The organism is Pseudomonas sp. ERMR1:02 (genome assembly GCF_002277815.1).
In the GTDB taxonomy this organism is placed as follows: domain Bacteria; phylum Pseudomonadota; class Gammaproteobacteria; order Pseudomonadales; family Pseudomonadaceae; genus Aquipseudomonas.
Genome location: NZ_NKJI01000016.1, coordinates 1 through 56,236, shown reverse-complemented (window position 1 = coordinate 56,236; position 56,236 = coordinate 1). Strand labels below are relative to the sequence as shown.

General features: G+C 59.5%; 56 protein-coding genes and 3 pseudogenes. 18 read left to right on the top strand and 41 right to left on the bottom strand.

Annotation, left to right across the window (positions count from 1 at the left end; genetic code table 11):
• Positions 1-111 precede the first annotated feature (111 nt).
• Genes CES87_RS23805 through sdhC form a run of 4 tightly spaced genes read right to left on the bottom strand, consistent with a single transcriptional unit; the run spans position 112 to position 3,352 of the window.
• Positions 112-816 carry a succinate dehydrogenase iron-sulfur subunit gene (locus tag CES87_RS23805; protein ID WP_128608019.1) on the bottom strand — a complete coding sequence of 235 codons (705 nt, stop codon included), beginning with the start codon at positions 814-816 and terminating at the stop codon, positions 112-114.
• A gap of 11 nt (positions 817-827) precedes the next feature.
• Positions 828-2,600 carry a succinate dehydrogenase flavoprotein subunit gene (gene sdhA, locus CES87_RS23800; RefSeq protein ID WP_128608018.1) on the bottom strand — a complete coding sequence of 591 codons (1,773 nt, stop codon included), beginning with the start codon at positions 2,598-2,600 and terminating at the stop codon, positions 828-830.
• 3 nt (positions 2,601-2,603) lie between these two features.
• A complete protein-coding gene (gene sdhD / locus CES87_RS23795; RefSeq protein ID WP_128608017.1) occupies positions 2,604-2,972 on the bottom strand; it encodes a succinate dehydrogenase, hydrophobic membrane anchor protein in 369 nt (122 codons plus the stop codon).
• Positions 2,966-3,352: a succinate dehydrogenase, cytochrome b556 subunit gene (gene sdhC / locus CES87_RS23790; protein WP_178081472.1), complete on the bottom strand. Its 387-nt coding sequence runs from the start codon at positions 3,350-3,352 to the stop codon at positions 2,966-2,968. The genes sdhD and sdhC overlap by 7 nt, the downstream gene beginning before the upstream one ends.
• Positions 3,353-3,701: 349 nt before the next feature.
• On the opposite strand from sdhC, the gene gltA reads away from it, so the two are divergent.
• Positions 3,702-4,991 carry a citrate synthase gene (gene gltA, locus CES87_RS23785; protein ID WP_128608016.1) on the top strand — a complete coding sequence of 430 codons (1,290 nt, stop codon included), beginning with the start codon at positions 3,702-3,704 and terminating at the stop codon, positions 4,989-4,991.
• Between the two features lie 310 nt (positions 4,992-5,301).
• Here gltA and CES87_RS23780 read toward each other — a convergent pair.
• From CES87_RS23780 to CES87_RS23770, 3 genes and pseudogenes are all read right to left on the bottom strand, one after another.
• Positions 5,302-6,959 (bottom strand): annotated as a pseudogene (locus tag CES87_RS23780) (cation acetate symporter).
• The gene (locus CES87_RS23775) at positions 6,956-7,267 is read right to left on the bottom strand and encodes a DUF485 domain-containing protein (RefSeq protein WP_128608015.1); all 312 of its coding nucleotides are present in this window, start codon (positions 7,265-7,267) and stop codon (positions 6,956-6,958) included. Before CES87_RS23775 ends, CES87_RS23780 begins: the two are co-directional and overlap by 4 nt.
• A 297-nt stretch (positions 7,268-7,564) precedes the next feature.
• Complete coding sequence (locus CES87_RS23770) at positions 7,565-8,410, bottom strand: glycine betaine ABC transporter substrate-binding protein (RefSeq protein WP_128608014.1); 846 nt, start codon at positions 8,408-8,410, stop codon at positions 7,565-7,567.
• Between the two features lie 301 nt (positions 8,411-8,711).
• Between CES87_RS23770 and CES87_RS23760 the strand changes: the two genes are divergently transcribed.
• The gene (locus CES87_RS23760; RefSeq protein WP_128608012.1) at positions 8,712-10,307 is read left to right on the top strand and encodes a beta (1-6) glucans synthase; all 1,596 of its coding nucleotides are present in this window, start codon (positions 8,712-8,714) and stop codon (positions 10,305-10,307) included.
• Between the two features lie 124 nt (positions 10,308-10,431).
• On the opposite strand, the gene CES87_RS23755 is transcribed toward CES87_RS23760, so the two are convergent.
• Complete coding sequence (locus tag CES87_RS23755; protein WP_128608011.1) at positions 10,432-10,800, bottom strand: hypothetical protein; 369 nt, start codon at positions 10,798-10,800, stop codon at positions 10,432-10,434.
• A gap of 223 nt (positions 10,801-11,023) precedes the next feature.
• On the opposite strand from CES87_RS23755, the gene CES87_RS23750 reads away from it, so the two are divergent.
• On the top strand, positions 11,024-12,322 hold the full coding sequence (locus CES87_RS23750; RefSeq protein ID WP_128608010.1) for a serine/threonine protein kinase: 1,299 nt from the start codon (positions 11,024-11,026) through the stop codon (positions 12,320-12,322).
• Positions 12,315-13,103, top strand: a complete 789-nt coding sequence (locus tag CES87_RS23745; RefSeq protein WP_128608009.1) for a VacJ family lipoprotein — start codon at positions 12,315-12,317, stop codon at positions 13,101-13,103. Before CES87_RS23750 ends, CES87_RS23745 begins: the two co-directional genes overlap by 8 nt.
• A gap of 188 nt (positions 13,104-13,291) precedes the next feature.
• Here CES87_RS23745 and CES87_RS23740 read toward each other — a convergent pair whose 3' ends face one another.
• Positions 13,292-14,206: a DUF808 domain-containing protein gene (locus tag CES87_RS23740; RefSeq protein ID WP_128608008.1), complete on the bottom strand. Its 915-nt coding sequence runs from the start codon at positions 14,204-14,206 to the stop codon at positions 13,292-13,294.
• Between the two features lie 134 nt (positions 14,207-14,340).
• Between CES87_RS23740 and CES87_RS23735 the strand changes: the two genes are divergently transcribed.
• Positions 14,341-14,946 carry a TetR/AcrR family transcriptional regulator gene (locus CES87_RS23735; RefSeq protein ID WP_128608007.1) on the top strand — a complete coding sequence of 202 codons (606 nt, stop codon included), beginning with the start codon at positions 14,341-14,343 and terminating at the stop codon, positions 14,944-14,946.
• Between the two features lie 101 nt (positions 14,947-15,047).
• Here the strand turns inward: CES87_RS23735 and CES87_RS23730 are convergent, their stop codons facing one another.
• On the bottom strand, positions 15,048-15,506 hold the full coding sequence (locus CES87_RS23730) for a transposase (RefSeq protein ID WP_128608006.1): 459 nt from the start codon (positions 15,504-15,506) through the stop codon (positions 15,048-15,050).
• 207 nt (positions 15,507-15,713) lie between these two features.
• Positions 15,714-16,154 (bottom strand): heme-binding protein, encoded by a 441-nt coding sequence (locus tag CES87_RS23725; protein ID WP_128608005.1) that lies wholly within the window; start codon positions 16,152-16,154, stop codon positions 15,714-15,716.
• A gap of 280 nt (positions 16,155-16,434) precedes the next feature.
• On the opposite strand from CES87_RS23725, the gene gcl reads away from it, so the two are divergent.
• The 8 genes from gcl to CES87_RS23685 all read left to right on the top strand — a co-directional run bounded on the left by gcl (position 16,435) and on the right by CES87_RS23685 (position 26,141).
• Positions 16,435-18,210, top strand: a complete 1,776-nt coding sequence (gene gcl, locus CES87_RS23720) for a glyoxylate carboligase (protein WP_128608004.1) — start codon at positions 16,435-16,437, stop codon at positions 18,208-18,210.
• A 154-nt stretch (positions 18,211-18,364) separates the two neighbouring features.
• Positions 18,365-19,147 (top strand): hydroxypyruvate isomerase, encoded by a 783-nt coding sequence (hyi, locus tag CES87_RS23715; protein WP_128608003.1) that lies wholly within the window; start codon positions 18,365-18,367, stop codon positions 19,145-19,147.
• Positions 19,148-19,281: 134 nt separating this feature from the next.
• Positions 19,282-20,175, top strand: coding sequence for a 2-hydroxy-3-oxopropionate reductase (locus CES87_RS23710; RefSeq protein ID WP_128608002.1), 894 nt, complete (start codon positions 19,282-19,284; stop codon positions 20,173-20,175).
• A 150-nt stretch (positions 20,176-20,325) separates the two neighbouring features.
• Positions 20,326-21,606, top strand: coding sequence for a glycerate kinase (locus tag CES87_RS23705; RefSeq protein WP_128608001.1), 1,281 nt, complete (start codon positions 20,326-20,328; stop codon positions 21,604-21,606).
• Entirely contained in the window at positions 21,596-23,011 is a 1,416-nt protein-coding gene (gene pyk, locus CES87_RS23700) for a pyruvate kinase (protein WP_128608000.1), read from the top strand. The genes CES87_RS23705 and pyk overlap by 11 nt, the downstream gene beginning before the upstream one ends.
• A gap of 145 nt (positions 23,012-23,156) precedes the next feature.
• On the top strand, positions 23,157-24,071 hold the full coding sequence (locus CES87_RS23695) for an urea transporter (RefSeq protein ID WP_128607999.1): 915 nt from the start codon (positions 23,157-23,159) through the stop codon (positions 24,069-24,071).
• A gap of 21 nt (positions 24,072-24,092) precedes the next feature.
• On the top strand, positions 24,093-24,917 hold the full coding sequence (locus CES87_RS23690) for an ion transporter (RefSeq protein ID WP_128607998.1): 825 nt from the start codon (positions 24,093-24,095) through the stop codon (positions 24,915-24,917).
• Between the two features lie 228 nt (positions 24,918-25,145).
• Entirely contained in the window at positions 25,146-26,141 is a 996-nt protein-coding gene (locus tag CES87_RS23685) for a sulfate ABC transporter substrate-binding protein (protein ID WP_128607997.1), read from the top strand.
• Between the two features lie 165 nt (positions 26,142-26,306).
• On the opposite strand, the gene CES87_RS23680 is transcribed toward CES87_RS23685, so the two are convergent.
• Positions 26,307-26,750, bottom strand: a complete 444-nt coding sequence (locus tag CES87_RS23680) for a hypothetical protein (protein ID WP_128607996.1) — start codon at positions 26,748-26,750, stop codon at positions 26,307-26,309.
• A 106-nt stretch (positions 26,751-26,856) separates the two neighbouring features.
• Positions 26,857-27,501, bottom strand: a complete 645-nt coding sequence (locus CES87_RS23675; RefSeq protein WP_128607995.1) for a hypothetical protein — start codon at positions 27,499-27,501, stop codon at positions 26,857-26,859.
• Between the two features lie 243 nt (positions 27,502-27,744).
• Between CES87_RS23675 and CES87_RS23670 the strand changes: the two genes are divergently transcribed.
• Complete coding sequence (locus CES87_RS23670; RefSeq protein WP_128607994.1) at positions 27,745-28,950, top strand: MFS transporter; 1,206 nt, start codon at positions 27,745-27,747, stop codon at positions 28,948-28,950.
• 87 nt (positions 28,951-29,037) lie between these two features.
• Here the strand turns inward: CES87_RS23670 and CES87_RS23665 are convergent, their stop codons facing one another.
• Both CES87_RS23665 and CES87_RS23660 read right to left on the bottom strand, forming a co-directional pair.
• The gene (locus CES87_RS23665; RefSeq protein WP_128607993.1) at positions 29,038-29,442 is read right to left on the bottom strand and encodes a type II toxin-antitoxin system HicB family antitoxin; all 405 of its coding nucleotides are present in this window, start codon (positions 29,440-29,442) and stop codon (positions 29,038-29,040) included.
• Complete coding sequence (locus tag CES87_RS23660; RefSeq protein ID WP_128607992.1) at positions 29,442-29,654, bottom strand: type II toxin-antitoxin system HicA family toxin; 213 nt, start codon at positions 29,652-29,654, stop codon at positions 29,442-29,444. Before CES87_RS23660 ends, CES87_RS23665 begins: the two co-directional genes overlap by 1 nt.
• Before the next feature lie 591 nt (positions 29,655-30,245).
• Here CES87_RS23660 and CES87_RS23655 point away from each other — a divergent pair.
• On the top strand, positions 30,246-30,608 hold the full coding sequence (locus CES87_RS23655) for a DUF6124 family protein (protein WP_128607991.1): 363 nt from the start codon (positions 30,246-30,248) through the stop codon (positions 30,606-30,608).
• Positions 30,609-30,845: 237 nt separating this feature from the next.
• On the opposite strand, the gene phnP is transcribed toward CES87_RS23655, so the two are convergent.
• From phnP to CES87_RS23585, 14 genes and pseudogenes are all read right to left on the bottom strand, one after another.
• Positions 30,846-31,595: a phosphonate metabolism protein PhnP gene (phnP, locus tag CES87_RS23650; RefSeq protein WP_128607990.1), complete on the bottom strand. Its 750-nt coding sequence runs from the start codon at positions 31,593-31,595 to the stop codon at positions 30,846-30,848.
• Positions 31,586-32,152, bottom strand: coding sequence for a phosphonate metabolism protein/1,5-bisphosphokinase (PRPP-forming) PhnN (phnN, locus tag CES87_RS23645; protein ID WP_128607989.1), 567 nt, complete (start codon positions 32,150-32,152; stop codon positions 31,586-31,588). Before phnN ends, phnP begins: the two co-directional genes overlap by 10 nt.
• On the bottom strand, positions 32,152-33,297 hold the full coding sequence (locus CES87_RS23640; RefSeq protein ID WP_128607988.1) for an alpha-D-ribose 1-methylphosphonate 5-triphosphate diphosphatase: 1,146 nt from the start codon (positions 33,295-33,297) through the stop codon (positions 32,152-32,154). Before CES87_RS23640 ends, phnN begins: the two co-directional genes overlap by 1 nt.
• Entirely contained in the window at positions 33,287-34,021 is a 735-nt protein-coding gene (phnL, locus tag CES87_RS23635; protein WP_128608083.1) for a phosphonate C-P lyase system protein PhnL, read from the bottom strand. Before phnL ends, CES87_RS23640 begins: the two co-directional genes overlap by 11 nt.
• A complete protein-coding gene (phnK, locus tag CES87_RS23630; RefSeq protein WP_128607987.1) occupies positions 34,021-34,827 on the bottom strand; it encodes a phosphonate C-P lyase system protein PhnK in 807 nt (268 codons plus the stop codon). Before phnK ends, phnL begins: the two co-directional genes overlap by 1 nt.
• Entirely contained in the window at positions 34,824-35,690 is an 867-nt protein-coding gene (locus CES87_RS23625) for an alpha-D-ribose 1-methylphosphonate 5-phosphate C-P-lyase PhnJ (protein ID WP_178081474.1), read from the bottom strand. The genes phnK and CES87_RS23625 overlap by 4 nt, the downstream gene beginning before the upstream one ends.
• 13 nt (positions 35,691-35,703) lie before the next feature.
• Entirely contained in the window at positions 35,704-36,780 is a 1,077-nt protein-coding gene (locus CES87_RS23620; RefSeq protein ID WP_128607985.1) for a carbon-phosphorus lyase complex subunit PhnI, read from the bottom strand.
• Positions 36,780-37,370, bottom strand: a complete 591-nt coding sequence (gene phnH / locus CES87_RS23615) for a phosphonate C-P lyase system protein PhnH (protein ID WP_128607984.1) — start codon at positions 37,368-37,370, stop codon at positions 36,780-36,782. The genes CES87_RS23620 and phnH overlap by 1 nt, the downstream gene beginning before the upstream one ends.
• Positions 37,370-37,830: pseudogene (gene phnG, locus CES87_RS23610) on the bottom strand (phosphonate C-P lyase system protein PhnG). The gene phnH and the pseudogene phnG overlap by 1 nt, the downstream one beginning before the upstream one ends.
• 11 nt (positions 37,831-37,841) lie before the next feature.
• On the bottom strand, positions 37,842-38,546 hold the full coding sequence (gene phnF, locus CES87_RS23605; RefSeq protein WP_128607983.1) for a phosphonate metabolism transcriptional regulator PhnF: 705 nt from the start codon (positions 38,544-38,546) through the stop codon (positions 37,842-37,844).
• Positions 38,547-38,583: 37 nt separating this feature from the next.
• Positions 38,584-39,366 carry a phosphonate ABC transporter, permease protein PhnE gene (phnE, locus tag CES87_RS23600; protein ID WP_128607982.1) on the bottom strand — a complete coding sequence of 261 codons (783 nt, stop codon included), beginning with the start codon at positions 39,364-39,366 and terminating at the stop codon, positions 38,584-38,586.
• 174 nt (positions 39,367-39,540) lie between these two features.
• A complete protein-coding gene (phnD, locus tag CES87_RS23595; protein WP_128607981.1) occupies positions 39,541-40,551 on the bottom strand; it encodes a phosphonate ABC transporter substrate-binding protein in 1,011 nt (336 codons plus the stop codon).
• Positions 40,552-40,594: 43 nt separating this feature from the next.
• Entirely contained in the window at positions 40,595-41,428 is an 834-nt protein-coding gene (phnC, locus tag CES87_RS23590) for a phosphonate ABC transporter ATP-binding protein (RefSeq protein ID WP_128607980.1), read from the bottom strand.
• Between the two features lie 285 nt (positions 41,429-41,713).
• On the bottom strand, positions 41,714-42,610 hold the full coding sequence (locus CES87_RS23585) for a LysR family transcriptional regulator (protein WP_128607979.1): 897 nt from the start codon (positions 42,608-42,610) through the stop codon (positions 41,714-41,716).
• Positions 42,611-42,750: 140 nt separating this feature from the next.
• Between CES87_RS23585 and CES87_RS23580 the strand changes: the two genes are divergently transcribed.
• Positions 42,751-43,968 carry an MFS transporter gene (locus CES87_RS23580; RefSeq protein ID WP_218196378.1) on the top strand — a complete coding sequence of 406 codons (1,218 nt, stop codon included), beginning with the start codon at positions 42,751-42,753 and terminating at the stop codon, positions 43,966-43,968.
• 264 nt (positions 43,969-44,232) lie between these two features.
• Here the strand turns inward: CES87_RS23580 and ltrA are convergent, their stop codons facing one another.
• From ltrA to ccmA, 11 genes are all read right to left on the bottom strand, one after another.
• Positions 44,233-45,654 (bottom strand): group II intron reverse transcriptase/maturase, encoded by a 1,422-nt coding sequence (ltrA, locus tag CES87_RS23575; protein ID WP_128605690.1) that lies wholly within the window; start codon positions 45,652-45,654, stop codon positions 44,233-44,235.
• Positions 45,655-46,117: 463 nt separating this feature from the next.
• Complete coding sequence (locus CES87_RS23570; RefSeq protein ID WP_128607978.1) at positions 46,118-46,525, bottom strand: hypothetical protein; 408 nt, start codon at positions 46,523-46,525, stop codon at positions 46,118-46,120.
• A 13-nt stretch (positions 46,526-46,538) separates the two neighbouring features.
• The gene (ccmI, locus tag CES87_RS23565; RefSeq protein ID WP_128607977.1) at positions 46,539-47,750 is read right to left on the bottom strand and encodes a c-type cytochrome biogenesis protein CcmI; all 1,212 of its coding nucleotides are present in this window, start codon (positions 47,748-47,750) and stop codon (positions 46,539-46,541) included.
• Positions 47,743-48,216, bottom strand: coding sequence for a cytochrome c-type biogenesis protein (locus tag CES87_RS23560; RefSeq protein WP_128607976.1), 474 nt, complete (start codon positions 48,214-48,216; stop codon positions 47,743-47,745). The genes ccmI and CES87_RS23560 overlap by 8 nt, the downstream gene beginning before the upstream one ends.
• Positions 48,213-48,749: a DsbE family thiol:disulfide interchange protein gene (locus CES87_RS23555; protein ID WP_128607975.1), complete on the bottom strand. Its 537-nt coding sequence runs from the start codon at positions 48,747-48,749 to the stop codon at positions 48,213-48,215. The genes CES87_RS23560 and CES87_RS23555 overlap by 4 nt, the downstream gene beginning before the upstream one ends.
• Positions 48,746-50,734: a heme lyase CcmF/NrfE family subunit gene (locus CES87_RS23550; protein WP_128607974.1), complete on the bottom strand. Its 1,989-nt coding sequence runs from the start codon at positions 50,732-50,734 to the stop codon at positions 48,746-48,748. Before CES87_RS23550 ends, CES87_RS23555 begins: the two co-directional genes overlap by 4 nt.
• A 3-nt stretch (positions 50,735-50,737) precedes the next feature.
• The gene (ccmE, locus tag CES87_RS23545) at positions 50,738-51,193 is read right to left on the bottom strand and encodes a cytochrome c maturation protein CcmE (RefSeq protein ID WP_128607973.1); all 456 of its coding nucleotides are present in this window, start codon (positions 51,191-51,193) and stop codon (positions 50,738-50,740) included.
• Positions 51,190-51,366, bottom strand: a complete 177-nt coding sequence (gene ccmD, locus CES87_RS23540; protein ID WP_007980758.1) for a heme exporter protein CcmD — start codon at positions 51,364-51,366, stop codon at positions 51,190-51,192. The genes ccmE and ccmD overlap by 4 nt, the downstream gene beginning before the upstream one ends.
• Positions 51,363-52,118, bottom strand: coding sequence for a heme ABC transporter permease (locus CES87_RS23535; protein WP_128607972.1), 756 nt, complete (start codon positions 52,116-52,118; stop codon positions 51,363-51,365). The genes ccmD and CES87_RS23535 overlap by 4 nt, the downstream gene beginning before the upstream one ends.
• A 96-nt stretch (positions 52,119-52,214) precedes the next feature.
• On the bottom strand, positions 52,215-52,883 hold the full coding sequence (gene ccmB / locus CES87_RS23530) for a heme exporter protein CcmB (protein ID WP_007983326.1): 669 nt from the start codon (positions 52,881-52,883) through the stop codon (positions 52,215-52,217).
• Positions 52,880-53,515, bottom strand: coding sequence for a cytochrome c biogenesis heme-transporting ATPase CcmA (ccmA, locus tag CES87_RS23525; RefSeq protein WP_128607971.1), 636 nt, complete (start codon positions 53,513-53,515; stop codon positions 52,880-52,882). Before ccmA ends, ccmB begins: the two co-directional genes overlap by 4 nt.
• A gap of 197 nt (positions 53,516-53,712) precedes the next feature.
• Between ccmA and CES87_RS23520 the strand changes: the two are divergent.
• Positions 53,713-55,286, top strand: a pseudogene (locus tag CES87_RS23520) (flagellar hook-length control protein FliK).
• Complete coding sequence (locus CES87_RS23515; RefSeq protein ID WP_128607970.1) at positions 55,283-55,612, top strand: EscU/YscU/HrcU family type III secretion system export apparatus switch protein; 330 nt, start codon at positions 55,283-55,285, stop codon at positions 55,610-55,612. Before CES87_RS23520 ends, CES87_RS23515 begins: the two are co-directional and overlap by 4 nt.
• Before the next feature lie 166 nt (positions 55,613-55,778).
• Here CES87_RS23515 and CES87_RS23510 read toward each other — a convergent pair whose 3' ends face one another.
• A complete protein-coding gene (locus CES87_RS23510; protein WP_128607969.1) occupies positions 55,779-56,036 on the bottom strand; it encodes a hypothetical protein in 258 nt (85 codons plus the stop codon).
• Positions 56,037-56,236: the final 200 nt, after the last annotated feature.

Below are 56,236 nucleotides of genomic sequence, written 5' to 3'. Positions count from 1 at the left end.
AATAAGAGCCGCAGCTTTATGGGCTGCTGCTCAGGTTAAAACTACGGCGCCGGTTGAAGCCTGCGCCGTAGCATCTACAGGTACAGCAGTCCTACGGGTACAGCAGCTGAATCACACACCGCTCGAAAGCAGCATGTTACGAATGTGACCGATGGCCTTAGTCGGGTTCAGGCCCTTCGGACAAACGTTGACGCAGTTCATGATCCCGCGGCAGCGGAATACGCTGAACGGGTCATCCAGCGAAGCCAGACGCTCGGAGGTCTTGGTATCGCGGCTGTCTGCCAGGAAGCGGTACGCTTGCAGCAGAGCAGCTGGACCCAGGAACTTGTCCGGGTTCCACCAGAAGGACGGGCAAGAGGTCGAGCAGCAAGCGCACAGGATGCACTCGTACAGACCGTCGAGCTTTTCACGCTCTTCCGGGGACTGCAGACGCTCGATGGCCGGAGCCGGCGTGTCGTTCTGCAGGAATGGCTTAACCTTCTCGTATTGCTTGTAGAAGATGCTCATATCGACGACCAGGTCACGGATAACCGGCAAACCTGGCAGAGGACGAACGATCAGCTTGTTACCTTTGACAACGGCAGACAGTGGCGTAACGCACGCCAGGCCGTTCTTGCCGTTGATGTTCATGCCGTCGGAACCGCAAACGCCTTCACGGCAGGAGCGACGATAGGAGAAACCCTCGTCCTGCTCTTTGATCAGCGCGAGCACGTCCAGCACCATCAGGTCTTTACCACCGGTATCAACCTGGAATTCCTGCATGAACGGCGCAGCGTCCTGATCAGGGTTGTAACGATAAACACTGACTTGCAACATGGCGGCCACCCTTAGTAAGTCCGAATCTTGGGTTCAAACGTCGGAACTGTCTTCGGCGAGAAGTTCACGGCACGCTTGGAAACGCGCTTCTCACCCGGGAAGAACAGGGTGTGGCACAGCCAGTTTTCGTCGTCACGGTCTTCGAAGTCTTCACGGGCGTGAGCGCCACGGGACTCTTTACGTACTTCGGCAGCGATGGCAGTAGCTTCAGCCACTTCCAGCAGGTTTTGCAGTTCCAGAGCTTCGATACGCGCAGTGTTGAACGCCTGCGACTTGTCGTTGATCTTGACGTTGGCGATGCGCTTGCGCAGATCAGCCAGCTGGGCAATACCCTTCTGCATGTATTCGCCGGTACGGAATACGCCGAAGTAGTTCTGCATGCAGCTTTGCAGCTCGCGACGCAGGGTTGCCACGTCTTCGCCATCGGTACGCTCGTTCAGAGCGGACAGACGCGACAGGGCCGCATTGATGTCGGCGTCGGTGGCTTCGTCGTATTCGATGCCATCGCTCAGCGCTTTTTCCAGGTGCAGACCAGCCGCACGACCGAAGACCACCAGGTCGAGCAACGAGTTGCCGCCCAGACGGTTTGCACCGTGAACCGATACGCAAGCCACTTCGCCCACCGCGAACAGACCATGAATGATCTCGTCCACGCCTTCGGCGTTCTGGGTGATCGCCTGACCATGAATGTTGGTCGGAACGCCGCCCATCATATAGTGGCAAGTCGGAACAACCGGAACCGGAGCAACAACCGGGTCAACGTGTGCAAAAGTTTTCGACAGTTCGCAGATGCCTGGCAGTCGACTGTGCAGCACTTCTTCGCCCAAATGGTCGAGTTTGAGCATTACGTGGTCGCCATTCGGACCGCAACCGTTGCCGGCAATGATCTCTTTAACCATCGAACGGGCAACAACGTCACGACCCGCCAGGTCTTTGGCGTTCGGAGCATAACGCTCCATGAAACGCTCGCCGTGCTTGTTGATCAGGTATCCACCCTCACCACGGCAACCTTCGGTCACCAGTACACCGGCGCCGGCGATGCCGGTCGGGTGGAACTGCCACATTTCGATGTCTTGTACCGGTACGCCTGCACGCAGAGCCATGCCGACGCCGTCACCGGTGTTGATCAGGGCATTGGTGGTGGAAGCGTAGATACGACCGGCACCACCAGTCGCCAGGACAGTAGCCTTGGCGCGGATATAGCTGGTTTCACCGGTTTCGATGCAGATAGCGATTACGCCGACGAACGCGCCGTCCTGGTTTTTCACCAGATCAACAGCGTAGTACTCGTTCAGGAACACGGTGCCGGCTTTCAGGTTGCCCTGATAAAGGGTATGCAGCAGCGCGTGACCGGTACGGTCGGAAGCGGCGCAAGTACGGGCAGCCTGCCCGCCTTTACCGTAATCCTTCGACTGACCGCCGAATGGACGCTGGTAGATACGACCTTGTTCGGTACGGGAGAACGGCATACCCATGTGGTCCAGCTCGTATACCGCAGCCGGGCCTTCCTGACACATGTATTCGATAGCGTCCTGGTCACCGATATAGTCAGAACCCTTGACGGTATCGTACATGTGCCAGCGCCAGTCATCGTTCGGATCGGCCGACGCGATGGCGCAGGTGATGCCGCCCTGTGCCGACACAGTGTGCGAACGGGTCGGGAACACCTTGGTGATCACGGCGGTCTTGTGGCCGCCTTGCGCCAGTTGCAGCGCAGCGCGCATGCCGGCACCGCCGCCACCAATAATGATGGCGTCGAAAGAAATCGTTGGAATGTTAGCCATGAATCAGATACCCCAGAGAATCTGCACACCCCAGACGAAGTAAGCGAACATCGCAACGCCGCATACTGCCTGGAAAAGGAAACGTACTGCAGTCGCGGACTTGCCCAGCGCCATCGGCGTCAGGTAGTCGGTCGCGATGGTCCACATGCCGACCCAGGCGTGAGCGCCCAGGGCAACGAGGGCCAGCAGACTGAAGATACGCATCCCGTTGTGGGCGAACAGGCCATGCCATTGGACAAAGCCAATGCCCGGATTCGCTGCCAGGTATCCGATCAGGAAGATGAAATAAGCCGCGAGAACAACCGCAGATACACGCTGTGCCATCCAGTCATAGAGGCCCGAACGCGAAAGGTTCGTAACGCTGGTTACCATATCCAAACTCCTGCCAGAACGATCAACACCACGGAAACGGCGATGATAATTTTCGAGCCCAGGCGGCCGCCTTCCAGCGTCTCACCGACTCCCATATCCATGATCAAATGGCGCACACCGGCTACCAGGTGATACAGCAGAGCGGACAGGAGGCCCCATGCTACGAACTTGGCCAGAGGGCTGGTCAAGGTTGCCTTCACGTCGGCAAAGCCTTCCTCGGAACCCAGGGATTTGCCCAATGCATAAAGCATGAAGCCAAGGCCCAGGAAGAGGATGATGCCGGAAACACGGTGAAGAAACGACGTAACGCCGGTGATGGGGAGTTTGATGGTCCTTAGGTCTAGGTTTACAGGTCGTTGGCTTTTCACGGCTTTTTTCACACTGAAGAGCCCCTAACAATCAGGGCAAAGTTGTTGGGGAGTGCACTGGTCAGGTAACCACCACCCAGGGATGCGACCCCCAATAAAGCAGGCCCAAAAGCCCTTGGCGGTCGGTGGCCGAGTATAGACAGTTAGGCTACTAATGACAACGCAAACACCCACCCCAAATGGCGGATTGCACATCTCGTGTAAAAGGCGTAAATGGCAGGCAATTTCGAGAAAAAAGTCGGGTTAAAGCCTTCTGGAGCAGGACTTTAGGCAAATTGACATTCGAATTTATCTCACTATAGTGGTGCGGGCCCTGCGTGGGGGGTCTGTCTGATGATTTCAAGCATAAATAGGAGGCCACATGGCTGACAAAAAAGCGCAGTTGATCATCGAGGGCGCAGCCCCCGTCGAGCTGCCCATTTTAACCGGCACCGTTGGTCCCGACGTTATCGATGTTCGGGGCTTGACGGCCACGGGCCGTTTCACCTTTGACCCTGGTTTCATGTCGACCGCCTCATGCGAGTCGAAGATCACCTATATCGACGGCGACAACGGCATTCTGCTGCACCGCGGCTACCCGATCGAACAGCTGGCTGAAAAGTCGGACTACCTGGAAACCTGCTATCTGCTGCTCAACGGCGAATTGCCGACTGCAGACCAGAAGGCCCAGTTCGTCAGCACCGTCAAGAACCACACCATGGTTCACGAGCAGCTGAAAACCTTCTTCAACGGCTTCCGTCGCGACGCCCACCCGATGGCCGTGATGTGCGGTGTAGTCGGCGCCCTTTCGGCCTTCTACCACGACTCCCTGGACATCAAAAACCCGCAGCATCGCGAAATCTCCGCGATCCGCCTGGTTGCCAAGATGCCGACCCTGGCAGCGATGGTTTACAAGTACTCCATGGGTCAACCCATGATGTACCCGCGCAACGACCTGTCGTATGCGGAAAACTTCCTGCACATGATGTTCAACACCCCGTGCGAGATCAAACCGATCAGCCCGGTGCTCGCCAAGGCCATGGACCGGATCTTCATCCTCCACGCCGACCACGAGCAGAACGCATCGACCTCTACCGTACGCCTGGCAGGTTCTTCGGGTGCCAACCCGTTCGCCTGTATTGCCGCCGGTATCGCCGCACTGTGGGGCCCTGCCCACGGCGGAGCCAACGAAGCAGTGCTGTCCATGCTCGATGAAATCGGCGACGTGTCGAACATCGACAAGTACATCGCCAAGGCCAAGGACAAGAACGATCCGTTCAAGCTGATGGGCTTCGGTCACCGCGTTTACAAAAACCGCGACCCTCGCGCTACCGTCATGAAGCAGACCTGCGACGAAGTGTTGAAGGAACTGGGCATACAGAACGATCCGCAACTCCAACTGGCCATGCGCCTGGAAGAGATCGCCCTGACCGACCCGTACTTCATCGAACGCTCGCTGTACCCGAACGTCGACTTCTACTCGGGGATCATCCTCAAGGCGATCGGCATTCCAACCAGCATGTTCACCGTGATCTTCGCTTTGGCGCGGACCGTCGGCTGGATCTCCCACTGGAAAGAAATGCTCTCCAGCCCGTACAAGATCGGCCGCCCGCGCCAGCTGTACACCGGCTACGAGTCGCGTGACATCACCGAGCTGGAAGACCGCAAATAAGACCTGTCTTGCGATAACGTCTTGAGTTGCACCGGAAACGGCCTCTATTCACATAGAGGCCGTTTTTGTTTGTGTCGTAATTTAAGCCATGCAGTGACCGGACTGACGTCATCGCGGGCAAGCCCGCTCCCACAGTGGCCTGTGGCGGAACACAAATTGTGTGAACAACCAAAATCCCTGTGGGAGCGGGCTTGCCCGCGATGGCTCCTGCAAAAACAGCACAGCCCTTAAAGCCTGCACAAAAAATGCCCCGATCTTTCGACCGGGGCACTTCGTTCAACATCGCTGCTTATATAGAAGCATCAAGCCATCAATGCGAAACCGCCCCACTCGCCCCCAGACCGGTCTGCGAGCGAACGAATTGCGGGAAGAACAGCGCCCGTTCATTGTCCGCCGCAGTCGACTTGTCGGTAATCGAGAAGAACCAGATCCCGACAAACGCAATGATCATCGAGAACAGCGCCGGGTATTCATACGGGAAGATTGCCTTCTCGTGGTGCAGGATCTGCACCCAGATGGTTGGCCCAAGGATCATCAAGCCCACAGCACTCACCAACCCCAACCAGCCGCCGATCATCGCACCGCGGGTGGTCAGCTTTTTCCAGTACATGGAAAGCAGCAGGACCGGGAAGTTGCAGCTCGCCGCGATGGAGAACGCCAGGCCAACCATGAAGGCGATGTTCTGGCTTTCAAACAGGATGCCCAGCGCAATCGCCAGCACCGCCAGCGCGATGGTGGTGATTTTCGAGACGCGGATCTCATCCTTCTCGTTGGCCTTGCCCTTCTTGATCACACTTGCGTACAGGTCGTGAGACACCGCCGATGCACCGGCCAGGGTCAGACCGGCAACCACTGCCAGAATGGTCGCAAACGCAACGGCCGAAATGAAGCCAAGGAAGATACTGCCACCAACCGCATTGGCCAGGTGCACCGCCGCCATGTTGTTGCCGCCAGCAATGCGCCAGCAGCGTCTTTGAAGGCCGGATTGGTGCTGACCAGCAGAATCGCACCGAAGCCGATGATGAAGGTCAGGATGTAGAAGTAACCAATGAAGCCGGTTGCGTACAGCACGCTCTTACGGGCTTCTTTTGCGTCACTCACGGTGAAGAAGCGCATCAGGATATGCGGCAGGCCAGCGGTACCGAACATCAGTGCCAGGCCCAGGGAGAACGCGGAGACCGGATCTTTCACCAGGCCGCCCGGGCTCATGATCGCCTCACCTTTAGGGTGAACCTTGATCGCCTCGGAGAACAGCATATTGAAGTCGAAGTTGACGTGTTTCATCACCATCAACGCCATGAAGGAGGCGCCGGACAGCAGCAACACAGCCTTGATGATCTGCACCCAGGTGGTCGCCAGCATGCCGCCGAACAGCACATACAGGCACATCAGAATGCCGACCAGGATCACCGCAACGTGGTAATCGAGACCGAACAGCAGCTGGATCAGCTTGCCGGCACCGACCATTTGCGCAATCAGGTAGAACGCCACCACCACCAGCGAACCGCACGCGGACAGCGAACGGATCTGGGTTTGCCCCAAGCGATAGGACGCCACGTCGGCAAAGGTGTATTTACCCAGGTTACGCAGGCGCTCGGCGATCAGGAACAGAATGATCGGCCAACCCACCAGGAAGCCGATCGAGTAGATCAGGCCGTCATAGCCGGAGGTGAATACCAGCGCGGAAATACCCAGGAAGGACGCCGCCGACATGTAGTCACCGGCAATCGCCAGACCGTTCTGGAAGCCCGTGATCTTGCCGCCTGCCGCATAGTAATCGGCAGCCGACTTGTTGCGTTTGGAAGCCCAATAGGTAATGCACAGGGTTGCACCGACGAACACCACAAACATCAGAATCGCGGGAACGTTGAGCGGTTGTTTCTGCACAGCGCCAGTCAGGGCATCAGCTGCCCAGGCGCCAGGTGCAAAGGCTGCGATGCTCAAAAGAGCCATTAGACGCCGGATCATTGCTGAGCCTCCTTGAGAATCGCATTGTTCAGGTCGTCGAATTCGCCGTTGGCGCGTCGTACGTAAATACCGGTCAGGACGAACGCCGAAACAATCAGCCCGACGCCAATCGGTATGCCCCAGGTAATCGATGACTCAGGGCTGATTTTCGCCCCCAGTACATGCGGCCCGTAAGCAATCAAAAGGATGAATCCGGAGTAAAGCCCTAGCATGATCGCCGAAAGAATCCAGGCGAATCGTTCCCTCTTGCTAACCAGCTCCTTGAATCGCGGGCTGTTTTGAATCGAGAGGTAAATGCTGTCGTTCATTGTTTTTATCCTCGCAGCACAGATTTAGTTGGAACGGTATCCACTCTATGCGGCTGCGGGGCAGGTTCCAGACGACCTTAGTCTTAGAACCACATGACAAATCTGCCAATTGTAGGAGCGAGCTTGCTCGCGATGGTCTTGAACGATAACGTGCAAAACCAGATACGCCGCGGCGCCCCTAAGTTTTTCGCGAGCAGGCTCGCTCCTACAGTTTTTTGTCCAATGCAGAAATGCAAAGACCCCCAGGGCATTCCTGCCTGGGGGTCTTTGAATACAGACCAGATACTTTGCTTGGTATTACTTGGTCCACTCAGCAACGCGATCCGGGTGTTTGGCGACCCAGTCCTTCGCTGCGGCTTCAGGCTTGGCACCATCCTGAATTGCCAGCATGACTTCGCCGATTTCGTCTTTCGAGGCCCACTGGAAGTTCTTCAGGAACTTGGCCACTTCCGGCGCCTTGGTTGCCAGCTCTTTGCTGCCGATGCTGTTCACGGTTTCAGCCGCGCCATACACGCCTTTCGGGTCGTCAAGGAAACGCAGTTTCCACTTGGCGAACATCCAGTGCGGCACCCAACCGGTCACGGCAATGGATTCGTTTTTCTTCTCGGCACGGGTCAGCTCGGCAATCATGCCGGCGCCGGAACTGGCCTTGTTTTGATACCCAGTCAGGTCGTAGTCCTTGATCGCCTGATCGGTCTTGAGCATCACGCCTGAACCGGCGTCGATGCCGACGATGCGCTTCTTGAAGCTGTCGTCGGTTTTCAGATCTTCGATGGACTTGGCCTTGACGTACTCCGGCACGATCAAGCCGATCTTCGCGTCCTTGAAGTTCGGGCCGTAGTCGACGACTTGATCCTTGTTCTTGGCCCAATAATCGCCATGAGTCACTGGCAACCAAGCGGACAGCATGGCGTCGAGTTTGCCGGTGGCCACGCCCTGCCACATGATCCCGGTAGCGACGGCTTGCAGCTTCACGTCGTAATTGAGTTTCTGCTTGATCACTTCGGCGGCCACGTGGGTGGTCGCGACACTGTCGGACCAGCCGTCAACGTAACCGATGGTCACTTCCTTGGCGTTGGCGAATGTGGAACCCATCGCAAGTACCAGAGCGGCACCTGTGCCTAAAAGTCGTCGCATCTTCATCGTTACTTCCCCGAAAGTGCTGCGCTCGACGGATGCCGAGTCGCGTCAACGTATTGTTATGGTGCACAGCGCCCCCATCACGCCCACCGCAAACTCGATCGATCATCAGCGCGATTTATAAACGAGGGTACTGACGCCCTCGATAATCAACCTGACGCTCGCAGCGACCTGCTCTGCCAGCGACCTCAAGGCATCGAGAAACGACATCAGAACGCCATTAATCCCGCGCCCGACAAACGCATCAGGCAATCCGCCCGAACTTTGCATGTCAAATTTATGCGGGCCACCAAGCACGCGGCAAATGCAGGTAACATGCGCCGCTTTGCTCCCAGACGGCCTGACCATGCCCGTAACCTCGCGCTTTCCTTTTTTTGCTTATCTGTTCGCCTGCCTGCTGGGGCTTTTTGCCTTCGGTGGCTTCTGGTACGGCCTCGGCAAACCGGTGATTCTGCCGGACGCCGCCACCCCGACGCACAAACTGCAGTGCGCTTCCTACACCCCATTCGACAAGGACCAGTCGCCGTTCGATGTGCCGTTCAATTTGCGCCCCGAGCGCATGGACGCCGATCTCGCGTTACTGGCGAAAAATTTTGAATGTATCCGCACCTACTCCATGACCGGCCTTGGCGCCCTGCCCGATCTGGCGCGCAAGCACGGCTTGAAGCTGATGATCGGCGCCTGGGTCAACAGCAACCCGGTGGACACCGAAAAAGAAGTCGACCTGTTGATCGCCTCGGCCAACGCCAACCCGGACGTGGTGACTGCGGTGATCGTCGGCAACGAAACCCTGCTGCGCAAGGAAGTCACCGGCGCGCAGTTGGCCAGGTTGATCACCAAGGTAAAAAGCCACGTCAAACAGCCTGTCACTTATGCCGACGTCTGGGAGTTCTGGCTCAAGCATCCGGAAATCGCCCCGGCCGTGGATTTCCTGACCATCCACTTGCTGCCGTACTGGGAAGATGATCCCTCGAATATCGACGCTGCCCTGCAACATGTGGCTGACGTGCGTCAGGTGTTCGGCAACAAGTTCGCGCCCAAGGACGTGATGATTGGCGAAACCGGTTGGCCGAGCGAAGGCCGCCAGCGTGAAACTGCCTTGCCGAGCCGGGTCAATGAAGCCAAATTCATTCGTGGTTTCGTCGCCATGGCCGAGCAGCACGGCTGGCACTACAACCTGATAGAAGCCTTCGACCAACCGTGGAAACGTGCCAGCGAAGGCGCGGTTGGCGGGTACTGGGGACTGTTCGATGCCGATCGCCAGGACAAGGGCGTGCTGGCCGGACCAGTGTCGAACGTGCCGTACTGGTCGCAGTGGCTGGCAGTGGGCTGCTTGATCTTCCTTGGTACGCTGTTCCTCGGCGGACGCGTGCGCAGCACCCGGGCAGCATTGGTGTTGCCGCTGCTGGGAGCGTTGGCTGCATGTTCGATTGGTGCGTGGGGCGATCTGGCTCGGGTGACCACCCGTTTTGCCAGTGAATGGTTGTGGGTCGCTGTACTGACGGGTTTGAATCTACTGATATTGGCCCACGCGGCGCTGACGTTGAGCCCCCGCACCGGTTGGCGTGGACGGGCATTCAATGCGCTCGAGCGCCGACCAGGCTGGCTGCTGGCAACAACAGGGTTTGCGGCGGCGGTAATGATGTTGGAGCTGGTGTTCGACCCACGTTACCGCAGCTTCCCGAGCGTGGCGTTCATCGTGCCGGCGCTGGTTTACCTTTGCCGCCCGGTGAATGTGCCGCGTCGGGAAATCGCCCTGCTGACCTTCATCATCGGCGCTGGTATTGCGCCGCAGCTGTATCGCGAAGGACTGCAGAACCAGCAGGCCTGGGGTTGGGCGCTGGTGTGTGTGTTGATGGTGGTGGCGTTGTGGCGGAGTTTGCGGATACGCAAGGCATAATCTTCAGCGAACATGATGGCCTCTTCGCGGGCAAGCCCTCTCCCACAGGGTCTTCAGTGAATACAGAAATTTGTATACGACTATGATCCCTGTGGGAGCGTGGCTTGCCCGCGAAGACTGACTATCAGGCGCTACGGGACGCCCTGACCAACCGCAGCCCCGCAATCACCACCGCAAATACCGCCAACGTCGTGTTGTACAACGCCAACGCCGGAAACCCAAACGCCAGCGCCAGCACCGCCAGCCACCAGCCTGCCCGTCCCGGCGTCACGAAGCTGATCACCGCAGCAGCCAAAGCAGCCCAGCCCAATACCCCGAAGTGAATCATCAGGCCCAGATTCGAACGGACCTGACATTCCCAGCGGCTCGCCTCATCCACGCAGATACCCACCCATTGCGCATCTTCCATGAAGCCATAACGCGCGCCATAACTGGCGGCCAGCCATAACGGCAGCAAAACGAGCAGCAGAATCACGGGCAGACGGCGGGACATGAAGTACTCCAATAAGCGAAAACGGCGGCCAGCTTAATCGCCCGGCAGCCTTACGCAAGCGCTAACAACAGTTAACTGGTCATCCGATCGCTGCAAAGTGTATCGTCCAGCTACTATTACTTCGAAATTAGGCCTGTTTGGTGCCGATGCGTGGCACTTTGGCGCAAATCCAGTGGTCATAGCCTGCGAACTTCATTCGGTACCTCTTCTAAGGGATTTAGTCATGCTCCGTTCCCTGCGCTTCGCCGCCCTGTTTGGTGGCCTTATCTTGAGTGCGTCTGCACTGGCGGTCGACATCGACGCCGCCAGTTACGGCTATCCCTTGACCAACCCGTTCGAAGCGACCATCGCCACGACACCGCCAAACTTGCGCCCGGAGTTGCCGCTCGACGACGACATCGATCAATCGGATCGCAGCGTCACCTTGCGCCCGGAGCGACAGTTCGAGCTTCCAGACAACTTCTGGCCGGTAAAAAAACTTACCTATCGCATCGCCACCCAGGATAAAGCCGCACCTCTGATCTTCCTGATCGCCGGCACCGGCGCGCGCTATGACAGCAGCCTGAACGAGTACTTGAAAAAGCTTTACTACAAAGCTGGGTACCACGTGGTGCAATTGTCCTCACCCACCAGTTTCGACTTCATGAGCGCCGCGTCGCGCTTTGCCACGCCCGGCATCACCAAGGACGACGCCGAAGACATGTACCGGGTGATGCAGGCCGTGCGCGCGCAAAACCCGAAACTGCCAGTCACCGATTACTACCTGACGGGCTACAGCCTGGGCGCGCTGGATGCGGCATTCGTCGCACACCTGGACGAAACCCGCCGCAGCTTCAACTTCAAGAAAGTGCTGCTGCTCAATCCTCCGGTCAACCTCTACACCTCGATCACCAACCTGGACAGACTGGTCCAGACCGAGGTCAAGGGCATCACCAATACGACTACCTTCTATGAGCTAGTGCTGAACAAGCTGACCCGCTACTTCCAGCAGAAGGGCTACATCGACCTCAACGATGCGCTTCTCTACGATTTCCAACAGTCCAAGCAGCACCTGAGCAATGAACAGATGGCCATGCTCATCGGCACTTCGTTCCGATTTTCGGCGGCCGACATCGCCTTCACCTCGGACCTGATCAACCGCCGCGGCCTCATCACCCCACCGAAAACCCTTATCACCGAAGGCACCAGCCTCACGCCGTACCTCAAACGTGCACTGCAATGCGACTTCGACTGCTACATCACCGAACAAGTGATCCCGATGTGGCGCGCCCGCACCGATGGCGGCAGCCTGCTGCAACTGATCGACCAGGTGAGTCTGTATGCGCTCGCGGATTACCTGCACAACAGCCCGAAAATCGCCGTCATGCACAACGCCGACGACTTGATCCTCGGCCCCGGTGACCTCGGTTTCCTGCGCAAGACTTTCGGCGATCGCCTGACCGTTTACCCGCTGGGCGGCCATTGCGGCAACATTAACTACCGCGTCAACAGCGACGCCATGCTGGAGTTCTTCCGTGGCTAAATACCTCCTGCTTATCGCCGCGTTACTCTGCGCAACCGCTGCCAATGCCGACAACAGCAAAGCCAATGCTCCCGTGGTCATCGACAGTGATGGTTTCAAAGAGCCACTGAGCAAACTCAAGTTCAACCCGGGGCTGGATCAGCGCGAGTTCGAACGCTCGACACTCAGCGCGCTGAACGTCTACGACCCGCTGGAAGAGTGGAACCGCCGCGTTTACCACTTCAACTACCGGTTCGACCAATGGGTGTTCCTGCCGGTGGTCAATGGCTATCGCTACATCACGCCAAGCTTTTTGCGCACCGGCGTCAGCAACTTCTTCAACAACCTCGGCGACGTACCGAACCTGCTCAACAGCCTGTTGCAGTTCAAGGGCCAGCGTTCGATGGATATCACCGGACGGCTGCTGCTCAACACCACCATCGGCATCGCCGGCCTGTGGGATCCTGCCACCGCCATGGGCCTGCCGCGCCAGAACGAGGACTTCGGCCAGACCCTGGGCTTCTATGGCGTACCAGGCGGCGCCTACTTCGTATTGCCAATCCTCGGTCCGTCGAACCTGCGGGACACAGGCGGCCTGGTGGTAGATTTCAGCGCTGAGAATGCAATCAACTTCCTCAACGTTGCCGAAGTCAGCTCCAACCATCCAGAGGTCTGGATTCTGCGCGCCGTCGACAAGCGCTATCAGACCAATTTCCGCTATGGCCAGATGAACTCGCCGTTCGAGTACGAGAAAGTGCGTTACGTGTACACCGAATCGCGCAAGTTGCAGATCGCCGAGTAATTGCGGCAGCCAAAAAAAGGCCATTCGATGCGAGTCGAATGGCCTTTTTAGTTGAAATCTTTGAAACGCCACAAAACCATGTGGGAGCGGGCTTGCTCGCGAAAGCGGTATATCAGACAACTGAGATGTTGAATGTTAGAGCGCTTTCGCGAGCAAGCCCGCTCCCACATTTGAATTGCATTCAGGCCTTAGCCCTTCAGCGCTTTCCAGACTTTGCTGACAGCCATAACCCCAACCAACACCACCGCACCCGCCACAATCCCCGCCACACCATTAAGCAACGTCGGCACGATAAAACCGGCACCGCCCGCCCCCGCGCTGACACTCTCGATCCAGTGATGCACCACCGGCACGCCGTGGGTCAGGATGCCGCCACCGACCAGGAACATCGCCGCAGTGCCAATCACCGACAAGCTTTTCATCAGATACGGTGCCGCACGCAAAATTCCGCCACCGATACTTTTGGCCATCTGCCCGGGCTTTTGGGTCAGCCATAGCCCCAGATCATCGAGCTTGACGATGCCCGCCACCAACCCGTAAACCCCGACGGTCATGACGATGGCGATGCCCGAGAGCACGACGACTTGCTGAGTCAGCGCCGCATCGGCCACGACGCCGAGGGTGATGGCGATGATTTCCGCCGAGAGAATGAAGTCGGTGCGGATCGCGCCCTTGATCTTGTCCTTTTCGAAGGCCACCAGATCCACCGCCGGATCTGCAACCGCCTCGACCAGTTCGGCATGTTCAGCCTGATCTTCAGCTTTGCTGTGCAAAAACTTGTGGGCGAGTTTCTCGAACCCTTCGAAGCACAAGTAGGCACCACCGAGCATCAACAACGGCGTGACCAACCAGGGAATGAACGCGCTGATGGCCAATGCCGACGGCACCAGGATCAGCTTGTTGATGAACGAACCCTTGGCCACCGCCCAGACCACGGGGATTTCCCGCTCGGCACGCACGCCACTGACCTGCTGGGCATTGAGCGCCAGATCGTCGCCCAGCACACCGGCGGTCTTCTTGGCGGCCATTTTGGTCATCAACGCCACGTCGTCCAGTACGGCGGCGATGTCATCGATCAGCACCAGCAAACTGCTTCCTGCCATGAATCGGGTTTCCTTCTTGAATGAATGGCGTGCAGCATAGCGTGGCCGAGCGTCGCACGGAGCATTCTTGAGCGCCGCCAAAGGCCGGTGCTACCATGCGCAACCGCCAGTACAGGCAAGGAACCACCTGGTTTATGAGCACCATCCGCGAGCGCAACAAACAACTGATCCTGCGTGCCGCCAGTGAGGAATTTGCCGACAAGGGCTTCGCTGCGACCAAAACCAGCGACATCGCAGCCAAGGCGGGATTGCCCAAGCCCAACGTCTACTACTACTTCAAATCCAAGGAAAACCTCTACCGCGAGGTCCTGGAAAGCATCATCGAGCCGATCCTTGCAGCTTCGACACCGTTCAACCCTGACGGCGTGCCCAGCGAAGTCCTGAGCGGCTACATCCGTTCGAAAATCCGCATCTCCCGTGACTTGCCATTTGCCTCCAAGGTATTCGCCAGCGAGATCATGCACGGCGCCCCGCACCTGAGCGCCGACCTTGTCGAACAGCTCAACGGCCAGGCCAGGCACAACATCGACTGCATCCAGACCTGGATCGACCGCGGCCAGATCGCCCCCATCGACCCCAATCACCTGATGTTCAGCATCTGGGCCGCGACCCAGACCTACGCCGACTTCGACTGGCAAATCACCGCCATCACCGGTAAGGCCAAGCTGGATGAAGAGGATTATGAAGCGGCGGCGCAGACGATTATCCGGTTGGTGCTCAAGGGGTGTGAGCCGGACTGATAGACCGCGGTGCGGCCTTCGCGAGCAAGCCCGCTCCTACAGGGCAATGCATTCCAATGTAGGAGTGAGCCTGCTCGCGATTGAGGCGACACGGTTTTAGCTCAAACCCAGATGGCGTCCCACAGCGGATAGTCGCCAAGCTTCTCTACCAGCCCAGCCCTCAATGGGTTGGCCACGACATACCGAGCCAGCTTCACCAAATCCTCCTCCCGCCGCAGTGCCCGATCATGAAAACCTCTCTGCCAGAGACTGGTATTTCGACCGGTGGACTGCCGCACCGCCTTGGTACTCATCGACTTGGTCTTTTGCATCAGCTCACTCAATGATCCCTGCTGCAATTCAATTAACCAATGAAAATGATCCGGCATGACCACCCAGGCCAGTGAGTTAGCCTGGCCAAGATTCTGTGCATTTCGAAATTGATCGACGACCAGCCTGCCCAAGGCGAAATCCTTGAAAACCGGCGTCCTGTGAAGTGTGTTGGTGGTTAACAGATAAATTCGACTGGCTTCGGCATAGCGCCCGACTCGCAATCGGTGTGCAGCAGGTAAATCCGGCATTCCTTTGCCTCTCAGATCAGGTCCTGAGAAGGCTAGTTCTGTGGATTCAAGTGAGTTGGGTAAACTCTTGGCTGGATGTTTCTGGTAGATAGCTATCGCGAGCAGGCTCACTCCTACAGGGGTTTTAGGTGTTCAGACATTTTGTGTCAGACCACGATCCTGTAGGAGTGAGCCTGCTCGCGATAGCGGTTAATCAGTGACTGAAAATCAAGCCACCACCCCAGCATCCGCCGTCAACCCCAACGCCTCGATCGCATTGATCGCGCACTGTTCATCGACATCCGACAGATCCCCGCTGATCCCCACCGCCCCCAGCACATTCCCACCCTGATCGCGAATCAGCACACCACCCGGTGCCGGCACGACGCTGCCCTGCCCCAAGCTGTTCAAAGCGGCGATGAACGCCGGGCGTTGTTGTGCGTCCAGCGCCAGCAGGCGCGAGCCTTTGCCCAGTGCGATTGCGCCCCAGGCCTTGCCAATGGCGACCTGAGGGCGTAGCAGGCTGGCGCCGTCTTCGCGTTGCAGGGTGATCAGATGCCCGCCGGCATCCAGTACCGCGATGGTCAAGGGCGCTGCGGATATTGCCCTTGCTGCGTTGATGGCCTCGTTGACCAGGTTGACTGCGACTTTCAAGGTTAAAGCGCTCATGGTGCCGTCCTCATTTTGTTTTGCGGAAAGCCGGTGGACTGCGGTTTTGGTCTCACGCTTGCGTCGCAGTCCGATGCAACAAATAGAACACAATGAATTATTTTTTTGTATACAATAATTATCGAAAAGCGCCACATGCGACGAAAAGCCACAGTCTAATGGGCTTCCGACGAATGAAACGATCGCTTGAGAAAATGGATTGACCTGCGCCGTCCGCCGTGAATACACTCTGCGCAAAGCCACTTGTATACAATTACAAAACGTAAAGAGGCACAAAACCATGAGCAAAATGAGAGCAATCGAAGCCGCCGTTCTGGTGATGCGCCGTGAAGGGGTTGATACCGCTTTTGGCATCCCGGGTGCCGCCATCAACCCGCTGTACTCCGCCCTACAAAAGGTCGGCGGCATTGATCACGTCCTCGCTCGCCACGTTGAGGGCGCGTCGCACATGGCCGAGGGCTACACCCGCACCAAGGCCGGCAACATCGGCGTGTGCATCGGCACCTCCGGCCCGGCCGGTACCGACATGGTCACCGGGCTCTACAGCGCCTCGGCCGACTCGATCCCAATCCTTTGCATTACCGGCCAGGCACCCCGCGCCCGTCTGCACAAGGAAGACTTCCAGGCCGTCGACATCACCAGCATCGTCAAGCCGGTTACCAAGTGGGCAACCACCGTTCTGGAACCGGGCCAGGTGCCTTATGCATTCCAGAAAGCCTTCTTCGAAATGCGTTCCGGCCGCCCAGGTCCGGTACTGATCGACCTGCCGTTCGACGTGCAGATGGCCGAGATTGAATTCGACATCGACGCCTACCAGCCGCTGCCGCTGGCCAAGCCGAGCGCGACCCGCATTCAGGTGGAAAAGGCCTTGGCCCTGCTCGATCAGGCCGAGCGTCCATTGCTGGTGGCCGGTGGCGGCATCATCAATGCCGATGCCAGTGACCTGCTGGTGGAATTCGCCGAACTGACCGGCATTCCAGTCATCCCGACCCTGATGGGCTGGGGCACCATTCCCGACGATCACCCGTTGATGGTCGGCATGGTCGGTCTGCAAACCTCGCATCGTTATGGCAACGCCACGATGCTCAAATCCGACGTGGTGCTGGGTATTGGTAACCGTTGGGCCAACCGTCATACCGGTTCGGTCGACGTCTACACCGAAGGCCGCAAGTTCATTCACGTCGACATCGAAGGCACGCAGATCGGCCGCGTGTTCACCCCGGACCTGGGCATCGTGTCCGACGCCGCTGCCGCGTTGACCGTGTTCATCGAAGTCGCTCGCGAATGGCAAGCCGCCGGCAAACTGAAAAACCGCAGCGCGTGGCTGCAAGACTGCCAGCAGCGCAAATCCAGCCTGCAACGCAAGACTCACTTCGACAACGTACCGGTCAAGCCGCAGCGTGTTTATGAAGAGATGAACCAGGTGTTCGGCAAGGACACCTGCTACGTCAGCACCATCGGTCTGTCGCAGATTGCCGGTGCGCAGTTCCTGCACGTCTACAAGCCGCGTCACTGGATCAACTGCGGTCAGGCAGGCCCATTGGGCTGGACCATTCCGGCGGCGCTGGGCGTGGTCAAGGCTGATCCGACCCGCAAGGTCGTCGCGCTGTCGGGCGACTATGACTTCCAGTTCATGATCGAAGAATTGGCGGTGGGTGCGCAGTTCAAGCTGCCATACATCCACGTTGTGGTGAACAACTCGTACCTGGGCCTGATCCGTCAGGCACAGCGCGGTTTCGAGATGGATTACTGCGTGCAGCTGTCCTTCGACAACCTGAACGCGCCGGAACTCAACGGTTACGGTGTTGACCACGTCGCGGTTGCCGAAGGCCTGGGCTGCAAGGCACTGCGTGTGTTCGAACCGTCCGAGATCCAGCCTGCCCTGCGCAAGGCTCAGGAGATGATCGAGGAGTTCAAGGTTCCGGTGATCGTCGAGATTATCCTGGAGCGCGTGACCAACATTTCCATGGGCACCGAGATCAACGCCGTCAACGAGTTCGAAGACCTGGCGCTGGTCGGCAACGACGCACCGACTGCGATTTCGTTGCTCGACTAACTGCTGATCGCACCCTCTGATTGATCGTTCCCATGCTCTGCGTGGGAATGCAGCCCGGGACGCTCCGCGTCCCAAAGCGGACGCAGAGCGTCCATTGAGGCATTACCACGCAGAGCGTGGGAACGATCCGATGAAAATTTAACAGGAGACCACCATGCCGCGTTTCGCAGCCAACCTGTCCATGCTGTTCACCGAACAGGACTTTCTCGCCCGCTTCGAAGCGGCCGCCAAGGCCGGTTTCAGTGGTGTCGAATACCTGTTCCCATACGACTTCAGCTCTGCCGAAATCAAGGCCAAGCTCGATGCCAACGGTCTGACCCAAGTGCTGTTCAACCTGCCGGCCGGTGACTGGGCCAAGGGCGAGCGCGGTATCGCGTGCCTGCCGGACCGGGTTGAAGAATTCCGCGCCGGTGTCGACCTTGCCATTGCTTACGCGCAAGTGCTGGGCAATACCCAGGTCAACTGCCTGGCCGGTATTCGTCCACAAGGCGTCGACGATGCCACCGTGGAAAAAACCTTCGTCGCCAACCTCAAGTATGCGGCCGACAAGCTGCACGCAGCGGGCATCAAACTGGTGATGGAAGCGATCAACACCCGCGACATCCCGGGCTTCTACCTGAACAACACGGCGCAAGCCCTGTCGATTCGCGAACAGGTCGGCAGCGCCAATCTGTTCCTGCAATACGACATCTATCACATGCAAATCATGGAGGGCGACCTGGCCCGCACCATGGCGGCGCACCTGGGCGAGATCAACCATATTCAGTTGGCCGACAACCCAGGGCGCAACGAACCGGGCACCGGTGAAATCAACTACCGCTTCCTGTTCGAACACCTGGACCGCATCGGTTATCAGGGTTGGGTCGGTTGCGAATACAAGCCGTTGACCACCACCGAAGCGGGCTTGGGTTGGCTCAAGACCCATAACGCGATCTGACGCGAGACCGCGTCATCGTTCTTCGCGGGCAAGCCTCGCTCCTACGGGAGACGGGTTGCCTGTAGGAGCGAGGCTTGCCCGCGAAGGCGTCCTCGCTGACACCCCACGAATTTGCGAAAAAAGAGGATTTTCTCATGGCTAAAATCGGATTTATCGGCACCGGCATCATGGGCCACCCAATGGCGGCGAACCTGCAGAAAGCCGGTCACAGCCTGTTCCTGTCGGCGCACCACGACGCCGCCCCTGCCGACCTGATCGCCGCCGGCGCTGTTGCCCTGGCCAACCCGAAAGAAGTCGCCCAGGAAGCCGAATTCATCATCGTCATGGTCCCGGACACCCCGCAGGTCGATGACGTGCTGTTCCGCGCCGACGGCATCGCTGCCGGTGTTGGCAAGGGCAAAGTCGTGATCGACATGAGCTCGATCTCGCCGACCGCCACCAAAGCCTTCGCCGCAAAGATCAACGAAAACGGCGCGCAGTACCTCGACGCGCCAGTGTCCGGCGGTGAAGTCGGTGCCAAGGCCGCGACCCTGAGCATCATGGTCGGCGGCGATGCCGATGCCTTCGAACGCGCCTTGCCGCTGTTCCAGGCCATGGGCAAAAACATCACCCTGGTCGGTGGCAATGGCGACGGTCAGACCGCGAAAGTGGCGAACCAGATCATCGTCGCACTGAACATCCAGGCCGTGGCGGAAGCCCTGCTGTTCGCTTCGAAAAACGGTGCGGACCCGGCAAAAGTACGTGAAGCGCTGATGGGCGGTTTCGCTTCGTCGAAGATCCTCGAAGTGCACGGCGAGCGCATGATCAAAGGCACCTTCGATCCGGGCTTCCGCATCAGCCTGCACCAGAAAGACCTGAACCTGGCCCTGCAAGGCGCAAAGGAGCTGAACATCAACCTGCCGAACACCGCCAACGCCCAGCAAGTGTTCAGCACCTGCGCGGCCATCGGTGGCAGCAACTGGGACCACTCGGCGCTGATCAAAGGCCTGGAACACATGGCGAACTTCTCGATTCGCGACAAGAAGTAAGTCCTCGCCCCGCTCCCCGTAGGAGCGAGGCTTGCCCGCGAAGAAAGCGCCTCGGTGCTGCAGAAACACCGTGGTGCCTGGTTCGCGGGCAAGCCTCGCTCCTACAGGGGACCCCGCTTTCCCCAATAACAAGAATTCCGGGAGCCCGCCATGTCGGTCAATCCGCAACAATTCCTGCGCGAGCTGTTCGCCACAGCCATCGACGCGGCCCATCCGCAGCAAGTCCTCGAAGCCCATTTGCCTGCCGATCGCAGCGGTCGGGTGATCGTCATCGGTGCCGGTAAAGCCGCGGCCGCCATGGCCCAAGTAGTCGAACGCTGCTGGCAGGGTGAAGTGTCCGGTCTGGTGGTGACGCGTTACGGTCACGGCGCCCCCTGCGAAAAAATCGAAGTGGTCGAAGCCGCGCATCCGGTACCGGACGCAGCCGGTCAAGCCGTAGCCAAACGAGTATTCGAGCTGGTCAGCAACCTGAGCGAATCCGATCGCGTGATCTTCCTGCTGTCGGGCGGTGGTTCGGCGCTGCTCGCACTTCCGGCTGCAGGAATCACCTTGGCTGACAAGCAGTCAATCAACAAAGCCCTGCTCAAATCCGGCGCCACCATCGGCGAGATGAACTGCGTGCGCAAGCACCTCTCGGCGATCAAGGGCGGACGCCTGGGCAAGGCCTGCTGGCCTGCCACTGTTTATACCTATGCGATTTCCGATGTACCGGGCGACCTCGCCACGGTCATCGCCTCCGGCCCCACCGTGGCCGACCCGAGCACTTCGGCCGAAGCGCTGGCGATCCTCAAGCGCTACAACATCGAAGTTCCAGCGTCCGTACGCACCTGGCTGCAAAGCCCGGAATCGGAAACGGTCAAACCCGGCGACCCGAGCCTGGCCCGCAGTCACTTTCAGTTGATCGCCCGCCCACAGCAATCGCTGGAAGCCGCAGCGGTGAAATGCCGTCAGGCCGGGTTCAGCCCGCTGATTCTTGGTGACCTGGAAGGGGAGTCCCGCGAAGTGGCGAAAGTCCACGCTGGCGTCGCCCGTCAGGTCGTTCAGCACGGCCAGCCGTTGGCGGCGCCCTGCGTGATTCTCTCTGGTGGTGAAACTACGGTGACCGTGCGTGGCAATGGCCGCGGCGGACGCAACGCCGAATTCCTACTGAGCCTGACCGACAGCCTCAAAGGCCTGCCCGGCGTCTATGCGTTGGCCGGTGACACCGATGGCATCGACGGCTCCGAAGACAACGCCGGGGCGATCATGACCCCGGACAGCTACGCCCGCGCCGCCGCACTGGGCTTGAGCGCCAGCGACGAGTTGGACAACAACAATGGCTACGGGTATTTCGAGGCGCTGGACGCACTGATCGTCACCGAGCCGACCCGCACCAACGTCAATGACTTCCGCGCCATTTTGATTCTCGAGAGCCATAACCATGACGCCTGATAAAAAGGTCAAAATCCTCGCCACTCTGGGACCTGCCACCAACGGCATCGACGACATCCGTGAGCTGGTTCAGGCCGGGGTTAATATCTTTCGCCTGAACTTCAGCCACGGCGATCACGCCGACCACGCCCAGCGCTATCAGTGGATCCGTGAAGTCGAGCGCCAACTGAATTATCCGCTGGGCATTCTGATGGACCTGCAAGGCCCGAAACTGCGGGTCGGCAAGTTCGCTGAGGGCAAGGTGCAACTGATTCGCGGCCAGGCCTTGCGCCTGGACCTCGATGCCACGCCGGGCGATGAACGCCGGGTCAACCTGCCGCACCCGGAAATCATCGCCGCGCTAGAGCCTGGCATGGAACTGTTGCTGGACGACGGTAAGCTGCGCCTGCGCGTAGTCACCAAGTACGCTGACGCCATCGACACCACGGTGCTCAATGGCGGCGAACTGTCGGACCGCAAAGGCGTGAACGTGCCGCAAGCGGTGCTCGACCTGAGCCCGCTGACCGCCAAGGATCGCCGCGATTTGAGTTTCGGTCTGGAGCTGGGTGTGGACTGGGTGGCGCTGTCGTTCGTGCAGCGTCCGGATGATATCCGCGAGGCCCGCGCACTGATCGGCGACAAAGCGTTTTTGATGGCCAAGATCGAGAAGCCCACAGCCGTCACACAACTGCGGGAAATCGCCGAGTTGAGCGACGCGATCATGGTCGCTCGCGGTGATCTGGGCGTGGAAGTCCCAGCTGAAAGCGTGCCGCAGATCCAGAAGAACATCATCAGCACCTGCCGCCAACTCGGTAAGCCGGTGGTGGTGGCGACGCAGATGCTGGAGTCGATGCGCTTCTCACCGGCGCCAACCCGTGCCGAAGTCACCGATGTGGCCAACGCTGTAGCCGAGGGTGCCGACGCGGTGATGCTGTCGGCAGAAACCGCGTCCGGTGAGTACCCGCTCGAAGCCGTGCAGATGATGAGCAAGATCATTCGCCAGGTGGAAAACGGTCCGGACTATCAAGCCCAGCTCGACGTCAGCCGACCGAAAGCCGAAGCCACGGTTAACGATGCGATCAGCTGTGCGATCCGTCGTATCAGTAACGTGTTGCCGGTGGCGGTGCTGGTGAATTACAGCGAGTCGGGGACGTCGAGTTTGCGTGCGGCGCGGGAGCGACCGACGGTGCCGATCCTTAACCTGACGCCAAACCTTTCGACCGCTCGCCGCCTGACCGTGGCGTGGGGCGTGCATTCGGTGGTCAATGATCGTCTGCGTCAGGTGGATGAAGTGTGTTCGACGGCGCTGGAAATTGCCCAGGCCCAGGGCATGGCGCAGCGCGGTGACACGTTATTGATCACGGCAGGTGTGCCGTTTGGGCAGCCCGGATCGACTAACTCTTTGCGCATTGAGACATTGATTTAGCGCCCATACCGGCCTCATCGCGAGCAGGCTCACTCCTACATTGGTTTTGTATTGCTCACAAGACCAGGACTGAACGCAGATTCAGTCTAGGAGTGAGCCTGCTCGCGATGCAGGCAACTCGGTCCTACTGACTTTTAGAACTGCCATGCCTGCCAATCACTTCAACACCCACTGCCCCGACTGGGCCGAGGCTTTTCTCAACGGCTTCAGTCAAATATTCCTCCAGCGCAATCCGCTGTGCGGCCTGCTGTGCCTTTTAGCCATTCTGTTCACCGCCCCGGCCCTGCTCGGCGGTGCGCTGCTGGGAGGTGTCGCCGGGCTGCTGACGGCACAACGGCGCAATTACGCCAAGGCTGATCGCCAGGCAGGGTTGTTCAGTTACAACGGCGTTCTGCTTGGTTTGTTGCTGAGCCTGTATTTCCCCTGGTCAGCGATGTTACCGCCGCTGATCCTCGCCGCCGGCGGCCTGAGCGCGATGATTACGCAACAGTGGCTCAAACGCGTCCGGGTCAGCCAATACCTGCCTGCCTACACGGCGCCCTTCGTGGGGCTTGGCTGGTTGCTGCTGTGCTTCGCCACGCCCTCGACAAAAGCGCATTTGATCGAAATCACCACGCTGAACATGCTCACCGCGCCATTGAAAGGCTTCGGCCAAGTGATGTTCCTTGGTCATCCGCTGGCCGGTGCGATGATTGCCGTCGGTTTGCTGATCGCTGATCGCCGCGCATTCTGCTGGGCGTTGTTGGCGTCTGTCGCGGGCATGGGCTGGAGCTTGCTGCATCACGACTTTTACAGCGCATTGCTCGGCCTCGGTAGCTATAACGCCGTACTCGCCGCCCTCGCCTTCAGCTCGCTGCGCCAGCAACCGTGGCTGCCGCTGGCCAGCATTGCATCAGCGCTGTTGCTGACGCCGGTGTTTGCCGCCATCGGTTTGCCAACGATGACCGCGCCGTTCATCCTCGCCTGCTGGCTGATCCGCACGGCTGTGCAAATGCTCGGCAAGACCACTGTCGCCCATACGTCTTGCGCTCTGGAGGACAATCAACCTAGGCTGCGCTGATCATTGAGTCAGGCGTTATCCATGGACAGCAGCAAAAACTGGCGTGAACAGCTTTACGTCATGATTTTCCAAAGCGACACCAAGGCCGGCCGGCGCTTCGACGGCATTTTGCTGTTGATCATCCTCGCCAGCATTGTGATCGTGATGCTCGACAGCATCGACACGATCCACAAGAACTACGCCGATGTTTTGGCGTACATCGAGTGGGGCTTCACGGTTATCTTCCTCGGCGAGTACATCCTGCGGCTGTACTGCTCGCCCAAGCCGTTGCGCTATGCCTTCAGCTTTTATGGGCTGGTAGATTTGCTGGCCATCGTGCCCGGTATCCTCGCGCTGTATTACGCCGATGCCCAGTACCTGCTGATTATCCGAATCATCCGGATGCTGCGGATTTTCCGTGTCCTCAAACTCAGCCCATACCTGAAACAAGCCAACTACCTGATGTCGGCGCTGCGCGGCAGCAAGCAGAAGATCGTGGTGTTTCTGGTCACTGTCTGCACCCTGGTGACGGTGTTCGGCACACTGATGTATGTGATCGAAGGCCCGGAACACGGCTTTACCAGCATTCCCAAAGGCATCTATTGGGCGATCGTGACCCTGACCACAGTAGGTTTCGGCGACATCGTGCCGAAGACGCCGTTGGGCCAGGTGATTTCGTCGCTGGTGATGATCACCGGTTACTCGATCATCGCCGTGCCGACCGGGATTTTCACCGCCGAACTGGCCAACGCCATGCGCGGCGAACAGCTGCAACACGACTGCCCGGTGTGCCGGAAAAACAGCCATGAACATGGCGCGGCATTTTGTTCCCGGTGCGGCAATGCACTGTTCAAAAAATTGGAATAAGCAAAGTGCTTTTTAATCTTTAAATGAATATGCGAGCCCGGCTATAGTCGCTGGCAAAATGGTATCGATCCCTACACATCCCACCTGTAGGAGCGAGCACGCTCGCGATGGACGTCAACGATGACGCGGGCTGTCTGAATGCGAGCGTTGTCTTGGCGTTTTTCGCGAGCATGCTCGCTCCTACAGGTGGTGCGGCAGCTCCTACACACACAGAACAAGGAATTCGCAGTGAAAAAAATCTTTGGCGCCTCACTTCTGGCCGCTAGCCTGGCACTGACCAGCATGGCTCAGGCCGCACCGACCCTGCTCAACGTTTCCTACGACGTGATGCGCGATTTCTACAAGGACTACAACACTGCGTTCCAGAAACACTGGCAAGCCGAACACAACGAAAACATCACCCTGCAAATGTCCTTCGGCGGCTCCAGCAAACAGGCGCGCTCGGTCATCGACGGTCTGCCGGCTGACGTAATCACCATGAACATGGCCACCGATATCAATGCCCTGGCGGACAACGGCAAACTGGTTCCGGACAACTGGGTCACGCGCCTGCCCAACAACAGCGCGCCGTTCACCTCGGCCACCGTATTTATTGTCCGCAAAGGCAACCCCAAAGCCCTGAAAGACTGGCCGGACCTGCTCAAGGACGGCGTGCAAGTCATCGTGCCGAATCCGAAGACCTCGGGTAACGGCCGTTACACCTATCTGTCGGCGTGGGGCTACGTGCTGAAAAACGGCGGCGACGAGAACAAGGCCAAAGACTTCGTCGGCAAGTTGTTCAAGCAAGCACCAGTGCTCGATACCGGTGGCCGTGCAGCCACTACCACGTTCATGACCAACCAGATCGGCGACGTGCTGGTGACCTTCGAGAACGAAGCGGAAATGATCGCCCGCGAGTTTGGCCGTGACCAGTTCGAAGTGATCTACCCGAGCGTCTCCGCCGAAGCCGAGCCACCGGTGTCGGTAGTCGATAAAACCGTCGATAAGAAAGGCACCCGTGCCGCCGCCGAGGAATACCTGAAGTACCTGTGGTCGCCGGAAGGCCAGGAAATAGCCGCCGCCAACTACCTGCGTCCGCGTGATCCGGCGGTACTGGCCAAGTACACCGACCGCTTCCCGAAAGTGGACTTCCTGTCGGTCGAGAAGACCTTCGGTGACTGGCGCACCGTGCAGAAGACCCACTTCAATGATGGCGGGATTTTCGACCAGATTTATGCGCAGTAAGCGCTGAACATAAAAAAGGCGACCTGAAGAGGTCGCCTTTTTTGTACGCGTTGCCCTTCTGTAGGAGCGAGCATGCTCGCGAAGAAACCATGGACACCGTTGGGCATCTGGTTTCCCGCGTTATCGTTGACGACCATCGCGAGCATGCTCGCTCCTACAGGGACGTCAGCTCAGGTTGCCGCAGAAAATAGCCTGGTGACCGTCCGCCGGGCTTTCCTTCACCACCAGCGCATAGCCGCCCGCTCGAAGCGTTTCTACATTGACCGGTGCGCTTTTCCAGAAGTACTGCATGGACGCTTGCGAATAGAACCGCGCATTCGGACCGTCGTTCATGTCATAGGCCGGTTTCGCACTCAGGCTTCCACAACTGCCCTGATAGATGTACGCCTGCAAACGGCCTGGCAAGGCACTGCCCTGAGGCTCGCCACTGACAGCGAACCAGAACACGGTTGCATGACCATCGGGCATCATGATTGGCCGGGCGATGTTCCCGGCATTGATGGAAGTAGCGTTCAGGGGAACGTTGGTGACCTGACTATCAGGTACCGTCGAGCACCCGCAGATCATCCCAACCGCTACCACCAACGCCAGCGAAGATACGATTTTCATCGTGATACTCCCGCTTTGTAAGGACGCGTTGAAGTGATCCCCCTGTTGATTTTAGCTGTCGCGGGAAAGCGGGTATTTCTTCGGATAGTCGGTCGCCCAGTGAACATTACATGGGGGGTGTCACACCATCCTTGCCCGCGGAAATCGATTGGGCCGTCAGCGTTCCATCCGCACTTTGGGTCACGAATGTAACGATCTTCACGCCCACCTTCAGCAAGCTGCGATCCCCCGGCATCAGGTTGACGATCGGCACGTCTTCCGGCACTAGAATCTTCTGCTGACCGCCCTTGTAGTTGACGGTCAACACCCGGCCATTGCTGACCACCAGATCGCCGACGCTACCGTTGGTCATGCTGCTGCCCTTGACCAGATCAAAGGGTCGATGGCCATCGCCACTGCCCGCCAGTTCCGGTGGAAAGACGTGGACCTCCAGCGCCTTCAGACTTCCATCCTCTTGAGCAATAGCTGCCGAACCGATGTAGCTGCCGGGCTTGATGTCCTCGATATTGGCCATGGTGACGGCACGGACCTTGGTGTCCTTGGTCAGGTTGATGGTCACGTTCTCGCCGCTATTGGCGTGGACTTTCAGGACATCGGGGCTCACCCCCGTAGGGCTCACACCGGTAATCTCTCCCCGTACGCCAATACGCATGCCCGGTGCATCCTGCGCCTGGGCCTGGCCTGCGGTGAACAGGCCGATCAGCGTGACAACCGAAACGCCGTATACAAGGTGACGGAACATCGCATTCATGGAAGTGCCTTCCTGTGATGAAACGTGAAAAGAGAAAAGAGAAACATAAGCACGCTATCGAACAAGATGTAAGTGAATGTATCATCGACCCATGATTTTTTGACGCAACGGTCATCGGCGGACGGCACGCACGCTCGTCACTCATTCCGCAATGGAATGACTGCTATCACTCCAAACTCTCTTCCGCCCTATTGGTCAGGCCATTAGCCTGCACGCATTCCCATTTGTTCAGCGAGACACGTTATGAATCCAGCGACTCAGGTGCCCCAAGGCACCGCGACAATGACCCGAGGCATGGTGCTGCTGTTCGCCTTTTGCTGCGGTGCGATCGTGGCCAATATTTACTACGCCCAGCCAATCATCGGCCTGATCGCGCCGGACATCGGCCTGACCAGCACCATGGCCAGCTTCATCGTTTCGCTGACCCAGATTGGTTATGCGTTGGGCCTGTTCTTCCTGGTTCCGCTGGGCGATCTGCTGGAAAACCGCCGCTTGATGATCATCACCACCCTGGTGGCGATTGCCAGCCTGTTGGGCGCAGCATTCACCGACCAGCCGAATGTGTTTTTGCTGATCTCGTTGCTGGTGGGATTCAGTTCGGTGTCGGTGCAGATCCTGATTCCGCTGGCTGCGCACTTGGCGCCGGAAGAGTCTCGTGGCCGCGTGGTTGGCGGAATCATGGGGGGCCTGCTGTTGGGAATTCTGTTGGCGCGACCGGTGTCCAGCGTCGTCGCCGATCACTTCGGCTGGCGAGCGATGTTTGTGATTGCGGCGCTTTTGATGGCGGGGATCAGCATCGTGCTGGCGGTAACCATTCCCAAGCGTGAGCCTGATCACAGTGCGTCTTATGGCCAGTTGCTCGGCTCGCTGTGGACGCTGCTGCGCCAGCAACCGGTGTTGCGTCAACGCGCGTTTTATCAGGGTTGCATGTTTGCCACGTTCAGCCTGTTCTGGACTGCCGTGCCGCTGGAACTGGCGCGCAATCATGGCTTGTCGCAATCGCATATCGCGATCTTCGCGCTGGTCGGGGCGATCGGCGCCATCGCTGCGCCCATTGCCGGTCGCCTGGCCGATGCCGGCCACACCCGCATTGCTTCCCTGCTGGCGCTGCTGTTCGCCAGCCTGAGCTTCCTGCCAGCCTTCATTCATCCGGCCTACAGCGTCATCGGTTTGGCGGTGACTGGCGTGGTGCTCGACTTCTGCGTGCAGATGAATATGGTTCTCGGCCAACGTGCGGTCTACGCTCTTGACGCCAAAAGCCGCAGTCGCCTGAATGCGTTGTACATGACCAGCATCTTCATTGGTGGCGCGTTCGGTTCTTCGGTGGCCAGTGCGGTGTATGAACAGGGTGGCTGGTTGTGGATCGTGATTGTCGGTAGTGCGTTTCCGTTGGTGGCGCTGGTTCGGTTTTTGAGTGCTTCAGAGAAGCGTTCGTTGGCGACGGCCTGATCTGTAGGAGCCGGCTTGCTGGCGAAGGCGGCACATCTATCAATAAAGATGGCGCCTGACACACCGCTATCGCCAGCAAGCCGGCTCCTACAACCGAGCCAGCTTCTCCATCGCCGCATCCGCCAGAAACGACGAACGGCTTTTGACATTGTGTTCGCGCACATAACGGTCGATTCGCTGGATCACATACCCCGGAAGCGTCACGTTGACCTTCTCGGTCTTGCCCAGATAGGGCGAAATATCGATTTCCAGTAGGCCCCAACCCATCTCGATGAAGTCAAGATTGCCGAGATGGTCAGCCATAGACGTCGGCATCGGAATCGTCTCCCCGCTCGCCGCAATCTCCTGCAGCATGATGTGGGCAATCTCGACCGCTGCGTTATAGGCATCTTCAAAGGTATCCCCGGCGGTTACCGCGCCTGGAATATCGGGGATCTGAATACCGATGGCGGTGTTTTCATCGCCCCACTCGATACAGATTGGATATTGCATTATGGATCTCCTGCGTAACTGGCTAGCGGGCAATACAGCCCGGCTCGCCTCCTGATGCTCTTGACCGTCCCGACCGGCAAATCCTTTTTCGGGTGGGGGACGGGAATCGTGTATGGGTTGTAACGGTGAGTGAAGATGTGATGACTGCCTGTGACCCGGTCCAACGTCCAGCCTGCCGCCATCATTTCCTTGATCAATAGCCTGCTCTGCACCATCGCCTCCTTGCTCCGGCCTAAATAAAAGTAACTCCAGAGTTATATTTACTCAAGCACAGATTTATACGGCGTGACGGGAGGTTGTTTTACCGCGTGTGAATGAGCCGCTTCCCCGATCTGTAGCGGCAGGCATTATTTAAACGCCTTCCGACCTTCAAACTGAGAAATACGTCGGACATTTCCCAATTCCTTGCCGAAAGGGTCTTTTGGAAACCTCGCCTGTCGGACGTATTACATGCCGGCGACAGCTGTTTAATCGCGTTTAGTTTCACTTCTTGTAAGCCACACGACCTTGCGCCGTTGCCTACGGGTACGCCAGAATCCGCCGGCTTGTGCAGCCTGACCGCGGGTTTTATCGTTGCTCGGCCACTGCTCATCAGTGGTCGGGCATAGCGGCCCGCGGCATCATTGCTGCTCGTGCATCCATCGCGCAGGTGCTTTTTCACACCTGTAGTTTGATGGTGGCTGTACGCAGGGCGCCTTCGGGCGCACCGGCTTTGCAATGTTCCCCGGTCCGCTACCTGCGTGCAGCTGCCACCCTTTTCGCATAGCGGCGGGAAGGGTTGGCACCAATGGGAAACATTGTTTATGACTAAAGTAACGCCTGATCCCCCAAATACAGACAACGCTTCCCCACACAAAAACCCCGATACAGAAAAGCCCGACGAAGCCACCGACCGTAACGTCGACGACGCTCAGCGCTCCTTCGCCGACATCCGAGCCCTCCCGCGCACGCCGTGCAAGACGTACAGCGTCAACCTGCAAGTCGACGTCCACTCCCTGCTCGGTGGTGTCAGCGAAGCGCTGGCCTCAGCCTGCGTGATCACCATGGACCTGGCAGACCAGGAGACAGGACCCAGCCGCAATACCCTGCTGGGCGTTCACCTGATCATGAGCGTGGCGGAAATTTCGGTGAACCGTGCACTGGACCTACTCGACCCCGCTGAGTAACCCAGCCACAGAGGCCCCCTGTGGGAGCAACTGTCTTGAAGTCTTTTTATTTTGAAGATCGATCAGAGGCAGGCGAACTCCCACAGTCTCAAACCATGTGGTTTTTCCCACGGGCCGAATGGCCAGCGCCAAGGCTCGGGCATTTGTGGAGTATGTTCAGGGGTTGTTACTGAATGAGGCTTGAATTCCTTCTCAATCAAGATCAAAAGATCGCAGCCTCGTTGCACTCGTCAGCTCCTACAATACAGCCCCATCAAACCCCACACTGACATTTCCCGGTAGCTCGCCGCGATGCTCCATCAACCACGCATCCAGCGTATGCCCAACATGGGTCAGTACCGCTGACACCGGTTGCAACTCATCAATACACGCCATCGCCAGATTCAGGTCGTTGTGGTTACGCGGGGCCTGCGGTTGTGGCGGCATCGAGCAGTCGAGCACCAGCAAATCCAGCGGTTGCTGTTGCAGCCAGGAAACAGTGGCTGGCGGCAGGCCTACAGTATCGGTCAGATAGGCGATCCGCCGGCCCTCGCCTTCCAGCAAATAGCCGAGGGTGGGTTTGGAGTGCAGCAGCGGCAAGGCGGTGACGCTCAGCGCGTCGAAGGTCCGGTTTTCAAAGGCTTCGAACGGCTGGCTGAAATCGAGAATGCCCGGGTGTTTGTAGAGGTCCGCCAGGCCTTCGGGGTCCGACGGGCCATGCACCGGGATCACCAGGCCCTGGCCCCAGCGCAGGTGCAATAGGCCCTGGGCATGATCGGCGTGGTAATGGGTCTGGAAGATGCCGTTGAAACTGCGCGGCGGGAAGCGTTCGGTGAGGTTCGGCAGGCCGCTGTCGATCAGCCAGCGTTGGTCGCCGCATTCGATCAGCGCGCAGCAGGGTTGTCGTCGCCAGCGTTCATCGGTGCGCGCGCGGGCGCAGGCCTGACATCCGCAGCCGTAGACCGGCACCTGACGGGCATCGCCGGTGCCCAGCAGCGTCAGGCGCATGGGTTGGCCTCGTCGATGCAGGCCAGCAGGCGTTCGACCGTATGTTCCAGTGGTCCGGAATTATCGAGTAGGTGCACTGTCGGGTCGTCGGCGAGAAGACGTTCGCCGAAGCGGGCATTGCGCGCCAGCCGCTGATCGATCTCGGCCACGGACTCACGCCCGCGCGCCAGCAGGCGCTGGCGCAACACAGTTTCGTCCACGGTCAGCAACACCGCCAGCACGTTCGGATAACGCTCACGAGTCTGCGGCAGATGCCCGCGCGAGCCATTGACCAGCACGTCATCCCCCGCCGCCAGCCAATCGTCGAATTCCCGCGGGATGCCATAAGCCAGGCCATTGGCCTGCCAGCTCAGGGCAAACGCGCCCTGACCCTGCATCTCGGCGAACTGCTGGGCGCTAACGCCCAGCGCCGCCTCGCCTACCGCTTCCGCCGAGCGGGTGATGACCCGCCGCACGATACGGCAGCCGCGTTCGGCCAACCGTGTTCGTGCAGCATCCAGCAGGCTGTCCTTGCCCGAACCTGAAGGCCCGATGAGATAGATCAACCTGCCTGACATCAAAACACCCTCTTCGCTTGTCGCCATACTTGCTGGACCACCGGTAAACCGTCTTGACTGCGTGCCTGCACCAGATCGGCGCGCAAGCCCGGAGCGATTTCGCCGCGATCATTCAGGCCTGCGGCCCTGGCCGGAGCCAGGCTAACCATGCGCACAGCCTCGGCCAGGTCGACCCGTTCGCTCTGAGCCGCCAGTGCAAATGCCGCTTGCAACAGGCTCGCCGGGTAGTAGTCACTGGACAAAATATCCAGTAGCCCTTCTGCCGCCAGGTCAGCGGCCGCCACGTTACCCGAGTGCGAACCACCGCGCACGATGTTCGGTGCGCCCATCAACACCTTCATGCCCTGTTGCCGGCAACCGCGCGCCGCTTCGACGGTGGTCGGGAACTCGGCGATGGTCATGCCGTAGCGCGCCGACTCTTCGACGTGGGCCAGGGTCGCGTCGTCATGGCTGGCTACCGACAGGCCGCGGGCCAGACAATGCTCGACAATCGCAGCGCGATAGCGGTCGCTGTACTCTCGGGAGTTGGCCATCTGCAACGTGATGAATTCGTCCATCTGCGTCGTCGTCAGGTGGTATTTGCCCATGTAGTACTCACGGTACTTGGACTCCAGCACGAATTGGCGCTGACCCGGCGAATGGTCCATCACCGACACCAGTTGCACCAGCGGATGCTCCACCAGATCGCGGAATACGCTGAGGGTGTCTGGATGGCACAGCTCGCAGCGCAGGTGCAGGCGGTGTTCGGCGCGGGTCAGTCCCGCATCGGAGGCGCTGGAGATCGCTTCGAGCATCGCCGGCAATTTCTGCATGCGATTGCCCTTGGGGTTGACGTCGCCGATAGACACCGCGTCGAACACCGTGGTGATACCGGCCGCGATGATTTGCGCATCGTGGCTGAGTACCGCCGAGCGCGACGGCCAGTCCACGCCGGGGCGCGGGGTCATGTGTTTTTCCAGGTTGTCGGTGTGCAGCTCCACCAGGCCCGGCAGCAAGTAATCGCCATTGAGGTCCTGGGCCTGGGGCAAGCGGCTCGGGCCTTCGGCCACGTCAACGATCAAGCCGTCGCGCAGCACCACGGTGCCGTAGAACACGCGGTCAGCGGTGACCAGTTGGGCATTGCTGAGGATCTGTTCAACGGGCATCGGCGTATTCCTCTTGGTTCACGACGGCAGGGGTAATGTCTAGAAGGCTCATGTCGAGATGGCGATCGGCAACCGCTTCCCGGGCGACGCGGTCGTGGAAGATGCCGATCAGCGCGGCACCGGCTTGTTTGGCTTCGTTCATCAATTCCAGCACCACCTGACGATTGCTGTCGTCCAGCGAAGCGGTTGGCTCGTCGAGCAACATCACTGGCCATGCCACCATGAAGCCTCGGGCGATGTTGACCCGTTGCTGCTCGCCACCGGAGAAGGTGCCGGGCGCCAGTTGCCATAAGCGTTGCGCAATGTTCAGGCGACTGAGCAGCAACTCGGCACGCGATTGCGCGAGGGATTTCGACCAGCCACGGGCCAGCGCCGGCTCCATCACCACGTCCAGGCACGCCACCCTAGGAATCACTCGCAGGAACTGGCTGACATAACCCAAGGTGCGCTGACGCACCTGCAGAATGTCCCGGGGCTCGGCACCCACCAGCTCCAGCCATTGCCCATCGTGCTGCACGCGGATGCTGCCGCCCGCAGGCAGATAGTTGCCATACAGGGTGCGCAGCAACGTGCTTTTACCGGCACCCGACTGGCCATGCAGCACCAGACATTCGCCGGCCGCCACACTGAAATCCACCCCGCGCAACACGTTGAGGACCACGCCGTGCTGCTGATGCAGGGTGAAGGTTTTCGAGAGGTCACGGACCTCGATCAAGGTATTCATCATGGCTGCAACACCGAAGACACCAACAGTTGAGAGTAAGGGTGCTGCGGATCGTCGAGAATCTGGTCGGTAAGACCGGTTTCCACCACCCGCGAGCGGCGCATCACCATCAGGCGATCGGCCAATAGCCGCGCCACTGCCAGATCGTGGGTGACGATCACCACCGCCAGATCCAGTTCACGCACCAACCCGCGCAACAGATCGAGTAAACGCGCCTGCACCGAAACGTCGAGGCCGCCAGTCGGTTCGTCCATGAACACCAGGCGCGGGCTGGAGACCAGGTTGCGGGCGATTTGCAGGCGCTGCTGCATGCCGCCGGAAAAGGTCCGGGGCAAGTCGTCGATGCGTTGCGGATCGATTTCCACCTGACTCAACCAGTCGAGCCCAGCCCCGCGCAACTGCTGGTAATTGCGAACGCCCTGGGCCATCAACCGCTCGCCGATGTTGGCCCCGGCCGACACGCCCATACGCAAACCGTCACGCGGGTTCTGCTCGACGAAGCCCCATTCGGTGCGCAGCAAAGTTCGGCGTTCGGCTTCGCTGGCGCTGTACAGGTCGAGCCATTGGCCCTGTTTGTCGCGGTAACCGATGCGGCCGTTTTGCGGCGGCAGGCGTCCGCTGAGTAGCGAGAGCAAGGTCGATTTACCGGAACCGGACTCGCCGACAATCCCCAGCACTTCACCGGGGTACAGGTCGAAGCTGACGCCCTGACAACCCTTTTCCGGGCCGTACAACAGCGACAGATCGCGCACTCGCAGCAAGGGTTCGGTGGCCACGGACAGTTCGTTTTTCAGCGCCTGGTTCATTGGGCCTGCTCCTGCTGGCTGACGCGCTGGGCGCAGTAATAAGTGTCGGAACAGACGAAGCTCTGGGTGCCGGCGTCATCGAGGATCAGCTCGTCGAGGAAGGACTCATGGCTGCCGCAGATGGCGCAGCACTCGTCCCACCTCTGCGCTTCGAAGGGGTGATCCTCGAAGTCGAGGCTGGTGACTCTGGTGTACGGCGGCACTGCGTACAGACGCTTCTCGCGGCCTGCGCCGAACAGCATCAGCGCCGGGCTCATGTCGAGTTTCGGGTTGTCGAATTTGGGGATCGGCGACGGGTCCATCACGTAGCGCTCGTCGACCATCACCGGGTAGGCATAGGCGGTGGCGATGTGGCCGAAAGTGGCGATATCCTCGTAGAGCTTGACGTGCATGACCCCATAATCGTTGAGGGCGTGCATGGTCCGGGTCTCGGTTTCCGACGGTTCGATAAAACGCAGCGGCTCAGGAATCGGCACTTGATAGACCATGATCTGATCGGCGTGCAGCGGGGTTTCCGGGATACGGTGACGGGTCTGGATTACCGTCGCGTCCGGGGTGATTTCGGTGGTGGCGACCCCGGCGGTGCGGGCGAAGAAGCGACGGATCGACACCGCGTTGGTGGTGTCGTCCGCGCCCTGATCGATGACCTTGAGCACGTCATCGTCGCCGAGAATTGCTGCGGTCAATTGCATGCCGCCGGTGCCCCAGCCGTAAGGCAACGGCATCTCGCGGCCACCGAACGGCACCTGATAACCGGGGATCGCCACGGCCTTGAGCAAGGCGCGGCGAATCATGCGTTTGGTTTGTTCATCGAGGTAGGCAAAGTTGTAGGCCGCGTCGCGGATCGGCGCCCCGCCCTTCATGGAGTAGGACTGATCATTCATGGCTTTGTCCCTCGGCAGGCTTGCGCAGTTTGCGGATCAGTTCCAGTTCGGCCTGGAAGTCCACGTAGTGGGGTAATTTGAGGTGCGAGACGAAGCCGGCGGCCTCGACGTTGTCGCAGTGCATCAGCACGAATTCTTCCTGTTGCGCCGGGGACTCGATCTCTTCGTTGAACTCCTTGGCGCGCAGTGCGCGGTCGACCAGCGCCATACCCATGGCCTTGCGCTCGGCATGTCCGAAGGCCAGGCCATAACCACGGGTGAACTGCGCCAGTTCGGTGGCCGAGCCGACGAACTGGTTGACCATTTCGCACTCGGTGACTTCGATGCTGCCCAGGCAGACCGGGAAACCCAGCTCTTCAGGATCGATCCATACCTCGACATCGCCGATGCGGATTTCCCCGGCGAACGGGTGGTTGCGGCCATAGCCACGCTGGGTTGAATAGCCCAGCGCCAACAGGAAACCTTCATCGCCACGGGCCAGCGCTTGCAGGCGTTTGGCGCGGCTGGCGGGCAACTCCAGCGGGTCGCGGGTGATGTCAGCGACGGTTTCGTTGTTGTCCGATTCGTTCTTGATCAGGCCTTCTTTGGCCAGCAAGCCGAGGACGCGCGGGCAGGCTTCAAGGCTGGCGTTCGGCGTGACTTGCGGACCCGGATATTCGCCCTCAGCCAGCAGGGCAAAGTCGAGCAAGCGATGGGTGTAATCGAAGGTCGGCCCCAGCAGTTGACCGCCGGGCACATCCTTGAAGGTGGCGGACAGGCGTCGGCTGAGCTGCATGTTCGAGGTGTCGATCGGCAAACTCGGGCTGAAGCGCGGCAACGTGGTGCGGTAGGCACGCAGCAGGAAAATCGCTTCCACCAGATCCCCCGCCGCTTGCTTGATCGCCAGCGCGGCGAGTTCTTCGTCGTACAGCGAGCCTTCGCTCATCACCCGAGCAACCGCCAGCGGAAGTTGCTGACGGATCTGCTCGACGCTCAGTTCAGTGACCGAGGTATCGCCCCGGCGTTTTTTCGCCAGCAGACGGTGGGCATTGTCGATGGCCTGTTCGCCACCCTTGACGGCTACGTACATCAGACACGCTCCTGTGCAATGCGGGTGCTGCGCGGCAAGCCGATCAGGTCGTGGCCAGCGGCAAACAACAGATCCAGCCCCCGGGGAAATTCGTTGCGTCGTTCACGTTCGCGCCAGAAGCCGTCCGCCACCGGCAGCGCAACGTGGTGCTCGATTTCGATTCCCGGCCCGCGCCAGCGCAGCCCTGCCCCGCCGTCGAGGTTCGGCAGTTGAACCAGCAAGGTGCAGGACTGATCGGGGTAGCGGTCGTTGCCGTGGTCGAAGTCGCTCAGGTCGAGCAGATCGTCGGCGGCGAGCAAGGCGAAGCGCGCGGTCTCCCGGTTTGCAGTCAACGGGCAACCACAGTGGAATGCCAGGTTGGCGCGGATCAGCGGCGTGTCGAACGACGGCGCCAGCCACAGCGGCGTGTCGACATCCAGCAACGCCAGGCACAGCGCGTAGGTTGCTGGCGCCAGTCCTTCGAGGCTCGGCGTGGCGTGCAGGGTCTGGATCAGACCGGGGCCCGCGAGAGCCTTGAGTGCCGCGCGAAAACCGCGCTGGGCATCGAGCACCGGGTCGGCGAACGCCGGTTGCAACAGCTGTGCGCTCATCAGTTTTCTCCTCGCACGAGGGTGAAGAATTCGACTTGGTGGCAGCGGTGTCCGCCTCTTTTTGCGCGCGGCGTTCGGCTTGGGTGTTGGCCAGCGGCGTGATCATTTGCTCGAGCCAATGGCGCTGCTGCGTGCCTTGCAAATGCGCGTCGGCGAGCGCGGCCAGTTCGGCGTGGACCTTGTCGCGGCCCGCCAGATAGCTGTAACCGGTACGGCCATCGGCCAGGCGCACCACGCAACGGGTCACGCTCATTTCGCCGACGTTGAACGGCGCACCGTTGCCACCCATGCGACCACGGACCAGGGTCATGCCGATTTCCGGAGCGCGGATCAGTTGGTACTCGACGTCGCGCAGTGCCGCTTCATGGGGCTGCAATTCGCTGCGACGGGCGCGGGCCAGCACGCCGATCCAGTGCTGGCGTTCGGCGTGAGGAACAGGGCTGTGAATTGAGTCATGCATTGAGTTCTCCATCAGGTGACGACCTGGTACTGGAAGCGATCCGAACGGCTGGTGGACTGCGCGAGCTCCACCGCACGGCCGTCGCGATCGCGGGAAAGGGTGAACACACTCAGCGCCGGCAAATGCCGGGGCATCATCAGCAGCGCGGCTTCTTCGCGGTTGGGCAAACGGGCGCCGATCAGGCTCAGGGTGCGGGTCAGCGGCAGGTCGCGTTCGCTCAGGTACTGGCGCAGGGAACCGCCGGTGTAATCCGCCAGCAACGGCGCGTGGCTGGCGCAGTAACGATGGCGGATCAGGCTGACCGGTTGCTGATCGAGCTTGCGCAGGGTCTGCAATTCGATCATTGGCGCCATCTCGCTCAGCCCTAGATGCAGCGCTTCTTCACGGCTGGCGTAGCAGTAGCGGCGCTTGAGCAATAACGCCTCGACACCCAGGCCCTGGGCCGACAACGACTGGCTGTAGGCACTGTCGGCGGCCATTGGGTAAATCAGCGGTCGCTCCAGCACTTGCGTACCTTTGCCCTGACGCCGCAGCAGACTGCCTTCGAATACCAGCTCATCGATGGCGCGGCGCAAGGTGTGGCGGTTGACCCCAAAGCGTTCAGCCAGCTGCACCTCGGCCGGCAGGAAGTCTCCGGCGCGGTATTGCGCCAACTCGCGGCGCAGGATGTCGGCCAACTCGCGATATACCGGCTCATCTTGTCTAGACAACTGCATGCTTAAAAAAAAGCGCCCAGGGGCACCCCTCCGAAGATCAGATGAACTGCTTGCGCAGGCGTTGCGAGAGGATGTCGATCAGGCTGACGACGACGATGATCACCAGCAGCACGGCGCAGGTCTGAACAAACTGGAAGGCGCGGATGTTCTCCCAGAGAATCACCCCGATGCCGCCGGCACCGACCATTCCCACCACCGTCGCCGAGCGCACGTTGGCCTCGAAGCGGTACAACGCATACGAAACCCACAGCGGCATCACTTGCGGAATCACGCCGTAGATCACTTCTTGCAAGGCACTGGCTCCGGTGGCGCGAACGCCTTCGACCGGTCCTGGATCGATCGCTTCCACGGCTTCGGCGAACAGCTTGGAAAGAACGCCCGTAGTGCTGATCCAAAGTGCCAATACACCGGCAAACGGCCCCAGCCCGACGGCCACCACGAACAACATGGCGAAGACCATTTCGTTGATCGAGCGGAAGGCATCCATCACCCGGCGCAGCGGTTGGTGAATCCACCAGGGCGTGATGTTTTCCGAGCAAAGAATGCCCAGCGGCACCGAGCAGACAATCGCCAGCACCGTACCCCAGAGGGCGATTTGCATGGTGACGATCATTTCCTTGAGATAGGAGCGCCACTCATGGAAGTCCGGCGGGAAGAAATCCGCGGCAAAGGTCGCCATGTTTCCCGAGTCGCGGTACAGCGCCATCGGATTCATTTCGGCGCCGTGCCAGGCCCAGGCCAGCAGGACCAGGAACAGGCCCCAACCGGCGTATTGCGGCCAGGTACGCTTGCCGACAGCTTCAGCGTGCAGAGTGGTCATAAGGTTTCTCTAAAAAAGCGTTCAAAGAGACGTGGCACCTAACTAATGCCTGGCGCAAAACACCTGTAGGAGCGAGCCTGCTCGCGATGGTCGTTAACGATGACGCGGGGAACCAGGAGAAACGCGGGGCCCTTGCGTGCATCGCGAGCAAGCTCGCTCCTACAAAGAGCCGGATCAGCCGGCGTTGGCGGTCTTCTTCTCGCTCTTCTCAAGCAAGGTGATGCGCTCTTGCAGCTTGGCCAGGTCGGCGTCGATGTCAGCGAGTTTCTTGGCCTTGTCGGCAGCCTCAAGCTTGGTGTCGGCACTGATGGTGGTGCGCTGCTTGAACAGCTCTAGCTGACGAATCGGCAGCAACTGGTCGTCGCTGGATTTGAGGAACTTGCCCAGTTGCATGCCCTTGAGCACGGCTTTCTCGGAGTCGGTGTCGCCATAGCTGAAGATGAAATCGCGGATCTTCTGCTTCTCGCTATCGCTCAGCGCCTTGCTCCACACCAGCGGGTCGGCGGGGATCAGTGGCGATTTCCAGATCACTTTGAGCATCGCAGCCTTGTCCGGCTGGGTGACTTCCAGGCGATCCCAGCTTTCGGTGTTGAAGGTCGCCACATCCAGTTGACCCTTGGCCACGCTCAACGCGTTGACTTCGTGGCTGGAGTTGAGGGTGCGCTTGAACGCGGTGGCCGCATCGACGTTGTTCTTGGCGAACACGTAGTAGCCCGGCACCAGATAGCCCGAGGTGGAGTTCGGGTCGCCGTTGCCGAAGGTCAGGTTCTTGGCGTTTTTCAGCATGTCGTCAACGGAGTTGATCGGGCTGTCCTTGCGCACGATCAACACGCTCCAGTAGCCGGCGGCGCCGCTGGCGGCAGCGGTCTGGGCGAAGATTTCGCCGTTGGAGCGATCCACCGCTTCAATAGCAGCCTTGTTGCCCAGCCAGGCAACGTCGACCTTGTTGAAGCGCATGCCCTGGATCAGGCCGGCATAGTCGGAGGCGAACGTGGCGTTGATCTTCAGGCCGGTTTTCTTCTGCATGTCATCCAGAAATGGCTGCCAGATGCTCTTCAGGTTCTGCGATGACTCGGTGGACATGATGCCGAAATTGATGGCTTTTTCTTCAGCCTGGGCGGTGCCCATCACACAGCTGGCGAGCAAGGCTGCACCAACAAAAACGCGACCGATACGGTTCAACATGGAAAGGTTTCCTGAGGGTGAACGGTTGGGAATCGAAGGTTGTTTATGCGCGCGCCAATACCAGCCGGGGCGCGGCTTCGACGGGGCGAATGTGGTCGGAACACATCAGGCTGGTGTCAATGTCGGCACCGTATAAATCGTTGAGGAACTGACCGCTCAGCTCGGCGGCGCGGCCGTCGAAATGGATTCGTCCGTCTTTGAGCGCCACGGCACGCGGGCAATAACGGGTGGCGTAATCGACCTGATGCAGGGTGACGACCACGGTCTTGCCGTCGCGGCGGTTGATGTCGGCGAGGATTTCCATGACCTTGCGTGCCGACTCGGGGTCGAGCGAGGCAATCGGTTCATCCGCCAGAATCACCTCGGCACGCTGGGTCAAGGCACGGGCAATTGCCACGCGCTGTTGCTGCCCGCCGGAGAGGGTCGAGGCGCGCTGCGCTGCCAGATCGGCCAGGCCGACGCGGTCCAGGGATTCCAGGGCGAACTGTTTTTCCTCGGCATTGAACAGGCACAAATTTCCACGCCAGCGCGGCATGCGACCCAGGCAACCGAGCAGCACGTTGTCGAGCACGCTCAGGCGATTGACCAGGTTGAACTGCTGAAAGATGTAGCCGATGTCGGCCCGCAAGCGCCGCACCTTGCCATTGAGCCGTCCACTGGCCTGCACTTCTTGCCCCAGTACCTTGACGCTGCCGCCGTTGTTGCGATCGCAACAGGCCAGGCCTGCGAGGTGGCGCAGCAAAGTGGATTTCCCGGAGCCGGAAGCGCCAATCAGCGCGACCATCTCACCGGCCGCGATGGTCAGTTCGAGGTCGATCAATGCGGTTTTACGCGCAAAGGTCTTGTTCAGATGATCGACATGGATAGCTGCGTTCATGGGCTTCTCTGTCTGGTTGAACGGCTGTCCGTGGCCGTATTTGAGTTCAACCGACTTTATGCACGGGCTGTGTCAGGCCTGTGACTTGCACATGTCGCTGGATGGGCTATTTGATGAAGGTTTTGTGAAAGGTTGGGGTGGCCCCTGTAGGAGCGAGCATGCTCGCGATGAACCCGAGAACACCGGGGGGTATCAGGCACCCAGCGTTATCGTTGACGTCCATCGCGAGCATGCTCGCTCCTACAGAGGGATGTGTTTGACGGACGATGAAGGCAAAAAAATGTTTCAACGCGCCATACGAGCGCGCAAACGCGGCGTCACGAAATCCAGGAACGCACGCAATTTGAGCGGCAGCGGCGCTTGCCCCTTGTGCACCAGGCTGATGGGCAATGGCGCCGACTCGAAGGGCTCGAGTACCACCCGCAGTGCATCTTTGCGCAGCGCGTCGGCGACCTGATACGACAGCACCCGGATCACGCCAACCCCAAGCATCGCGGCGTCGATCGCCGCTTCCGCCGTGTTGACGGCAAGCCGTGAATGAACGGGCACGGACACTTCTGACTTGCCCGCGCCAAACACCCAGGCGCCCACGGATGCCAGGACCTCGAAGGTAATACAAGCATGCCCGGCCAAATCCCGTGGCGTGGCGGGCACGCCATGGGTTGCCAGGTAATCCGGGCTGGCACAGACCACCCGGCGCACCGCTCCCACTTTCGCAGCCATGAGCGAGCTGTCGGGCAATTCGCCAATTCGCACCGCGACATCACAGTGCTCTTCCATCAAATGCACGACGCGATCGGTGAGCATCAGGTTGATCTCGATTTCGGGATAGTGCGCGAGAAATTCGGCAACCACCGGCACGAGGTGCAAGCGCCCAAAAACTACCGGGGCGGTGACCACCAGTTCACCTTTGGGCGAGGCGTATTCGCCGGTCGCCGCGCGCTCGGCCTCGCCGATGTCTTCAAGAATGCGCCTGCACGCCGCCACGTATGAGGCGCCGGCTTCGGTCAACGAAAGTTGCCGGGTGGTGCGATGAAGCAGGCGCGTCTTTAAATGTGATTCCAGTTCCGCCACCTTGCGGCTGACAGTGGCAAGCGGCATTCCGAGGCGGCGTGCGGCGCCCGAAAGACTGCCCGAATCGACCACTGCAATCAGCACAGACATGGATTCAAGACGGTTCATGGCGCCCTATCAAATTATGGAAGGATGATTCCCGATCCTAGGGGATTATCCATGTTTATGCGAGTGCGTAAGGTTGGACACTCATCCCGCGCGCGACATCCCGTTGCAAATGCCGGAAGCCAACCTGAAAGGAGAGTGCCGTGAGCGCCCTGCCCTTAACCTCAGAGAATACGTCTGCGCCGGCGGTAGCGTCTCGCGGCAAGATCATCATGATGGCGATCATCGCTGGCGCGGTGATCACTAACATTTACTGCACCCAGCCGATCCTGCCTTTGATCGCGTCGGATCTGGGACTTGACCTGACGACAGTCGATTTAGTGGCCGGCGCGGCTCTGCTCGGTTTCGCCACCGGGCTAGCTTTGCTGCTGCCAATGGGTGACCGTTTTGACCGGCGAAAACTGGTGCTCGGCCAGATCGCAATGGCGTTCTGCTTTGCTATTGCGGCAGCCATCTCGCCCGGCGTCGGAACATTGATCGCGGCGTCCTTCGGACTCGGCATCGTGAGCTGCGTGCCCCAGCAACTGGTGCCCTTCGCCGCCGTCATGTCCAAGCCCAGTGAACGTGGGCGAAACGTCGGCACGGTAGTCAGCGGCATCATGGTGGGCATTCTGCTCGGGCGCACCATCAGTGGTGTGGTGGGTGAAGCTTGGGGTTGGCGTGCGGTCTATGGCCTGGAAGCGGCGTTCATGATCCCGGTCTGGATCGCTGCGGCCTCCCTGCTTCCGCAAGGTGTGCCCAGCACCAACCTGTCCTACCCGCGCCTGCTCGCTTCGCTGTGGCCACTGATGCGCGACAACTCGGCGATTCGCCAATCGATGATCGTCCAGGCGCTGTTGTGGGCCTGCTTCAATGCCTTTTGGGTCAACCTGGCGGCATTGCTGGCCCACGGTCCCTACCAGTTGGGCAGTGCCTGGGCGGGTGGCTTCGGCATCATCGGAGCGGCCGGTGCACTGGCTGCGTCACTTGGTGGCCGCGCCACTGACCGGTTGGGCTCGCGCAGCGTGATTGGCGCCAGTATTGGTATCGTCACGCTGGCTTACCTGCTGCTTGCGGGTGCGCAGACCTCGATTGCATTGCTAGTGCTTGGCGTGGTTGTGCTCGATATCGGCGTGCAATCGGGACTGGTGTCCAACCAGACTCGCGCCTTCGCCGTGGATCCGAAAGCACAGGGCCGTATCAACAGTCTGTATATGACTGCGACCTTCTTCGGCGGTGCGGTGGGCGCGGCGGTCAGTGGTTGGTTGATGACGCGCTTTGGCTGGTCCGGCATTGTGGTGTTTGGTGTTGTGCTTGGGCTTCTCGCGTTCGTGATCCACTGGAATGGAGCGCCGCGTCAGGCGGGCGGAAAGTCAGCCTGACTTTTTCGGATGAACCCTGATCAACTGTGGGAGCCTGCTCGCGATGGACGTCAACGATAACGCGCCCTGTCTGAATGACCGTGTTGTCCTGACGTTTTTCGCGAGCAAGCTTCGCTCCTACAGAGGAACGAGTACATCCGCGAAATCAGGTTGGCTGTCAGGCCGCCTTCGCGGGCAAGTCGAATCGTAGTAGATCGAGTAGGAGGCGGCCTCACAGCCGCCGTCCTCTCACACCACCGTACATACGGTTCCGTATACGGCGGTTCAAGCTATGCGGCTAAGCCGGTTTATCGTATCCAGTACCGAGACTAACCCGAGTCGATCCCACAGCTTCTTCGGTAGCGCCTGATTCATATGGGGCGCTCCCGAGTTCCACCATGGGCCTCGGCCATTGACTGCCGATTTCCACGCCCGCGCTTCATTGAGTCCCAGACGTATCAAGTTGCGCGCCCTTGTAAAGGGCCGCTTCCATTGACGCCAGACGACACAACGAAGCTTGTGCCGCACCCAGCCGTCCAGTTCCTCAAGTGGCCGCTTGCTCTGGCTCAGCTTGAAGTAGCCAGCCCATCCGCGTAGCACGGGGTTTATCCGCTCGATGATATTCGCCATCTTGTGGCCTCGTGCTCTGCGCAGCAGATCTCTGAGTCGGCCGCGCAAGCGACCCAGACTCGTCGTCGCCACTCTCAGCCTCGGCTGTTGATGCCAGCTCATCCCATAGCCCAAGTAATCACAGACCCAGGGCCGCGCCACACGGCTCTTTTCCCGGTTCAGCGTCAGTTTCAGGCGCTGATTCAGGAAGCGCTCAACACTTCTCATCACTCGTTCACCAGCACGACGACTGCACACATAGATGTTCGCATCGTCGGCATAGCGTACGAATCGATAGCCCCGTCGTTCCAGCTCGCGGTCGAGTTCGTTGAGCAGGATGTTCGACAGCAACGGCGAGAGCGGGCCGCCTTGCGGCGTCCCCTCCTGCCGTCGGCTGGCAATACCGCCTGACATCGTTCCCGCTTCGAAGTAACGACGGATCAACTTGAGCACGCGCTTATCTTCGATTTGACGCGCCACGTAAGCCATCAGGATGTCGTGATTAACCCGATCAAAGAACTTCTCAAGATCCAGTTCCACGCACCAGCGATGCCCTGCCGCCACATGACCGCGAGCAGTTTCAATGGCTTGATGAGCGCTTCTGCCCGGACGAAAACCGTAGCTGTAATCCGAGAACAGAGGATCGAAAATCGGCGTGAGCTGTTGCAGCAGTGCCTGCTGGATCAGGCGATCCACGACATTGGGAATACCCAGTTGCCGTGTTCCACCTTTAGGTTTGGGGATGTCGACGGCGCGCACACCTTGCGGGTGATACTCGCCGGCCAGCAACCGTGCCTTGAGGATCGGCCAATACTGTTTCACGTAGTTCGCCAAGTCGTCGACCGTCATGCCATCGGCACCCGGCGCGCCCTTGTTGCTGACCACGCGTTTATACGCACGCCTAAGATTAGCCGGTGCAAGCACCCGTTCCATAAGCATGTCCGACTCCGCGTTCGTCCACGTCACAGACGCCGCCGATACCTTTGCGCTGCCAGCCGTTATCCTCGGATACTGTCCGGGACTCGGGGTAACAGTCTTCTCTGGGAGAAATTTCTGCATTTCGGTATTCAACGAGACTTTGACGCCTACTGGCGGCATAACCTGTTCGGCCCTTGGCGACGGGGTTATTCGTCACTTACTACGGCTTCGGCTGACTTCTGCACGCTCATCCCGTCGCCTCTCGACGCGCGGTAGCACAGTGGCAAACGTGCAGATCTCCCAGGGTAATTCGCGCGACCTTCCTGCTTATGCCTGTCGGATCTACGTCGCAGCGTTCCGTGCAAGTATTGGGCTTTGACGGTTTGGGCCGCCTTACCCCGCTGCGCCGCCTCTATCCGCTTCCTGTTCGTCAGGCCAGCATTTTGCCTCGGGCTTCCTTCAGATTCGCGGTCACCCGCGACACCCTTGCCTCTGGCTAACACTTCCCCTTGCCGGGTGTGTAGAGGACTTTCACCTCCAAGTCACCAGCGAGGCCACCACAGCCAAGCTGGTTGCGCTTGCGCGCAACGCGCCATGCCTGGCGCACCCATAAAAAAGGCGACCCCGAAGGTCGCCTTTTGCGTTACTGCCCGAACTGTCGTCCCAGACCACCCGGCACACCGTGGATGTCCGTCTCTTCCCACGGCCCTTTCGGACTGATCGAGCGGCTCCAGCCGTTGTCCCAGCGGTAATAGGTACGCTGGCGGTAGAAGGTGTTGGGCTGATCGTCGAGCACATAGACACCCAATTTCGGGTCCCAGTGACTGTTGCCACCCGGTGGCGGCGCGAAGCTGGCGGAGGTGCGCGGCAGCGGTTTGGCGGGCTTGGCCGGAAGACCCGGCTTGCTCGGGGAGGGTGAAGTGGACGGCGTAGGTTTGGGCTGCGAAGGCGGAATCGGCGGCAGATGCGTCGGCTCGGGCCGTTGGACCGCACAAGCACTCAGCCCCAAAACAAAAAAGCTGAGCAGGGTAATACGAGCGATGGCGGTCATGAAGGCGTTCCTGTTATTTGTCCGGGCTGTCGATGGTCAGTTTTTGCGGCGCGGTGGTGCTGCTGGCCAAAGGCTGGCTGCGACCGACCCACTCGCCTGCCGTCGGTTGGCCGGCACGGGAAATACGCGCAACCAGTTGGACTTCAGGGAAGTTCGACAGTTTCAACTGCGGCATCATCGCGTCGGCATCGCCCAGTTCGACGGTTGCCGGCAGATCGGCCACGGTCAGGCGTTTGGCGGCCAGCGGTGCGGGTGGACCGGAGGTGGCGCGGGCGAAAATGAACACGCTATCACCCGGTTGGACCTTGGCTTTCAGGTCGGCGGCCAGATCCACCTGGACCTTGAGCAACGCGCCAGCCTTGGCCACCGGGGCCACCGGGGCCGCAGCCACCTTGCCTCCGCTGGCCACCAGCTTCTCGGTGGCGCGGGTTATGCCGCCCTGCAACGCGATACGGGACTTGTCTTCTGGCGGCAGTTGCTCGAGCAGGCGATTCCAGTAATCAATCGCCTCTTGATACTGCCGGGCTTCGAACGCCGCGATGCCCAACAAACCAAGGCTAGTGACTTCATTCGGATCGGCTTTCAACGCTTCATCAGTCAGCGCCTGAATCTTGTCCGACCACTTCTTGCCATCGGCAAAATACTGGGCCTGCGCCCATTGCCCCAGCAGTTCAGGCTGACGCCCGGCCAGGTTGACGGTGCGTTCGAAGATTTTTGCTGCATCAGCAGGACGATCCTGAGTCATGTAGGTGCGACCGAGGAAGTACAGGGCCTCGGCGGATTCCGGCTGCGCCGCGACCGCGCGCTCCAGACGCCGGGTCATCTCGTCCATCGACTGCGGCGCCTGGGAGAATTCCCGGGTCAGCTCGACTTTGTCGCTGGCACCGAAATGCAGGTACAAGCCAAGGCCCAGCACTGGCACCAGGATCGCCGCCAGCAGCGGTGCCGGTTTGCCCAGCCGCGACACCCGTGGCGCGGCAACGCCTTCGGTATCAGCGAGCAATTCACGGGCGGCTTCAGCGCGACCGGCGTTCATTTGCGCAGCATCGAGAACGCCTTCTTCCTGCTGAGTCTGCAACTCAGCCACGCGATCCTGATACAGCGCCACGTTCAGGGCAGTACGATCCTCTTCGAGCTGGGCGCGACGACTGCGCAGAACAGGGATCAGCAGAAAACTCAGCGCCACCAGAAGCAGCAGACCTGCAGCGAGCCAGAAATCAATCATTCTTGGTTTTATCCAACAGTTGATCGAGGCGCTCGCGCTCCTCGGCAGAAAGCGAGTCCGGAGTGTTGGCGCGTTGCACGCGACGACGGCGGACAATCACCGCGATGATCACAAAACCACCCAGCAACAGGCCGGCGGGGCCGAACCAGAGCAGAGCAGTCTTGGCATTCAGGGCCGGTTTGTAGCGGACAAAATCACCGTAGCGGTCGACCATGAAGTCGATGATCTGCTGATTGTCCTTGCCCTCGCCAAGCATGCGAAAAATCTCTTTGCGCAGGTCGGCGGCAATCGGCGCATTGGAATCGGCGATGTCCTGGTTCTGGCACTTGGGGCAGCGCAGTTCCTTGGTCAACTCGCGAAAACGCTCGCGATCACCCTCCTTGGCGAACTCATAAGTGTCGATGGCCGCATGTGCCACCCCGGCCATGCTCAAGCCCAAAACGACAGCGGCGAGCCAGCGCTTCATGGCTTGGCCTCATCAACCAGCGCCTGATACTTGGCCGCCAGTTTTTCACGCCAGACCTGCTCGTCGATCACCCCGACGAACTTGTCACGGATGATGCCCTTGGCGTCGATAAAGAAGGTTTCCGGAGCGCCGTACACACCGAGGTTCAGGCCCAGGGTGCCTGCATCGTCGCGGACGTCCAGTTGATACGGGTTGTGGAATTCCGCCAGCCACTTCAAGGCGTCGACGTTGACGTCCTTGTAGTTGATGCCGTAGATCACCACGCCTTTCTCGGAAAGTCTGTTCAGCACCGGGTGCTCGATCCGGCAGGAAATACACCAGGTGCCCCAGACGTTGACCAGTGCCGGTTTGCCAAGGATGTCGGCGCGGGTCAGGGTCTTGTCGCCCTGCACCGCTGGCAGGGAAAACTCAGGGAACGGTTTGCCAATCATCGCCGAGGGCAACTCGGCCGGGTCCAGGTACAGACCGCGATACAGGAAAACAGCAACCACCAGAAAAATCGCCAGCGGCAACAACATCAACCAACGCTTCATGCAGTGGCTCCACTCATGCCCAGTGCTTCACGCACGCGGCTTTTCACTTTGACTCGATAACGCCCATCCAGCGCCGCCAGCAACCCGCCCAGACCGGTGAGCAACCCACCGAACCAGATCCAGCGCACAAACGGTTTGACGTGGACGCGCACGGCCCAGGCGCCATCGCCCAGCGGTTCGCCCAACGCAACGTAGAGGTCACGGGTGAAACCGGCGTCGATCCCGGCTTCGGTCATCATGGAGTTCTGCACGGTGTAGAGGCGTTTTTCCGGGTGCAACACGCTGACTTCCTTACCATCGCGGATCACCCGGATGGTGCCCTTGTCGGAAGTGAAGTTCGGGCCTTCGAAGTGCTTGGCGCCTTCGAACACGAAGTGGTAACCGGCCAGGTCCATGGACTCACCCGGCGCCAGGCGCAGGTCGCGCTCGGCACTGTTCTGGCTCGACAGCACCACGCCAAGCGCGCACACCGCGATGCCCAGGTGCGCAAGCTGCATGCCCCAATAACTGCGGGTCAGGGTCGGCAGACCTTTGATCAGGCCTTTGTGGCGGGTCTTGTCGAAGATGTCACGCACACCGGCCAGCAATACCCAGGCGGCGAGCATGAAGGTTGCCAATACCGCCCAGTTGAAATCGCCATACGCGACGCCCGCCACCACCGCCAGCGCGGCGCTGCCGAGCAGAACCGGCGTGAGCATGTTCATCAACCATTTCACCGGGGTGTCTTTCCAGCGCACGATCACACCGACCGCCATTACCAGCATCAACAACGCCATCAACGGAATGAACAGCGCGTTGAAGTAAGGCGGACCGACCGACAGCTTGGCACCGGTTATCGCATCGAGAATTAGCGGGTACAAGGTGCCGAGCAGGATCATCGAAGCCGCTACTACCAGCACCAGGTTGTTGCCCAGCAACAGGGTTTCCCGGGACCAGAGGTTGAAGCCGACCTGGCTCTTGACCACCGGCGCCCGCAGGGCAAACAGCGTCAGCGAACCACCGACCACGAACAACAGGAAAATCAGGATGAACACGCCACGCTCGGGGTCGGAGGCGAAGGCGTGAACCGACGTCAGCACACCGGAACGCACGAGGAAAGTGCCCAGCAAACTCAACGAGAACGCGGCAATGGCCAACAACACGGTCCAGCTCTTGAACACGCCACGTTTTTCCGTGACCGCCAGCGAGTGAATCAGCGCGGTGCCCACCAGCCAAGGCATGAAGGAAGCGTTTTCCACCGGGTCCCAGAACCACCAGCCGCCCCAGCCGAGTTCGTAATAGGCCCACCAAGAGCCGAGGGTAATGCCGATGCCGAGAAAGGCCCAGGCGACGATGGTCCACGGACGCGACCAGCGTGCCCACGCCGCATCAAGGCGACCGCCCAGTAGTGCGGCAATGGCGAAGGCGAAGGCCACGGAGAACCCGACGTAGCCCATATACAGCATCGGCGGGTGCACGATCAGGCCGATGTCTTGCAGCAGCGGGTTAAGGTCGTGTCCGTCTGCCGGAATCTGCGGCAGGATGCGCGAGAACGGGTTGGAAGTGAGGATCAGGAACAGCAGGAAACCGGTGCTGATCATCCCCATCACCGCCAGCACCCGCGCCAGCATCACTTGCGGCAACTGGCGGGAGAACACCGACACGGCGAAAGTCCAGCCACCGAGGATCAGTGCCCACAGCAGCAACGAACCTTCGTGTGCGCCCCATACGGCGCTGAATTTGTAGTACCACGGCAATGCGCTGTTGGAGTTGCTGGCTACATAGGCGACGGAGAAATCGTCGGTCATGAAGGCGTAAGTCAGACAACCGAAGGCGAAGACCAGAAAAGCGAACTGACCCCAGGCGGCCGGCTGGGCCAGGCTCATCCACAAACGGTCACCGCGCCAGGCGCCAAGCAATGGCACCACGGCCTGAACCAGGGCAAAACACAGCGCCAGAATCATGGCCAGATGGCCCAGCTCTGGTATAAAAATGCCGGAAGTCATCGATCAACCCTCCTTCGCGGGTGTTGGAGCGGATTGACCACTGTCTTTCAGCGCTTTGGTCACTTCCGGCGGCATGTACTTCTCGTCGTGCTTGGCCAGCACTTCATCGGCCACCACCACGCCATCGGCATTGATCTTGCCCAGGGCAACGATGCCCTGCCCTTCGCGGAACAGGTCCGGAAGAATGCCGCGATAAGTGATGGTTACGGATTTATTGAAGTCGGTGACGATGAATTTCACGTCCAGCGAATCGCTAGACCGTTGCAGCGAGCCTTTCTCGACCATGCCGCCCGCACGAATCCGCGTGTCTTGCGGCGCTTCGCCGTTGGCGATCTGGGTCGGGGTGTAAAACAGATTGATGTTTTGCTGCAGGGCGCTCAGGGCCAGGCCAACGGCAGCGCCGACACCGACCAGAATCGCGAAAATAATGATAAGACGCTTTTTACGCAGCGGATTCACTTGCCGTTCTCCCGGCGCAGACGACGCGCCTCTTGTTGCAGATAACGCTTGCGGGCCAGGATCGGCGCCGCCACGTTGAGGGCCAACACCGCCAGGCAGATGCCGTAGGCTGACCAGACATACAGGCCGTGATGGCCCATGGCGATGAAGTCGCCGAATGACGCAAAACTCATCGAACGGCCTCCAGACTGTTTTCCACTTCGGCTTTCACCCAACTGGCCCGCGCCTCGCGCTTGAGCACTTCAAGGCGCATGCGCAGCAGCAATACCGCGCCGAAGAAACAGTAGAAACCCAACGCCGTCAGCAGCAGTGGCAGCCACATTTCGGCGGGCATCGCCGGTTTTTCGGTGAGGGTGAATGTCGCGCCCTGGTGCAAGGTGTTCCACCACTCCACCGAGTATTTGATGATCGGGATGTTGATCACCCCGACAATCGCCAGCACCGCGCAGGCCTTGGCCGCGCTGTCACGATTACTGATGGCGTTGCCCAGCGCAATAAGACCGAAGTACAGAAACAGCAGAATCAGCATCGACGTCAGTCGCGCGTCCCAGACCCACCACGAGCCCCAGGTCGGCTTGCCCCAGATCGCCCCGGTGACCAGCGCCACGGCGGTCATCCAGGCACCGATGGGCGCCGCGCATTGCAGGGCGACGTCGGCCAGTTTCATTTTCCACACCAGCCCGACGACACCGCACACGGCCAGCATCACGTAGATGGACTGCGCCAGCATGGCGGCCGGAACGTGGATGTAGATGATGCGAAAGCTGTTGCCCTGCTGATAGTCGGGCGGCGCGAAAGCCAGGCCCCAGACCACACCAATGCCGATCAGCAGCAACGCCGCAATGCTCAGCCACGGCAGCAATTTACTGCTGATGCCGTAGAACCACTTGGGTGAGCCGAGCTTATGAAACCAGGTCCAGTTCATTACTGTTTCCATCACGGTTACTGCTCGTTATCACGAGTCAGCCAAAGGGTCTGCTTTTAATTAAAAGTAGTGGTTAATTTTAACCAGACCTCATTATTATTCGCCGACGCTGATCTTCAGGCCAGCAGCTATAGCAAAGGGTGTCAGAGTTATCGCCAAAGCGGTCAGGCTACCAAGCCACAACAGATAACCGGTCGCCGGCATGCCCTGCAAGGCCGCCTGCAAGGCGCCGCTGCCGAGAATCAATACCGGTATGTACAACGGCAGAATCAGCAACGCCAGCAACAGGCCACCGCGCTTCAAACCGACGGTCAACGCCGCGCCCACTGCACCGAGCAGGCTCAGCACCGGTGTACCCAGCAATAACGAAAGCAGCAACACCGGCAGACAGGCGGCAGGCAAACCGAGCATCAACGCCAGCAAGGGTGCGAGCAAAACCAGTGCCAGGCCGGAAAACGCCCAGTGTGCCAGCACCTTTGCCAAAACCAGAAGAGGCAGGGGGTGCGGCGAAAGGACCCACTGTTCAAGCGATCCGTCTTCGAAATCACTGCGGAAAAGCCCGTCCAGCGAGAGCAAAACCGATAAAAGGGCTGCCACCCAGACTAGCCCCGGAGACAAGGTTTGCAACAATTGAGACTCCGGACCGACCGCCAACGGGAACAGCGAAACGACAATGGCGAAGAACACCAACGGGTTTGCCAGCTCCGCGGGGCGGCGGAACAACAAACGGGCCTCACGGGCTACCAACAGGCCGAAAACACTCATACGGCCCACTTCCCCAGATCAATGTCGCGATAACCCACCGGCATGCGGCTCAGCGTGTGGTGAGTGGTCAACACCACCATGCCGCCGCGTTCGCAGTGGCCAGCCAGGTGTTCTTCAAGCTGCGCTACGCCTTGCTTGTCGAGCGCGGTGAACGGTTCATCGAGTATCCACAGCGGTGGGCTGTCCAGATAAAGGCGCGCCAGTGCGACGCGACGCTGCTGACCAGCAGACAGGGTGTGGCAGGGAATATCTTCGAAACCGCGTAATCCGACCGCCGCCAGGGCTTGCCAGATCGCTTCATGGGAAGCCGGTTGATGCAGGGCGCAGAGCCAGCTGAGGTTCTCTTCGGGTGTCAGCAAGTCCTTGATCCCCGCCGCATGGCCGATCCACAGCAGGTTGCGCGCCAACTCCGTACGCTGATCATCGAGCGGCCGGCCGTTGAGCAGTACTTGACCGGCGGTCGGGTGCATCAGGCCTGAAAGCAGGCGTAACAAACTGGTCTTGCCACTGCCGTTGGGGCCGCTGATTTGCACCATTTCGCCACTGGCCAGTCTCAAATCGAGATTTTCGAAGAGCAGCCGAAGGTCTCGCTCACAGGCAAGGGCAACGGTTTGCAGGACAGGACTGGTCAAGGGTTCACGGGCCTTATACGGTTCAAGTCGGCTTTGGTGCGGCCGTTATAGAGATACAGCATAGATGCAATGACGGCGTGTTCTAGAGAGCTACGTCAAACAATTGCAATGTTCTTGCGACTCTGTATACAACGGGCGGCATTATACATGCCATTTCCTACTCTAAAGAGTGCATTTTCCCAAGGTTGTGACCGCGTATGACAGGCGAAATGAACATCCTCCCGCTGCCGCAGACAGTCCCGGCGCCCACGCGTCCGCTGGCGGTCAGTGGCGAGTTGCTCAAGCTGCTGACGCCCATCGAGGGCCTGATCACTGCCGGTCAGACCGCAAAGGCTGAAGTGTTGTCACTCAAGCAGGCGGATCAGACATTTCAGCTGCTGCTCAAAGTCACCCTTGAAAGCGGGCGCCAGACCACGGTCCAGGCCACCAGCAACTTACCGTTGGCCCAAGGCACCAGCATTGCGGTGACCCAACCTTCGGCGGGCAATCTGGCCGTCACCGTGCAACAGGCCATCGCCTCCAGCATCGCCACCCTCACCCGCATCGACACCGCGCAACTGCCGGTCGGCACTCTGCTACAGGGCAAAGTGCTGACTTCCCAGGTGTTGCCGCAAATGCCTGGGCAACCGACGGTGTTTCGCTCGATGGTCAGCCTGCTCAATACCGCCCTGAGCGGTAGCACCTTGAGCATCGACAGCCCGCAGCCGTTGCGCATCGGCACGTTGCTAAGTGCCCAGGTGCAGGACACTCAGACTTTGAAGTTCGTGCCTTTGAGCAACCGCCAGGAGCAATTGGCAGTGACCCAGCAACTGACCAGCCAAACCAGCCGTCAAGGTTCGCTGGATGGTTTGCTCAAGCTTCTGCAAAACCTGCCTCCTTCGAATCAGACTTCAAGCGACCTGCGCGCCGCCGTGGACAAGTTGCTTTCCGGTCTGCCGGACATTCAGCAACTCAGCACACCGAAAGGTCTAGCCCTGGCATTGGCCAACAGCGGCGCGTTCCTCGAAACCAAATTGTTGACCGGGCAGAACCCGACGCTCGCCCCCGACATGAAAGCCGATCTGCTCAAACTGATCGCGCAACTGACACCGGGGCTGCCGGCCAGCACCAATCTCAGCGCAATCATCGCCGCCAACACCCTAGCCCAAGCCATGCCGAGTTTCGTGCGCAACGCCCTCGGCATGCTCGGGCAAGTCAGCGCCAAACCGTCGCCGACCAGCTTCCCGCTACCAGAGCGCCTGCTGCAAAACGCCGAGGGCGAAGACGATCTCGAACACCTGCTGCGATTGGCTGCGGCAGCAGTTTCACGCCTGCAAAGCCATCAACTGTCGAGCCTGGAGCAGAGCGGCGTCACCAGTGACGGTCGCCTTATGAGCACCTGGCAACTGGAAATCCCGATGCGCAACATGCAGGACATCGTGCCGTTGCAGATCAAGTTCCAGCGCGAAGAGGCGCCAGATAAAGAACAATCCCAGGAACGCCGCGACGAACGCGAGCCGAAACAACAGCTGTGGCGCGTCGAACTGGCCTTCGACATGGAACCGTTGGGTCCGATGCAGATTCAGGCACAACTGATCAAGGGCAGTCTTCCAGCCAGCTGTGGGCCGAACGGCCGTACACCGCCAGTCTGATCGAAAGCAACCTGGCCGCACTGCGCCAACGCCTGCTTGCATCAGGCCTGAACGTCGGCGATCTCGATTGCCATCACGGCAAACCGCCACAAGGTCCGCAAACCCGTCTTGATCAACGCTGGGTCGACGAAACCGCATGAAAGCCCCCAACGCCCCACGCCAGGCCATCGCCCTCAAATACGACGGCACCCACGCCCCGACCCTCACGGCCAAGGGCGATGAAGAATTGGCTGAAGAAATTCTCAGGATTGCACGCGACTGTGAAGTGCCGATCTACGAGAACCCTGAACTGGTGAGTTTGCTGGCGCGCATGGAGCTGGGGGACAGTATTCCGGAGGAGTTGTATCGCACGATCGCGGAGATTATTGCGTTTGCGTGGAATCTGAAGGGCAGGTTTCCGGCGGGGCAGGATCCGGATGCGCCTAGGGTGAAGAAGGATGTAATGGAACGCGGGGAAAATTACTGAGAGGTCGAAAACTCCAATCACGAAAAAGCTCGCTCTCAAGGAACCGAAGGCAAAAACAAAGTGCGAAGACTGCCAGGTTCCAAAGCGAGCTGGGAACAACTGGTGAACGGACCACCTTTGTACCGAAAGGAGAATCAGTGCACTAACTATTTGAGTAGACTCCTGGTTATTCCAGCTCGACTTCTTCGGCTACGTAACCGTGTTGCCCACTGTGATACCTAAGAAAACGGACACGTTTTCCAGGCAGCGGCCTTGCCTCGAACCATCCTTCAAACGTTTTTTGATTATAAGTGTAAATTCTGCCATCCAAATCATCCTTGATCGTGCCCTTTATGCGGGTTAATGGCCAATCGGGATCGTCCTCCGGATCTACCGTTTCAAACGAAACAACTACTCCCGCAGCGCGGTTCGGCTGGTCATTCATATGAGTCCTCTACCAATTCAAAGTAAAATTCAAACTCCACAAATATCGATATAAAGTGGAGAGTTAACAATTAAATACGAACACCAGCCAAATGCAACTAGCAGTTCTGATAGTTCACTTCCCCTCAAAATTTTCGCACAATGAACATTTAAATTCAGACTTGGAAATTCAGCAGGCATTTACGTAGTACAACGTTCCAG

What these genes read in the sequence shown, in the direction of transcription:
- CES87_RS23805 (WP_128608019.1), bottom strand. Translation starts at nt 816, where the DNA reads ATGTTGCAAGTCAGTGTTTATCGTTACAACCCTGATCAGGACGCTGCG.
- sdhA (WP_128608018.1), bottom strand. Translation starts at nt 2,600, where the DNA reads ATGGCTAACATTCCAACGATTTCTTTCGACGCCATCATTATTGGTGGC.
- sdhD (WP_128608017.1), bottom strand. Translation starts at nt 2,972, where the DNA reads ATGGTAACCAGCGTTACGAACCTTTCGCGTTCGGGCCTCTATGACTGG.
- gltA (WP_128608016.1), top strand. Translation starts at nt 3,702, where the DNA reads ATGGCTGACAAAAAAGCGCAGTTGATCATCGAGGGCGCAGCCCCCGTC.
- CES87_RS23775 (WP_128608015.1), bottom strand. Translation starts at nt 7,267, where the DNA reads ATGAACGACAGCATTTACCTCTCGATTCAAAACAGCCCGCGATTCAAG.
- CES87_RS23770 (WP_128608014.1), bottom strand. Translation starts at nt 8,410, where the DNA reads ATGAAGATGCGACGACTTTTAGGCACAGGTGCCGCTCTGGTACTTGCG.
- CES87_RS23760 (WP_128608012.1), top strand. Translation starts at nt 8,712, where the DNA reads ATGCAGGTAACATGCGCCGCTTTGCTCCCAGACGGCCTGACCATGCCC.
- CES87_RS23755 (WP_128608011.1), bottom strand. Translation starts at nt 10,800, where the DNA reads ATGTCCCGCCGTCTGCCCGTGATTCTGCTGCTCGTTTTGCTGCCGTTA.
- CES87_RS23750 (WP_128608010.1), top strand. Translation starts at nt 11,024, where the DNA reads ATGCTCCGTTCCCTGCGCTTCGCCGCCCTGTTTGGTGGCCTTATCTTG.
- CES87_RS23740 (WP_128608008.1), bottom strand. Translation starts at nt 14,206, where the DNA reads ATGGCAGGAAGCAGTTTGCTGGTGCTGATCGATGACATCGCCGCCGTA.
- CES87_RS23735 (WP_128608007.1), top strand. Translation starts at nt 14,341, where the DNA reads ATGAGCACCATCCGCGAGCGCAACAAACAACTGATCCTGCGTGCCGCC.
- CES87_RS23730 (WP_128608006.1), bottom strand. Translation starts at nt 15,506, where the DNA reads ATGCCGGATTTACCTGCTGCACACCGATTGCGAGTCGGGCGCTATGCC.
- CES87_RS23725 (WP_128608005.1), bottom strand. Translation starts at nt 16,154, where the DNA reads ATGAGCGCTTTAACCTTGAAAGTCGCAGTCAACCTGGTCAACGAGGCC.
- gcl (WP_128608004.1), top strand. Translation starts at nt 16,435, where the DNA reads ATGAGCAAAATGAGAGCAATCGAAGCCGCCGTTCTGGTGATGCGCCGT.
- hyi (WP_128608003.1), top strand. Translation starts at nt 18,365, where the DNA reads ATGCCGCGTTTCGCAGCCAACCTGTCCATGCTGTTCACCGAACAGGAC.
- CES87_RS23710 (WP_128608002.1), top strand. Translation starts at nt 19,282, where the DNA reads ATGGCTAAAATCGGATTTATCGGCACCGGCATCATGGGCCACCCAATG.
- CES87_RS23705 (WP_128608001.1), top strand. Translation starts at nt 20,326, where the DNA reads ATGTCGGTCAATCCGCAACAATTCCTGCGCGAGCTGTTCGCCACAGCC.
- pyk (WP_128608000.1), top strand. Translation starts at nt 21,596, where the DNA reads ATGACGCCTGATAAAAAGGTCAAAATCCTCGCCACTCTGGGACCTGCC.
- CES87_RS23695 (WP_128607999.1), top strand. Translation starts at nt 23,157, where the DNA reads ATGCCTGCCAATCACTTCAACACCCACTGCCCCGACTGGGCCGAGGCT.
- CES87_RS23690 (WP_128607998.1), top strand. Translation starts at nt 24,093, where the DNA reads ATGGACAGCAGCAAAAACTGGCGTGAACAGCTTTACGTCATGATTTTC.
- CES87_RS23680 (WP_128607996.1), bottom strand. Translation starts at nt 26,750, where the DNA reads ATGAAAATCGTATCTTCGCTGGCGTTGGTGGTAGCGGTTGGGATGATC.
- CES87_RS23675 (WP_128607995.1), bottom strand. Translation starts at nt 27,501, where the DNA reads ATGAATGCGATGTTCCGTCACCTTGTATACGGCGTTTCGGTTGTCACG.
- CES87_RS23670 (WP_128607994.1), top strand. Translation starts at nt 27,745, where the DNA reads ATGAATCCAGCGACTCAGGTGCCCCAAGGCACCGCGACAATGACCCGA.
- CES87_RS23665 (WP_128607993.1), bottom strand. Translation starts at nt 29,442, where the DNA reads ATGCAATATCCAATCTGTATCGAGTGGGGCGATGAAAACACCGCCATC.
- CES87_RS23655 (WP_128607991.1), top strand. Translation starts at nt 30,246, where the DNA reads ATGACTAAAGTAACGCCTGATCCCCCAAATACAGACAACGCTTCCCCA.
- phnP (WP_128607990.1), bottom strand. Translation starts at nt 31,595, where the DNA reads ATGCGCCTGACGCTGCTGGGCACCGGCGATGCCCGTCAGGTGCCGGTC.
- phnN (WP_128607989.1), bottom strand. Translation starts at nt 32,152, where the DNA reads ATGTCAGGCAGGTTGATCTATCTCATCGGGCCTTCAGGTTCGGGCAAG.
- CES87_RS23640 (WP_128607988.1), bottom strand. Translation starts at nt 33,297, where the DNA reads ATGCCCGTTGAACAGATCCTCAGCAATGCCCAACTGGTCACCGCTGAC.
- phnL (WP_128608083.1), bottom strand. Translation starts at nt 34,021, where the DNA reads ATGAATACCTTGATCGAGGTCCGTGACCTCTCGAAAACCTTCACCCTG.
- phnK (WP_128607987.1), bottom strand. Translation starts at nt 34,827, where the DNA reads ATGAACCAGGCGCTGAAAAACGAACTGTCCGTGGCCACCGAACCCTTG.
- CES87_RS23625 (WP_178081474.1), bottom strand. Translation starts at nt 35,690, where the DNA reads ATGAAGGGCGGGGCGCCGATCCGCGACGCGGCCTACAACTTTGCCTAC.
- CES87_RS23620 (WP_128607985.1), bottom strand. Translation starts at nt 36,780, where the DNA reads ATGTACGTAGCCGTCAAGGGTGGCGAACAGGCCATCGACAATGCCCAC.
- phnH (WP_128607984.1), bottom strand. Translation starts at nt 37,370, where the DNA reads ATGAGCGCACAGCTGTTGCAACCGGCGTTCGCCGACCCGGTGCTCGAT.
- phnF (WP_128607983.1), bottom strand. Translation starts at nt 38,546, where the DNA reads ATGCAGTTGTCTAGACAAGATGAGCCGGTATATCGCGAGTTGGCCGAC.
- phnE (WP_128607982.1), bottom strand. Translation starts at nt 39,366, where the DNA reads ATGACCACTCTGCACGCTGAAGCTGTCGGCAAGCGTACCTGGCCGCAA.
- phnD (WP_128607981.1), bottom strand. Translation starts at nt 40,551, where the DNA reads ATGTTGAACCGTATCGGTCGCGTTTTTGTTGGTGCAGCCTTGCTCGCC.
- phnC (WP_128607980.1), bottom strand. Translation starts at nt 41,428, where the DNA reads ATGAACGCAGCTATCCATGTCGATCATCTGAACAAGACCTTTGCGCGT.
- CES87_RS23585 (WP_128607979.1), bottom strand. Translation starts at nt 42,610, where the DNA reads ATGAACCGTCTTGAATCCATGTCTGTGCTGATTGCAGTGGTCGATTCG.
- ltrA (WP_128605690.1), bottom strand. Translation starts at nt 45,654, where the DNA reads ATGCCGCCAGTAGGCGTCAAAGTCTCGTTGAATACCGAAATGCAGAAA.
- CES87_RS23570 (WP_128607978.1), bottom strand. Translation starts at nt 46,525, where the DNA reads ATGACCGCCATCGCTCGTATTACCCTGCTCAGCTTTTTTGTTTTGGGG.
- ccmI (WP_128607977.1), bottom strand. Translation starts at nt 47,750, where the DNA reads ATGATTGATTTCTGGCTCGCTGCAGGTCTGCTGCTTCTGGTGGCGCTG.
- CES87_RS23560 (WP_128607976.1), bottom strand. Translation starts at nt 48,216, where the DNA reads ATGAAGCGCTGGCTCGCCGCTGTCGTTTTGGGCTTGAGCATGGCCGGG.
- CES87_RS23555 (WP_128607975.1), bottom strand. Translation starts at nt 48,749, where the DNA reads ATGAAGCGTTGGTTGATGTTGTTGCCGCTGGCGATTTTTCTGGTGGTT.
- CES87_RS23550 (WP_128607974.1), bottom strand. Translation starts at nt 50,734, where the DNA reads ATGACTTCCGGCATTTTTATACCAGAGCTGGGCCATCTGGCCATGATT.
- ccmD (WP_007980758.1), bottom strand. Translation starts at nt 51,366, where the DNA reads ATGAGTTTTGCGTCATTCGGCGACTTCATCGCCATGGGCCATCACGGC.
- CES87_RS23535 (WP_128607972.1), bottom strand. Translation starts at nt 52,118, where the DNA reads ATGAACTGGACCTGGTTTCATAAGCTCGGCTCACCCAAGTGGTTCTAC.
- ccmB (WP_007983326.1), bottom strand. Translation starts at nt 52,883, where the DNA reads ATGAGTGTTTTCGGCCTGTTGGTAGCCCGTGAGGCCCGTTTGTTGTTC.
- CES87_RS23515 (WP_128607970.1), top strand. Translation starts at nt 55,283, where the DNA reads ATGAAAGCCCCCAACGCCCCACGCCAGGCCATCGCCCTCAAATACGAC.
- CES87_RS23510 (WP_128607969.1), bottom strand. Translation starts at nt 56,036, where the DNA reads ATGAATGACCAGCCGAACCGCGCTGCGGGAGTAGTTGTTTCGTTTGAA.